53 protein-coding genes (2 of these 53 cut by a window edge) are annotated in these 57671 nt (G+C 59.5%); 31 read left to right on the top strand and 22 right to left on the bottom strand.

Annotated features, from left to right (window positions below):
* From AC6I7J_RS14875 to ppnP, 4 genes are all read left to right on the top strand, one after another.
* Positions 1-1416, top strand: the 3' portion of a protein-coding gene (locus AC6I7J_RS14875) for an OPT/YSL family transporter (RefSeq protein WP_058769365.1). 144 nt of this gene lie to the left of the window's left edge; only the last 1416 of its 1560 coding nucleotides appear in the window; its start codon lies beyond the left edge, outside the window; it ends in the stop codon at positions 1414-1416.
* A gap of 15 nt (positions 1417-1431) precedes the next feature.
* A complete protein-coding gene (locus AC6I7J_RS14870; RefSeq protein WP_021507226.1) occupies positions 1432-2364 on the top strand; it encodes a DUF1177 domain-containing protein in 933 nt (310 codons plus the stop codon).
* Between the two features lie 2 nt (positions 2365-2366).
* On the top strand, positions 2367-3044 hold the full coding sequence (locus AC6I7J_RS14865; RefSeq protein WP_058758052.1) for an AroM family protein: 678 nt from the start codon (positions 2367-2369) through the stop codon (positions 3042-3044).
* Positions 3045-3148: 104 nt separating this feature from the next.
* Positions 3149-3433 carry a pyrimidine/purine nucleoside phosphorylase gene (gene ppnP / locus AC6I7J_RS14860; protein ID WP_010616577.1) on the top strand — a complete coding sequence of 95 codons (285 nt, stop codon included), beginning with the start codon at positions 3149-3151 and terminating at the stop codon, positions 3431-3433.
* A gap of 198 nt (positions 3434-3631) precedes the next feature.
* Here the strand turns inward: ppnP and rdgC are convergent, their stop codons facing one another.
* The gene (gene rdgC / locus AC6I7J_RS14855; RefSeq protein ID WP_021507129.1) at positions 3632-4543 is read right to left on the bottom strand and encodes a recombination-associated protein RdgC; all 912 of its coding nucleotides are present in this window, start codon (positions 4541-4543) and stop codon (positions 3632-3634) included.
* A 147-nt stretch (positions 4544-4690) separates the two neighbouring features.
* Between rdgC and mak the strand changes: the two genes are divergently transcribed.
* Entirely contained in the window at positions 4691-5602 is a 912-nt protein-coding gene (gene mak, locus AC6I7J_RS14850) for a fructokinase (protein WP_021507130.1), read from the top strand.
* A 60-nt stretch (positions 5603-5662) separates the two neighbouring features.
* On the opposite strand, the gene AC6I7J_RS14845 is transcribed toward mak, so the two are convergent.
* From AC6I7J_RS14845 to eat, 3 genes are all read right to left on the bottom strand, one after another.
* The gene (locus AC6I7J_RS14845; protein WP_104092636.1) at positions 5663-6595 is read right to left on the bottom strand and encodes a LysR family transcriptional regulator; all 933 of its coding nucleotides are present in this window, start codon (positions 6593-6595) and stop codon (positions 5663-5665) included.
* A gap of 137 nt (positions 6596-6732) precedes the next feature.
* Positions 6733-7731: an aldo/keto reductase gene (locus AC6I7J_RS14840; RefSeq protein ID WP_260641410.1), complete on the bottom strand. Its 999-nt coding sequence runs from the start codon at positions 7729-7731 to the stop codon at positions 6733-6735.
* Positions 7732-7940: 209 nt separating this feature from the next.
* Positions 7941-9305: an ethanolamine permease gene (gene eat, locus AC6I7J_RS14835; protein WP_058758051.1), complete on the bottom strand. Its 1365-nt coding sequence runs from the start codon at positions 9303-9305 to the stop codon at positions 7941-7943.
* Positions 9306-9572: 267 nt separating this feature from the next.
* Between eat and AC6I7J_RS14830 the strand changes: the two genes are divergently transcribed.
* Positions 9573-10577 (top strand): phosphotransferase enzyme family protein, encoded by a 1005-nt coding sequence (locus AC6I7J_RS14830; RefSeq protein WP_498006050.1) that lies wholly within the window; start codon positions 9573-9575, stop codon positions 10575-10577.
* 229 nt (positions 10578-10806) lie between these two features.
* Positions 10807-11946, top strand: a complete 1140-nt coding sequence (gene qhpR / locus AC6I7J_RS14825; protein WP_021507136.1) for an AraC-like transcriptional regulator QhpR — start codon at positions 10807-10809, stop codon at positions 11944-11946.
* Here qhpR and AC6I7J_RS14820 read toward each other — a convergent pair.
* Positions 11828-12208, bottom strand: a complete 381-nt coding sequence (locus tag AC6I7J_RS14820) for a cell envelope integrity TolA C-terminal domain-containing protein (RefSeq protein ID WP_233210676.1) — start codon at positions 12206-12208, stop codon at positions 11828-11830. The two genes, qhpR and AC6I7J_RS14820, sit on opposite strands and share 119 nt — an antisense overlap.
* Before the next feature lie 200 nt (positions 12209-12408).
* On the opposite strand from AC6I7J_RS14820, the gene AC6I7J_RS14815 reads away from it, so the two are divergent.
* The 3 genes from AC6I7J_RS14815 to AC6I7J_RS14805 are packed head-to-tail and all read left to right on the top strand — an operon-like array spanning position 12409 to position 14107.
* Entirely contained in the window at positions 12409-13086 is a 678-nt protein-coding gene (locus tag AC6I7J_RS14815) for a CsgG/HfaB family protein (protein ID WP_021507138.1), read from the top strand.
* An 11-nt stretch (positions 13087-13097) separates the two neighbouring features.
* Positions 13098-13454: a DUF4810 domain-containing protein gene (locus AC6I7J_RS14810; RefSeq protein WP_021507139.1), complete on the top strand. Its 357-nt coding sequence runs from the start codon at positions 13098-13100 to the stop codon at positions 13452-13454.
* Positions 13451-14107, top strand: coding sequence for a DUF799 domain-containing protein (locus AC6I7J_RS14805; RefSeq protein ID WP_152391305.1), 657 nt, complete (start codon positions 13451-13453; stop codon positions 14105-14107). Before AC6I7J_RS14810 ends, AC6I7J_RS14805 begins: the two co-directional genes overlap by 4 nt.
* A gap of 45 nt (positions 14108-14152) precedes the next feature.
* Here the strand turns inward: AC6I7J_RS14805 and AC6I7J_RS14800 are convergent, their stop codons facing one another.
* The gene (locus tag AC6I7J_RS14800) at positions 14153-17830 is read right to left on the bottom strand and encodes an AAA family ATPase (RefSeq protein WP_498006047.1); all 3678 of its coding nucleotides are present in this window, start codon (positions 17828-17830) and stop codon (positions 14153-14155) included.
* Positions 17827-19044 (bottom strand): exonuclease subunit SbcD, encoded by a 1218-nt coding sequence (gene sbcD, locus AC6I7J_RS14795; RefSeq protein WP_058781204.1) that lies wholly within the window; start codon positions 19042-19044, stop codon positions 17827-17829. Before sbcD ends, AC6I7J_RS14800 begins: the two co-directional genes overlap by 4 nt.
* A 197-nt stretch (positions 19045-19241) precedes the next feature.
* Here sbcD and phoB point away from each other — a divergent pair, with 197 nt between their 5' ends.
* The 6 genes from phoB (at position 19242) to proY (ending at position 26624) form a co-directional block, all read left to right on the top strand.
* Complete coding sequence (phoB, locus tag AC6I7J_RS14790; RefSeq protein ID WP_021507143.1) at positions 19242-19931, top strand: phosphate response regulator transcription factor PhoB; 690 nt, start codon at positions 19242-19244, stop codon at positions 19929-19931.
* 15 nt (positions 19932-19946) lie between these two features.
* Positions 19947-21260 carry a phosphate regulon sensor histidine kinase PhoR gene (phoR, locus tag AC6I7J_RS14785; protein WP_058781205.1) on the top strand — a complete coding sequence of 438 codons (1314 nt, stop codon included), beginning with the start codon at positions 19947-19949 and terminating at the stop codon, positions 21258-21260.
* A gap of 18 nt (positions 21261-21278) precedes the next feature.
* Positions 21279-22205, top strand: coding sequence for a PstS family phosphate ABC transporter substrate-binding protein (locus tag AC6I7J_RS14780; protein WP_058781206.1), 927 nt, complete (start codon positions 21279-21281; stop codon positions 22203-22205).
* 165 nt (positions 22206-22370) lie between these two features.
* Complete coding sequence (locus tag AC6I7J_RS14775; RefSeq protein WP_348878597.1) at positions 22371-23477, top strand: cobalamin-independent methionine synthase II family protein; 1107 nt, start codon at positions 22371-22373, stop codon at positions 23475-23477.
* A 402-nt stretch (positions 23478-23879) separates the two neighbouring features.
* Positions 23880-25199 carry a branched-chain amino acid transporter carrier protein BrnQ gene (gene brnQ, locus AC6I7J_RS14770; protein ID WP_021507147.1) on the top strand — a complete coding sequence of 440 codons (1320 nt, stop codon included), beginning with the start codon at positions 23880-23882 and terminating at the stop codon, positions 25197-25199.
* Between the two features lie 69 nt (positions 25200-25268).
* Positions 25269-26624, top strand: coding sequence for a proline-specific permease ProY (gene proY, locus AC6I7J_RS14765; protein ID WP_058775216.1), 1356 nt, complete (start codon positions 25269-25271; stop codon positions 26622-26624).
* A gap of 42 nt (positions 26625-26666) precedes the next feature.
* Here the strand turns inward: proY and AC6I7J_RS14760 are convergent, their stop codons facing one another.
* From AC6I7J_RS14760 to AC6I7J_RS14745, 4 genes are all read right to left on the bottom strand, one after another.
* The gene (locus tag AC6I7J_RS14760; RefSeq protein ID WP_498006043.1) at positions 26667-28619 is read right to left on the bottom strand and encodes an acyltransferase family protein; all 1953 of its coding nucleotides are present in this window, start codon (positions 28617-28619) and stop codon (positions 26667-26669) included.
* Between the two features lie 276 nt (positions 28620-28895).
* On the bottom strand, positions 28896-30131 hold the full coding sequence (locus AC6I7J_RS14755) for a histidine-type phosphatase (RefSeq protein WP_498006041.1): 1236 nt from the start codon (positions 30129-30131) through the stop codon (positions 28896-28898).
* The gene (locus tag AC6I7J_RS14750) at positions 30128-30937 is read right to left on the bottom strand and encodes an inositol monophosphatase family protein (RefSeq protein ID WP_058757972.1); all 810 of its coding nucleotides are present in this window, start codon (positions 30935-30937) and stop codon (positions 30128-30130) included. Before AC6I7J_RS14750 ends, AC6I7J_RS14755 begins: the two co-directional genes overlap by 4 nt.
* A 162-nt stretch (positions 30938-31099) precedes the next feature.
* Positions 31100-31681 carry an ACP phosphodiesterase gene (locus tag AC6I7J_RS14745; protein WP_021507152.1) on the bottom strand — a complete coding sequence of 194 codons (582 nt, stop codon included), beginning with the start codon at positions 31679-31681 and terminating at the stop codon, positions 31100-31102.
* A gap of 104 nt (positions 31682-31785) precedes the next feature.
* On the opposite strand from AC6I7J_RS14745, the gene queA reads away from it, so the two are divergent.
* The 5 genes from queA to secF are packed head-to-tail and all read left to right on the top strand — an operon-like array spanning position 31786 to position 37230.
* The gene (gene queA / locus AC6I7J_RS14740; RefSeq protein ID WP_058769378.1) at positions 31786-32856 is read left to right on the top strand and encodes a tRNA preQ1(34) S-adenosylmethionine ribosyltransferase-isomerase QueA; all 1071 of its coding nucleotides are present in this window, start codon (positions 31786-31788) and stop codon (positions 32854-32856) included.
* 39 nt (positions 32857-32895) lie between these two features.
* Positions 32896-34020, top strand: coding sequence for a tRNA guanosine(34) transglycosylase Tgt (gene tgt / locus AC6I7J_RS14735; protein ID WP_021507154.1), 1125 nt, complete (start codon positions 32896-32898; stop codon positions 34018-34020).
* Between the two features lie 25 nt (positions 34021-34045).
* A complete protein-coding gene (yajC, locus tag AC6I7J_RS14730) occupies positions 34046-34378 on the top strand; it encodes a preprotein translocase subunit YajC (protein WP_021507155.1) in 333 nt (110 codons plus the stop codon).
* A 25-nt stretch (positions 34379-34403) separates the two neighbouring features.
* A complete protein-coding gene (secD, locus tag AC6I7J_RS14725; RefSeq protein WP_071813591.1) occupies positions 34404-36251 on the top strand; it encodes a protein translocase subunit SecD in 1848 nt (615 codons plus the stop codon).
* A gap of 10 nt (positions 36252-36261) precedes the next feature.
* Positions 36262-37230, top strand: a complete 969-nt coding sequence (gene secF, locus AC6I7J_RS14720; RefSeq protein ID WP_058769379.1) for a protein translocase subunit SecF — start codon at positions 36262-36264, stop codon at positions 37228-37230.
* Positions 37231-37294: 64 nt separating this feature from the next.
* Here secF and AC6I7J_RS14715 read toward each other — a convergent pair whose 3' ends face one another.
* Positions 37295-37867, bottom strand: a complete 573-nt coding sequence (locus AC6I7J_RS14715) for a SadB/YajI family lipoprotein (RefSeq protein WP_498006038.1) — start codon at positions 37865-37867, stop codon at positions 37295-37297.
* Positions 37868-37882: 15 nt separating this feature from the next.
* Entirely contained in the window at positions 37883-38320 is a 438-nt protein-coding gene (gene lysM, locus AC6I7J_RS14710) for a peptidoglycan-binding protein LysM (RefSeq protein ID WP_058769381.1), read from the bottom strand.
* 171 nt (positions 38321-38491) lie between these two features.
* Between lysM and nrdR the strand changes: the two genes are divergently transcribed.
* The 6 genes from nrdR (at position 38492) to pgpA (ending at position 42553) form a co-directional block, all read left to right on the top strand.
* Positions 38492-38941: a transcriptional regulator NrdR gene (gene nrdR, locus AC6I7J_RS14705; protein ID WP_031279647.1), complete on the top strand. Its 450-nt coding sequence runs from the start codon at positions 38492-38494 to the stop codon at positions 38939-38941.
* A gap of 3 nt (positions 38942-38944) precedes the next feature.
* Positions 38945-40048, top strand: coding sequence for a bifunctional diaminohydroxyphosphoribosylaminopyrimidine deaminase/5-amino-6-(5-phosphoribosylamino)uracil reductase RibD (gene ribD / locus AC6I7J_RS14700; protein ID WP_058769382.1), 1104 nt, complete (start codon positions 38945-38947; stop codon positions 40046-40048).
* Positions 40049-40141: 93 nt separating this feature from the next.
* Positions 40142-40612 (top strand): 6,7-dimethyl-8-ribityllumazine synthase, encoded by a 471-nt coding sequence (gene ribH / locus AC6I7J_RS14695; protein ID WP_058769383.1) that lies wholly within the window; start codon positions 40142-40144, stop codon positions 40610-40612.
* A 19-nt stretch (positions 40613-40631) separates the two neighbouring features.
* Positions 40632-41051, top strand: coding sequence for a transcription antitermination factor NusB (nusB, locus tag AC6I7J_RS14690; protein WP_031279648.1), 420 nt, complete (start codon positions 40632-40634; stop codon positions 41049-41051).
* A 46-nt stretch (positions 41052-41097) separates the two neighbouring features.
* Positions 41098-42075 (top strand): thiamine-phosphate kinase, encoded by a 978-nt coding sequence (thiL, locus tag AC6I7J_RS14685; RefSeq protein WP_021507164.1) that lies wholly within the window; start codon positions 41098-41100, stop codon positions 42073-42075.
* Complete coding sequence (gene pgpA, locus AC6I7J_RS14680; protein ID WP_021507165.1) at positions 42062-42553, top strand: phosphatidylglycerophosphatase A; 492 nt, start codon at positions 42062-42064, stop codon at positions 42551-42553. The genes thiL and pgpA overlap by 14 nt, the downstream gene beginning before the upstream one ends.
* Before the next feature lie 126 nt (positions 42554-42679).
* Here pgpA and AC6I7J_RS14675 read toward each other — a convergent pair whose 3' ends face one another.
* The 4 genes from AC6I7J_RS14675 to xseB all read right to left on the bottom strand — a co-directional run bounded on the left by AC6I7J_RS14675 (position 42680) and on the right by xseB (position 46748).
* Positions 42680-43654: an aldo/keto reductase gene (locus AC6I7J_RS14675; protein ID WP_498006036.1), complete on the bottom strand. Its 975-nt coding sequence runs from the start codon at positions 43652-43654 to the stop codon at positions 42680-42682.
* Positions 43655-43721: 67 nt separating this feature from the next.
* Positions 43722-45587, bottom strand: coding sequence for a 1-deoxy-D-xylulose-5-phosphate synthase (gene dxs / locus AC6I7J_RS14670; protein ID WP_498006034.1), 1866 nt, complete (start codon positions 45585-45587; stop codon positions 43722-43724).
* Positions 45588-45606: 19 nt separating this feature from the next.
* The gene (gene ispA, locus AC6I7J_RS14665; RefSeq protein WP_021507168.1) at positions 45607-46506 is read right to left on the bottom strand and encodes a (2E,6E)-farnesyl diphosphate synthase; all 900 of its coding nucleotides are present in this window, start codon (positions 46504-46506) and stop codon (positions 45607-45609) included.
* Positions 46506-46748: an exodeoxyribonuclease VII small subunit gene (xseB, locus tag AC6I7J_RS14660; RefSeq protein WP_498006032.1), complete on the bottom strand. Its 243-nt coding sequence runs from the start codon at positions 46746-46748 to the stop codon at positions 46506-46508. Before xseB ends, ispA begins: the two co-directional genes overlap by 1 nt.
* A 234-nt stretch (positions 46749-46982) precedes the next feature.
* Between xseB and thiI the strand changes: the two genes are divergently transcribed.
* A complete protein-coding gene (gene thiI, locus AC6I7J_RS14655) occupies positions 46983-48431 on the top strand; it encodes a tRNA uracil 4-sulfurtransferase ThiI (RefSeq protein ID WP_021507170.1) in 1449 nt (482 codons plus the stop codon).
* A gap of 140 nt (positions 48432-48571) precedes the next feature.
* Here the strand turns inward: thiI and yajL are convergent, their stop codons facing one another.
* Both yajL and panE read right to left on the bottom strand, forming a co-directional pair.
* Positions 48572-49183, bottom strand: a complete 612-nt coding sequence (gene yajL, locus AC6I7J_RS14650) for a protein deglycase YajL (protein WP_058781215.1) — start codon at positions 49181-49183, stop codon at positions 48572-48574.
* The gene (gene panE, locus AC6I7J_RS14645) at positions 49137-50057 is read right to left on the bottom strand and encodes a 2-dehydropantoate 2-reductase (protein WP_058757963.1); all 921 of its coding nucleotides are present in this window, start codon (positions 50055-50057) and stop codon (positions 49137-49139) included. Before panE ends, yajL begins: the two co-directional genes overlap by 47 nt.
* A 127-nt stretch (positions 50058-50184) precedes the next feature.
* Here panE and AC6I7J_RS14640 point away from each other — a divergent pair, with 127 nt between their 5' ends.
* Positions 50185-50676, top strand: coding sequence for a YajQ family cyclic di-GMP-binding protein (locus AC6I7J_RS14640; protein WP_021507173.1), 492 nt, complete (start codon positions 50185-50187; stop codon positions 50674-50676).
* On the opposite strand, the gene AC6I7J_RS14635 is transcribed toward AC6I7J_RS14640, so the two are convergent.
* Positions 50673-52439, bottom strand: a complete 1767-nt coding sequence (locus AC6I7J_RS14635) for a sigma-54-dependent Fis family transcriptional regulator (RefSeq protein WP_159377437.1) — start codon at positions 52437-52439, stop codon at positions 50673-50675. The genes AC6I7J_RS14640 and AC6I7J_RS14635 overlap by 4 nt on opposite strands.
* Positions 52440-52701: 262 nt before the next feature.
* Between AC6I7J_RS14635 and exaC the strand changes: the two genes are divergently transcribed.
* Both exaC and adhP read left to right on the top strand, forming a co-directional pair.
* Complete coding sequence (gene exaC / locus AC6I7J_RS14630; protein WP_278427376.1) at positions 52702-54222, top strand: acetaldehyde dehydrogenase ExaC; 1521 nt, start codon at positions 52702-52704, stop codon at positions 54220-54222.
* 36 nt (positions 54223-54258) lie between these two features.
* Complete coding sequence (gene adhP, locus AC6I7J_RS14625; RefSeq protein WP_182688979.1) at positions 54259-55293, top strand: alcohol dehydrogenase AdhP; 1035 nt, start codon at positions 54259-54261, stop codon at positions 55291-55293.
* A 56-nt stretch (positions 55294-55349) separates the two neighbouring features.
* Here the strand turns inward: adhP and AC6I7J_RS14620 are convergent, their stop codons facing one another.
* Both AC6I7J_RS14620 and cyoE read right to left on the bottom strand, forming a co-directional pair.
* The gene (locus AC6I7J_RS14620; protein ID WP_031279651.1) at positions 55350-56714 is read right to left on the bottom strand and encodes an MFS transporter; all 1365 of its coding nucleotides are present in this window, start codon (positions 56712-56714) and stop codon (positions 55350-55352) included.
* Positions 56715-56917: 203 nt separating this feature from the next.
* Positions 56918-57671 carry the 3' portion of a heme o synthase gene (gene cyoE, locus AC6I7J_RS14615; RefSeq protein WP_021507178.1) on the bottom strand. 134 nt of this gene lie beyond the right edge of the window, so the window shows 754 of its 888 coding nt (coding positions 135-888); the start codon falls outside the window, past its right edge; its stop codon occupies positions 56918-56920.

Here is a 57671-nt window from a genome sequence, read left to right as displayed (position 1 = left end):
ATGCTGCTGGCGCGCATTCCACTGCAGTGGTTTCGCCGCTACCGTTCGGTTGAAGTGCAAAACCTTGCACAGACCGCCATCTCTTCCGCCACCTTCGGCGCTGCCAACAGCCTGCTGATGCCGATTGCCGTGCCGTGGGCGCTGGGTGAGCCGCAGCTGGTGCTGCCGCTGTTTGTCGGCGTCAGCGCGGCAATGCTGCTGGATGCGTGGCTGCTGTATCGTCTGTTTGATACGCGCGTGTTCCCGGCCAGCAATGCATGGCCACCGGGCGTGGCGGCGGCAGAAGCGATCAAAGCCGGTGATAAGGGCGGTCGCCAGGCGTGGCTGCTGGTGGCTGGAATCGTGGGCGGCGTCGCGGGCTCAATGCTGAAAATCCCGATGTCCGCTTTTGGTACGGCATTCATTGGCAATATCTGGGCGCTGACCATGCTCGGCATCGGCTTCCTGCTGCGTGCCTATGCGCAACCGGTTGCCGGTATCGATATTAACGCGCTGTACATTCCGCACGGCGTCATGGTCGGAGCCGGTCTGGTGGCGCTGATTCAGGTGGTGCAGGTGATTCGCAGCCGCCGTCACGACAACCTCAACGTCAGCCGCAGTGACAACGAAGTCAAACGCGCGCTCGGCCTGGGGACTGTCGGCTATATCGTGATCTCGGCGCTGCTGGCGCTGGGTGGCGGCTTGTGGAGCGAAATGGGCCTGCCGATGCTGCTGCTGTTTATTATCTACGCGGCCTTTGCCGCCTTTGTGCATGAGCTGATTGTCGGCATCGCCGCCATGCACTCGGGCTGGTTCCCGGCCTTCGCGGTAGCGCTGATCACCCTGATCCTCGGCATTCTGCTCGGCTTCCCGCCGCTGGCGCTGTGCCTGCTGTGCGGCTTCACCGCGGCCACCGGTCCGGCCTTTGCTGATATGGGCTATGACCTGAAGGCCGGCTTTATTCTGCGCGGTAACGGGGCCGATGTGCAGCAGGAGCTGTGGGGCCGCCGCATCCAGCTGATCGCCGCGATGATCGCTTTCGTCATCGCAATTCCGGTGGTGTGGTATGCGCATAACCTGTTCTTTGTCGACAACCTGCTGCCGCCGGTGGCGCGCGTTTACGCCAAAACTATTCAGGCCGGCGCGGAGCCGGGCATTGCCGGTAGCCTGCTGATGTGGGCGATTCCGGGGGCGATTATTCAGCTGATCGGCGGGCCTAAGCGCCAGCTCGGCGTGCTGTTAGCCACCGGTCTGTTAATCAACAACGCCGCCGCAGGCTGGGCGGTGCTGGTCGGGATTGCGTTACGTGTCCTGATCCTGCGCGTGTGGGGCGAGCGTGGACGTTCACCGATGGAGGTGATGGCCGCTGGATTCATTGCGGGCGACGCGCTGTACAGCTTCTTCCACTCACTTTTTGCCAGTAGCAGTAAGAAATAATCCAGGGATTTAGCGATGAGTTTACAGCAGACACTACAGGTTTTTGAGTTACTCGACAGCGCCTACGTGGATGGCCAGCAGGTGGTCGATCTGTTCGCCGCCTATCCTGGCGTGCAAGCCAGCTTTAAGCGCGTCAGCGGGCCAAAAGGGCGCACCGATTTTGTGCGCATCGACATTCCGGGCGCCCAGGGCAAAAGCCGGGGCGGCAGCGCGCCGACGCTGGGGATCATTGGCCGTCTCGGCGGCATCGGTGCGCGCCCGACGCGCATCGGCATGGTGTCCGACGCCGACGGTGCGGTTGCTGCGGTGAGCAGCGCGCTGAAGCTGGCACAGATGCAGACCAAAGGCGACGTGCTGGCCGGCGATGTGATCGTAACCACGCATATTTGTCCGGATGCGCCGACCCGGCCGCACGAGCCGGTGGACTTCATGGATTCGCCGTGCGACGACATCACCATGAATGACAACGAAGTGGTTGCGGGCGTCGACGCGATTCTCTCTATCGATACCACTAAAGGAAACCGCATCCTCAACCATAAGGGCTATGCGCTGTCTCCCACGGTGAAAGAGGGCTACATCCTGCGCGTGTCGGAAGATCTGCTGCGCATCATGGAGATGACCAGCGGTCAGCCTGCGGTGACGTTCCCGATCACCACGCAGGACATCACTCCTTACGGCAACGGCGTGTATCACCTCAATAGCATCCTGCAACCGTCCACTGCCACCGATGTGCCAGTGGTGGGCGTCGCGATTTGTGCGCAATCCGTGGTGCCTGGCTGCGGCACCGGCGCCAGCCATGAAGTGGACATCGCGGCGACCGTGCGCTTTGCGGTGGAAGTGGCCAAAGAGTTTGGCCGTGAGACCTGCCAGTTTTATGACCCGCAGGAGTACGCGCTGCTGCTATCTTTGTATGGTAGCCTCAGCCACCTGCGCAGCCGGAAAGCCTGATGATGAAACCGTCGCTTGTAACCTTAACCATTGGCCAGTCACCGCGTAGCGATATTTTGCCGCTGCTGCAGGAGCATTTGCCCGCCGACGCCGTCGCGCATGCCGGTCTGCTGGATGGCCTGACGCTGGCCGAAGTGGAGCAGTTATACGCGCCTGCGCCGGGTGATAAAGTGCTGGTTTCGCGCATGAGCAGCGGCGAACAGGTACGGCTGGCGGCGGCCACCGTCGAACAGGGACTACAGCGTAAAATTACCGCGCTGGAGCAGCAGGGTTACGACACCATTCTGCTGCTGTGTACCGGTGAGTTCGGCACGCTAAAAACCACGTCGGCGCTGCTGCTGGAGCCGGATCGCATCATTCCGCCGCTGGTCAGCGCCATCGTACAGGCGCACAAAATCGGCATCGTGGTGCCGGTTGAGGAGCAGATCGCTGAGCAGGCCAGCAAATGGCGAAACCTGCAAAGCTCGCCCTGTTTTGCCGTCGCCAGCCCGTACCTGGCGCAGCAGAGCGAACTGATGGAAGCCGGACTGACTCTGCAGGAGCAGGGCGCTGATGTGGTGGTGCTCGACTGTATCGGTTATCACCAGAAACACCGCGATTTCCTGCAGAACATGCTGGGCATTCCGGTGCTGCTGTCGAATGTGCTGGTGGCGAAACTGGCGGCTGAACTGATCGTCTGATCGAGGCCGATCACAACTTGCGACGGGCGGCGCTAATTCGCGTGACAGATCAGCGAGTTCCCTTGTAATCTGCCGGTAACCCTAATGTGCTGTGAGGAAGTAACATGCTCAACGTAAGTGAGTATTTCGACGGAAAAGTGAAATCCATTGGTTTCGACAGCGTGACCATTGGCCGGGCCAGCGTTGGCGTGATGGCGGAAGGCGAATACACCTTTGGTACCGGTCAGCCGGAAGAGATGACGGTAGTGAGCGGCGCGCTGAAAGTGCTGCTGCCGGGCGAAGCCGAGTGGAAATGGTACGAAGCCGGATCGGTATTTAACGTGCCGGGCCACAGCGAATTCCACCTGCAGGTGGCGGAGCCAACGTCTTACCTGTGCCGCTATCTTTAAGCGTTAAAGCAGCATCCATTATCAACCGGTAATGCCTGTGCGGCGTTACCGGTTTTTTTTATGCGCCAGCATGAGGTGTGTGGCCTGCGGTCAGCATAAATGCTGACCCTACAGGTATGAATCAGCATATTTGCAGGGGCGCCATTCATGGCGACCGTTAAACACACCCGTACTATCCTTCCAGCCGGCGATGCCCGCTTAACGCTGCGCTTCGCCGCCTAACGCTTCCACCAGATTGCTGATCAATGCCGCCAGCTCGCTGGTCATCAGAATGAAATCGGCATCAAAACGCTGGGCGAAATCATCGCGATCGATATCGTCATTCTGCTCGCGCAGCGTGTCGCTAAACTTCAGACGCTTCACCGACGCATCATCGGCGATCACCAGCTGAATACGCTCCTGCCAGTCGAGCGCCAGTTTGGTGACCACTTTACCGGCTTCGATGTGGGTGGCGATCTCGTCGGAAACCAGATCCTGCTTTTTACAGCGGATCACGCCGCCATCTTCCAGTATCGCCTTCAGCTCAGCCTCGTCCATCAGGGTGAAACCTGCCGGCAATTCACCGGAGCGCACCCATTCGGTCAGCGTCAGCTCGATCGGATTTTCCAGCGTCAGCGGCACCACCGGTAGCGAGCCGAGGCTCTTACGCAGTAACGCCAGCGTATCTTCCGCTTTCTTCGCGCTGGCGCAGTCGACGATGATCAGATTGTTGACGGTGTCGATCCACATAAAGGTCTGACTGAAACGGCTGAAGGCGCGCGGCAGCAGGCTATGCAGCACTTCATCTTTCAGCGAATCCTTTTCGGTCTTTTTCAGCTTGCGGCTCTGTTCCGCTTCCAGCTTCTCAATTTTGGCTTCCAGCGCCTGCTTCACCACCGGCGACGGCAGAATTTTCTGCTCGGTGCGGGCGCAGATCACTATCTGACCGTTAATCACATGCGTCAGCGCTTCGCTGCGGTTGCCCATCGGCGAGACCCAGCCGGTTTTGGCCATGTCCTGGCTGCCGCACGGCGTGAAGGTGAAGGCGTCGAGCTGTTTTTCCAGATCGTCTGCGGACAGCGGGATGTCCCGATTCAGACGATAAACCATCATATTTTTAAACCACAACATCAGGATTCCTTACCGTGGGTGCGATCGGGCGCACAAGTCTAAAACAGTCAGCGCGCATGATAGCGAAACATCGGAGTGGTTTCATTGCCTTTCCCGATTCAGCCTTCTACTGTATCTGTCACCTGAACGAATAATGAGGAATAAATCGTGCGTATCGGTATTGATTTAGGCGGCACCAAAATTGAAGTGATTGCGCTGTCTGACCAGGGCGAGGAGCTGTTTCGCCACCGCGTGAATACCCCGCGTGACGACTACGCGGCCACGGTGCAGGCGATTGTCGATTTAGTCCTGCTGGCGGAAGCGCAGACCGGGCAGCAGGGAACGGTCGGCATCGGCATTCCCGGCACGATTTCTCCTTATACCCAGCGGGTAAAAAATGCTAACTCGACGTGGCTCAACGGACAGCCGCTGGACAAAGATTTGGCGCGTGCGCTGAATCGTGACGTGCGCATCGCCAACGACGCGAATTGCCTGGCGGTTTCCGAAGCGGTTGATGGCGCAGGCGCAGGCCAGCCGCTGGTGTTTGCGGTGATTATTGGCACCGGTTCCGGCGCTGGCGTGGCCATCAACGGAGAATCACGCATTGGCGGTAACGGTAACGCAGGCGAGTGGGGGCATAATCCGCTGCCGTGGATGGACGAAGACGAACTGCGCTATCGCGCGGAAGTGCCGTGCTACTGCGGGCTGCAGGGCTGTATTGAGACGTTTGTCTCCGGCACCGGCTTCGCCATTGATTATCAGCGTCTCAGCGGACAGGCGCTGAAGGGCGCGGAGATCATCCGGCTGATCGAGCAGCAGGATCCGGTAGCCGAGCTGGCGATGAGCCGTTATGAAACGCGGCTGGCCAAATCGCTGGCGCAGGTGGTTAACCTGCTCGATCCGGATGTGATCGTGCTCGGCGGCGGCATGAGCAACAACGATCGGCTGTACCAGACGGTGCCGACGCTGATGAAACAATGGGTGTTCGGCCGCGAGTGCGAAACGCCGGTGCTGAAAGCGGTGCACGGTGACTCCAGCGGCGTACGCGGCGCCGCCTGGCTGTGGCCGGTGAAAGGGTAGCGTAACGACGCTTTATGCGTGCTTAACCCCTCTTCCAGCGGAAGAGGGGGCCGAAGCGGGTCAGTGTTGGCTTAACTGACCGGCGTGACACACGATATCGTGCGCATGCAGCACGGCTGGCCGGTTTTCATTCAGTCGGATGGCGGCATAAATATCGATATGCAGATTTTGCGCTTCATCGTCAGCCAGTGCGCGATAACACAACCCTTCCTGATGAAAGGTACATTTCGACTGCGGCATCAGGGCAAAGCCTTTTCCTCGGGCAATGTGTGTCAGCATAACCAGTGAATCATCGGGCTCTTTAACTCTTTTAAGCGGGGTGTGGAGCTGTGAAAACAAGCGTTCACATTTATCGTAGAATGACGGATTGGCGCTTCTGGCAAACCAGAACAGCGGTAAATCACCGATAGCTTCCAGCGAGACTTTTTCTTTCAGGCTGGCCGGATGTCTGGCCGGCATTGCTACCAGCAAAGGCTCACGACCGATCCACTGGTACTGCACGGTATCTTCGTGGCCGGTTGCCCTTTCGCCCGTCAGTACCAGGTCCAGGCGGTTTTTTGCCAGACACTGCAGCAACTGCGCAGACGTCAGATCGGGCGTTTCCACATCGTCGGCGGCGTCCAGTTTCAGCAGTTGCTGGTGAATGGGCGCAATCAGTGCAAAATTCAGCGTGCGGGTGAGGCCGATACGCAGGCGCTTTTCTGAAGAAAGCGAGCCCGGCTTGAGTTCATTCAGCGCCTGAAGGATCTTCTCCGCTTTGATTACCAGCGCCCGGCCAGCGTCCGTCAGACTGACGTCATGGGTGCTGCGGCTAAACAACGGCTGCTCCAGCACGGCCTCAAGGCGCTTAATCTGTCGGGTTAGCGGAGGCTGAGTCATTCTGAGCCGTTCGGCGGCCCGGCGAAAGTTCAGCTCGTGCGCAACCGCAAGAAAGCATTGAAGCTGTTTCACGCTGGGGAGATGGTTGCTGATCAGGTGCTCTGCCGTCGCCATAGAGTCCATCCGGGTAATCAAAGACGTTATTCTACCCCGCTAAAGATCAGCAGGATATGGGGGTAATCGGTCTGGTCGCGCAGCAGGCTGGCGGCGCGACGTCAGAAAAAATAACCGGGCGTTACCCGGTTATGGCTTCAGGCATTAATGCTTTTCATCCCTTCCTGAGAATAGCGCTCGCCCTTTATCTCAATATGCTGGTGGATAGCGTTCAGTAAGGCGATATCTGCCTGTTCCAGCACGATATCGGCGGCCTGCGCATTTTCCGCCAGATAGCGGGTCTGTTTCGTTCCCGGAATGGGGATCAGCTTGTCGTACTGCGCCAGCAGCCAGGCCAGCGCAATCTGCCCCGGCGTGCAGCTGTACTTTTCAGCAAGCGGGTGCACCGCGTCAAGAAGCTGGGCGTTATGGTCGAGGCTGGATTGACTAAAGCGCGCATTATTTTTGCGGAAATCACCCTCAGCGAAGTCGCTGTTATGACGATACTTTCCGGTCAGAAACCCTCTGCCCAGCGGAGAGTAGGGAACTAAACCTATACCCAGCTCTTTCACCACCGGCAGAATCTCAGCTTCGATATCGCGCGTCCACAGTGAATATTCGGTTTGCAGGGCAGTGAGCGGGTGAATGGCATGGGCCCGGCGCAGGGTTGAAGCAGAAACTTCACACAGGCCAATGTGGTTGATCTTACCCGCTTTAACGAGGCGGCTCAGGCATTCCATGCTCTCTTCAATCGGCGTAACCTGGCTCACGCGGTGAAGATAGAACAGATCGATGCGCTCAACGCCAAGCCTTTTAAGCGACTCATTACAGCAGCGGGTGATGTAGTCGGGTTGGTTGTTAATTGTCCGGGCATAAGCCTGGTCCGCAGGGCGATCGATTCCGCACTTGGTGGCAATGTTAAACTGCTCACGCGTGGTGTTATCCAGACCGGCAAGAAAGTGGCCAATCAGCCGCTCATTATGGCCCCGACCGTACATATCCGCGGTGTCGATAAACGTGATATTCAGGTCGATAAGCGTGTGTAACAGCTGCAGTGAAGCGTGGTCGTCTGTCTGGCCATAAAATTCGCTCAGTCCCATGGCACCATAGCCGATCGAACTGACAGTCAGGGTTTGCGATAAATGTCGGGTGTGCATAGTGGCTCCTTTGGTGGTTTTTTTGATTGTTGCACCCCGATTACGCGTAATGAATTGTCATTTTCGTCATGCAAAAAAGGTATCACAGCAGCATGACCGGAGCGGTGCTGTGGTGGGATGGATTTATCGCGTGGGGCAGAAAGAGACGGGTACACAAAGGGCTCGGTGTACCCGCCTCCGTTGCCTGAAGGACAGGGGCAATGCGTTGCTTACTCGCCGACCAGCATGGAATCCTGAGGTGCGCGCTCGCGCTGGGCTTTGGTGGCGAGGAAGTAAAGGTAGCCGAGCACCATGATCGCCACAAACAATCCGCCGATTACCGGGTTGAACCACAGCATCGCCACCAGACACACCAGCGACAGCACCAGTGCGATGCCCGGTACCAGCGGATAGCCCGGCGCACGGAAGCTGCGCTCCAGATCCGGTGCGCTGCGGCGCAGCTTAAACAGGCTCAGCATACTCATCAGGTACATCACGATCGCGCCGAACACTGCCATGGTGATCATCGCCGCCGTCAGCGTCATGCCCTGCAAATTGATCAGTCCGTCGCTGTAAATGGCGGCGATACCGATGACACCGCCGGCGATGATGGCGCGGTGCGGCGTCTGGAAGCGCGACAGCTTCGCCAGGCTGGGCGGCAGATAGCCCGCGCGCGCCAGGGCAAAGAACTGACGTGAGTAGCCAAGGATGATGCCGTGGAAGCTGGCGACCAGGCCAAACAGGCCGATCCACACCAGCATATGCATCCAGTTAGAGTGCTCCCCGACGATCATCTTCATCGCCTGCGGCAGCGGATCGTTAATGTCCGATAGCTTGCGCCAGTCGCCCGCGCCGCCGGCCAGCAGCATCACGCCAATCGCCAGCACCACCAGGGTAAGAATGCCGCTGATGTAGGCTTTCGGGATGGTGCGCTTCGGATCTTTGGCTTCTTCGGCCGCCATGGCCGCGCCTTCAATGGCGAGGAAAAACCAGATAGCGAACGGGATGGCGGCAAAGATGCCGGACAGCGCTGGCATGCCAAAATGATCGCTGCCAGCCCAGCCGTTGGCGGCGAAGTTAGCGACGCTGAAACCCGGCGATACCACGCCCATGAACACCAGCAGCTCCAGCACTGCCAGCACCGTCACCACCAGTTCGAACATCGCGGCCAGCTTCACGCCGAGAATATTCAGTGCCATAAACAACAGATAAGCCCCGACCGCCGCCGTTTTGGGGTTGAGATCGGGATACTGCACGTTGAGGTAGGCGCCAATCGCCATGGCGATGGCCGGCGGGGCGAACACAAACTCAATCAGCGTCGCCAGACCGGCAATCAGACCACCGGTTTCGCCAAATGCCCGACGGCTGTAAGCGAACGGCCCGCCAGCGTGCGGAATCGCCGTGGTCAGTTCGGTAAAGCTAAAAATAAAGCAGGTATAAAGCGTGGCGATCAGCGCGGTGGTGATCAGGAATCCCAGCGTCCCGGCCACGCCCCAGCCATAGCTCCAGCCGAAATACTCACCGGAAATCACCAGTCCAACCGCAATACCCCATAAATGCAGGGTGCCCAGCGTGGGTTTTAGTTTGCCTGTCATCTTCATCTCCCCGTCATGCTTGTTGTGCGGCGTTGGCACCGCGCTATTGTGGGTTTGCGCTACAGTGAAGGGATAATGCCGCTGCCCGGGACGGGAAAACTTGACGCCGGCGCAGTGAGTTTTGTCCTCTGCGGTCAACTCGCTGCCAGAAAAAGCGCTGGCTGTACGCTGCGGTCAACTTTTGCTGTTCTGCGGTCAGGCAGTCAGGACGACCTCATCCCATGCTGATAACACTGGTTTATAGAGACTGATGCTGGAGAGTGATGAATGAGTGCCAAACAAGCCGAATCCCTGACCGATGCCGAGATCACCCTGCTGGCGCAACGTGCGCTGGCCTGCTATCCCGCCGCGCTGCACGGTGAGCTGCAATTGTTGTGCCGTTCGGAGAACGCCACCTTTTTGCTGCGTGCTGGCGGCAAACGCTACGCGCTGCGCCTGCACCGGCCGGATTACCACAGCAAAGCGGATATTCTCAGTGAACTGATGTGGCTCGATGCGCTGCGCGAGACCGGCATCATGGTGCCGCAGGCCATCCCGGCGTGCGACGGTGAAAGCGTGCTGACGCTGACGCTGGCGGACGGCAGCACGCGTCATGCGGTGCTGTTCCACTGGATTGACGGCGAGATGCCGACCACCGACGTCGATCCCAAAGCCTTTCAGCAGCTCGGTACCATCACCGCGCGCCTGCATCAGCACAGCCGCAGCTGGCAGAAACCCGAAGGTTTTCAGCGCATTATCTGGGATCATCACACCATGGTCAGCGAGCACAGCCACTGGGGGCGCTGGCAGGATGCGCCGCATCTCGATCCGGCCGATCACGGCATTATCGCAGCGGCGGTAGAGCGCGCCGGGCAGGCGCTGGCGGAATTTGGTAAAGAGCGCGATCGCTACGGCCTGATCCACGCCGATCTGCGTCTGACCAATCTGCTGCTGCACAAAGGCGAGACCCGGGTGATCGACTTCGACGACTGCGGCATGGGCTGGTATCTGCACGATCTGGCGGCCGCGATCAGCTTCGTCGAGCACCATCCGCGTGCGGCGGAGTGGGTGGATAACTGGATCCTCGGCTATGAACGCGTGGCGCACATCAGCGATGCTGAGATGGCGCTGGTGCCGACGCTACTGATCCAGCGTCGTATCCAGATGACGGCGTGGATGGGCACGCACGCCGATACCGAGATGGCGCTCAGCCTCGGGCCGCACTGGGCCAGCCATTCGGTGCGGCTGTGCCGTCGCTATCTTGAGAGCAGCCAGCTGCCGATAGGCGCGTGACCTGCACCAGCAGAGGGCAGCGGCGCGCGCTGATGGCGTAATCTGGTGCCTGCGCATCAAGCGCGCCGGCCGTCACAGGCGCGCTGACAGGAACGCAGATCGCCGCCGGGAGCGCGCCAGCGGCGGCCAGGCGGTGCATTGCCTTGCACCGCGCGCCGCCGGGTGACGCTGGTATGAAAATTGCTGGATCCCTTCATTATGTTATCCGCGCGATCCCTGAGAGGTTCCCATGCAATCACTCATCTCTGCTGCTGATGCCTTCAGCGCGTTTGCCACGCCCGCCAGCAACCGTGGCGTTCTGGCCGCGGCGGCGACCGGTCTGAGCGCCTTTATTACGGATAAAGGCGGCGATGTCGATCGCATCTTTGGCATCAGCGGTATCGATTCCGAACTGCTGGCCAGCCCGACACTGAGCCTCGGGCTGGTGAACTATTGCCGCGTGATGGAAGAAGCAGCGCGCCACTCCGGCTTTGATAACTTCGGTTTGCATTACGGCAGGCAGTTCAAACCGCAGTCATTAGGGTTAATTGGCTACATCGGACTGTGCTCGCCGACGCTGGAGCAGGCGCTGCACAATGTGGTGAACGCGTTTCCCTGGCACCAGCACGATACGCTGACGCGGCTGGTGGACAAGGGCGACTGCTGGCGGCTCGATTATCAGGTGCGCCACGGGGCGATCCTGGCACGCCGTCAGGATGCGGAGCTGACGCTCGGCATGTTCCTCAACCTGATTCGCCACGTGGCGGGCAAAAACTGGGCACCGCGCGAGGTGCACTTTGAACATCCGCGTCCGGAGCAGTGGCACGAGCACTGCAAAGTGTTTGATGCGCCGGTCTGGTTCGATCAGCCGTTTAACTCACTGCTGATCGCGAAACGTGACCTGCAGCGCGCCATGCCGGAGCAGGATGCGATGCTGCTGATGGTGATGCAGGATGCCATTCGCCGCCTCAACAGCAGCGCCAGCGTGCAGAGCGTGGTCGAACAGGCGCGTTCGCAGGTCAGCCTGACGCTGATTCAGGGCGAACCGGTACTGGAGGAGATCGCCGGCAAAATGGGGTTGTCGAGCTGGTCGCTGCAGCGACGCCTGCGCGAAGAGGGCATCAGCTTTAGCGCGCTGGTGGATAAGGTGCGCTGCGAAATGGCCACGCACTACCTGCAGCAAAGACAGCTGCCCATCTCGGAGATGGCGCTGCTGCTTGGCTATTCCGAGGTCAGCGCGTTTTCCCGCGCCTTCCGCCGCTGGTTCGGCATCAGCCCGCGCCAGTGGCGCCAGGATGGGCTGGTAAGTCAGGCCGGTGTGGCGCAAAGCCAAACCACGCTGGCTGGTCGCGCTGCGGCGGAGGCGGTAAGCCGCGCGACTGACCAATAAGCTGCCACGCGCGCAAACACAGCGCTTCGTCGCCCTGGGTTTGCGTCACCGCGTAGCGCCCACTGTTCTGCCACTCCAGGCGCACCCAGCACTGCTGTCCGGCATAGCGCGCCGCATCGTGAAACTGCTTATTGAGCTGCTGCTGCAGAGCTTCACTCCAGTGGCAGGCGGCGCTGTCAGCATCGCCCTGCGGCTGGCACTGATTGGCCAGGCTGGGGGCCGGCGCGGACACCTGCTGGCAGGCGCTGAGCCCCACCATCATTACTAACCCACCTGATAGTCTCGCTAATCGATTAATTAAATTCATTAATAAGCCTGCATTTTCGCTAAAGATTCCTGGCGCTGCTGCCGACAGTCTACAGACCGCAGCAGGGAATGCTATGGCATTACTCTGACTGTCGGCATAACCAGAATTTGCCGCCTGGTGGCGGTGTTATCCCTTCCTTTATTCATGGACCAGAAATGCAGAAGAAATATGCCTTTGCGGCACTCTCCTTGTTAAGCGCCGCGCTGCTCAGTGGCTGTGCCACCGAGTCGTCGCGCGCCATCGACGCACCTCAGGTTCGCGCCGCAAGCCAGCCGGCTTATCAGGGCGTGCGCAGCCCAATCGCGGTGGGACAGTTTGATAACCGTTCGTCATACATGAATGGGATTTTCTCCGACGGCGTTGATCGTCTGGGCAACCAATCCAAAACCATTCTGATTACGCATCTGCAGCAGACCAATCGCTTCAACGTGCTGGATCGCAGCAACCTGAAAGAGCTGCAGCAGGAAGCCGACTTCAAACACAGCCAGCAGAACATCAAGGGCGCTAACTACATCATCACCGGTGACATCACCGAGTTCGGGCGCAAAGAAGTGGGCGACCAGCAGCTGTGGGGCATCCTCGGGCGCGGTAAAAGCCAGATCGCTTACGCCAAAGTGAACCTGAATGTGGTGGATGTGACCACTTCAGAAGTGGTGTACAGCGTGCAGGGCGCGGGTGAATACCAGCTGTCAGCGCGTGAGGTGATTGGCTTTGGCGGTACCGCCAGCTATGACTCTACCCTGAACGGCAAAGTGATGGATCTGGCGATCCGTGAAGCGGTCGACCACCTGGTGGATGGCATCAATAACGGCGCATGGCGCCCGGTGAAATAAGGATATTGACGATGAAATTACTGCAACTGAGCGCCGCGCTGATCGCGGCAGGCGTGCTGGCCGGCTGTGCGCCAAAAGGACCGGAGCCGATCTACTACTGGGGTGATTACCAGCAGCAGGTCTACAGCTATTACCAGAAAGACAGCGATCCGCAGAAGCAGATTGATGCGCTGAATCTGGATATCGAAAAGGCCAAAGCAGTGAACAAGCCGGTAGCACCGGGTCTGCACGCCCAGCTGGGCCTGCTGTACGCCAAAAACGGCAATACGGATAAAGCTTTCAGCCAGTTCGCCCTTGAGAAGCAGCTGTTTCCGGAATCGGCCCCGTACATGGACTTTCTGATGAAGAAAAAAGGAGTGAACCAATGAAAAAACTGATTGCCGTGTGCGGCGTATTCGCGGCGCTGCTGCTGACCGGCTGTGCCCAGAATAAGAAACCGTATGACTACAGCGCCTTCCGTGCCAGTAAGCCGGCGTCAATTCTGGTGCTGCCTGCCGATAACCGTGCGCCGGATATCAACGCGTCGCACAGCTTCACCTCGCTGGTGACCCAGCCGCTGGCGGAAGCGGGTTACTACGTGTTCCCGGTGGCGGTGGTGGAAGAGACCTTCCAGCAGAACGGCCTGAGCAACGGGCATGAAATTCAGGCGGTGAGCACGAAGCGCTTGCATGACATCTTCAACGCAGACAGCGCACTGTACATTTCGATTACCGATTACGGCAGCAGCTATCTGGTGGTTGATTCGGTGACCACGGTCTCGGCCACTGCCCGTCTGGTCGATCTGCGCAGCGGTAAAGAGCTGTGGCAGGGTATGGCCACCGCCAATGATTCTGAGAACAGCAACAACAGCAACGGCGGCATCATTGGCATGCTGGTGTCGGCGGCGATCAAACAGATTGCCAGCAACGCGGGCGACAAAGCGCACACCATTGCTGGTGTCACCAGCGCACGTCTGTTAGCGCAGAACGAGCACGGTGGTCTGCTGGCCGGTCCGCGCTACAAAGCGCCGGTTACACGTTAATCTACCTGGCGCGGCGATCAGCTGATCGCCGCGCCACTTCACGCATCACTCGCCCGGCAGCTCCAGTTTACTGTAGCCGAGCCCGTTCATTTTACGCACCCGGATCTGCACCGGGATACGCTCTTTCATCGCTTCCACATGACTGATCACGCCGATGGTTTTCCCGCTGGCGTTAAGCGCATCCAGCGCATCCAGCGCGGTGTCCAGCGTTTCGGCATCCAGCGTGCCGAAGCCTTCGTCGAGAAACAGCGATTCAATGCGCGTTTTATGGCTGACCAAATCGGACAGCGCCAGCGCCAGCGCGAGGCTGACGAGGAAGCTCTCGCCGCCGGACAGCGTACGCGTGTCGCGCGTGGCATCGGCCTGCCAGGTATCCACCACTTCCAGCTCCAGCTCATCGCTGACGCGGCGCTGCAATAAATAGCGGCCGTGCAGGCGATCGAGCTGGCGGTTTGCCAGCCACACCAGATGATCGAGGGTTAAACCCTGAGCAAAGCGGCGGAACTTGTCGCCTTTGGCCGACCCGATCAGATCGTTGAGGCGGCTCAGCTGTGCCAGTTCCGCTTCGTCAGCGGCGATCTGCGCCAGCAGCGTTTGCTGCTGCTGACGCTGTTGGGTATCGCTGTGCAACTGCTGCTGCGCTTCCCCCTGCTGGCGTGCGTTGTCACGCAGCGCTACGCGCAGCTGCTCGAGCCGGGCAGCGATGGAGCCGGCATCGGCATCGCTGAGCGCGGCCGGGCGCTGCTGCAGGTGATCGCTCAGCCGCTGCGCCAGTCTGGCATGCAGCGCGGTGTGCTGCTGATGCTGCTGCTCCAGCGTTTGCAGCCGCTGGCGCAGCGTCTGCACCTCATCTTCCGCCAGCAGCGCGGCGCGCAGGGCGCTTTCGTCAGCGAAATCACTGAGCAGCAATGCCTGCCGGAAGACGCTTTCGGCGTCCGCTGTGCGCTGCGCCAGCGTCTGCTGCTGGCTGACAATCTGTTCATACTGACCTTTCAGGCCGTGCAGCTCGCTTTGCGCCTGCTGCCAGCGCTGCAGCTGTTGCGCCAGCTCCTGGTCATGCTGTTGCAGCGCGGCGTGCTGCTGCTGACGCGCGTCCGCCACGCGCCGGTCGCCAAACAGCTGCTGGCGCTGCTGCTGCTGGGCCTGCTGCTGCTGTTGCAGGTGGTTAAGGGCTTGCTCCAGGCTGGCGACCTGCTGCTGTTCACGCGCCAGAGTTTGCTGCAGGCTGCTGCCTTCCGTTTCGCTTTTCGCCAGCTGCGGCTGTAGCTCAGCAAGTAACCGCTCACTTTCCTGCCACTGCTGCCAGCGCTGCTGCAGCGTTTGCAGCCAGCCGGCGCGCTCGGGCGCTGCAGGCAGGCTAAGCTGATGGGCAGCCAGCTGCTGTTCCAGCTGCTGCAATTGCTGCTGACACGCCTGACGTTCACCACTGATGCGCTGGTCGAGCTCATCGCGCTGCTGTTGGGCGCTGGTGAGCTGCTGCTGCGCCAGCTGTTGCTGCTGCAGATGCTGCTGCCAGCGCTGCTGCTGGTGCAGATGCGCGTCTTTGGCCTGCTGCAACGTGACGGCCGCCTGTTCACGCGCCTGCAACTGCTGCTGCTGGCGGGCTTCGAGCGCGTCCTGCTGCTGCTGCCAGGCGCTGAATTCTGCGTGCTGTTCAGCGCTGAAGGTAAGCGCCAGCTCACCGCACAGCGCCTGCCAGCGCTCGCGGGTGGCGGCGATCTGCTGGTCGAGATCGGCGATTTCCTGTTGCAGCGCCTGCTGTTGCTGCTGCGACAGTTTAAGCTGCTCGCCCCGCGCGGTACCGGCTTCCCTGAGCTGCATCACGCGGCTCTCCAGCGCGGCCAGGCGCTGTTGATTTTCGTCCGGCTGCAACTGCTGGTAGCGGTCGATGGCCGGATGCTGGCAGGAGCCGCACAGCGGGCAGGGCTGTTCCGGCTGCAGCTTCGCCCGTTCATCGGCCAGCTGAATAATGGTGCGCTCCAGTTCACACAGGCGACGCACGTCCAGCAGCGTCTGATGCTCGCGCTTGTACTCCTCGCGCAGCTGCTGCAACGCCAGCGCTTCCTGCTCAGCATGCTGCTGTAACTGCTGCAGCTTAAGCTGGCGCTGCTGGCGCTGCGGCTGGAGCGTTTGCCACTGTGCCGCCAGCAGGCTGAGCTGCTGACGTGCGCCGCGCTGCTGCTGATGCTGCGCCAGCGCCGTCCGCAGCGCCGGGCTGGCGATCTCCGCTTCCAGCGAAGTAAGCACCTGCTCCGCCTGCTGGCGCTGCTGCTGTGCCGCGGCTTCTGCCTGTTGCAGCGGCTGTGCCGCCTGTTCGCGCGCCTGCAGCGCCTGCTGCTGCTGTTCGAGCTGGCTTTGCAGTTGTTGCTGCTGCGCGCTGAGCTGCGTCAGCGTTTGCTCACGCTCTTCGAGCCGGGCGAGTTCGGCCTGCCAGCGCGCCAGTTCGCCGCCCCAGCGGGCGACAGCGGCTTCACTCAGGCGAAACGCCTGCTGCTGCGCCAGCTGCTGTTGTAAGCGTTCACTTGCCTGCTTGTGCTGATCCAGCGCCTGCTGGCTGAGTAACAGCGTTTTTTGCTGTTCGCTCAGCAGCGCCTGCTGCTGCTCAAGCTGCTGTGCACGGCTGGCGATCTGCTGATCGAGCGGGATCACCTGTTCGCTCAGCAGCGTCTCCAGCTGTTGCTGTTCGGCCAGCGCGCGTTCACGTGCCTGCTGTGCGGCCTGATAGTGGCTTTCACCCTGCTGCAGCGCCGCTTGCGCCTGTTGCTGTTGCTGCTGTAACTGCTGCGCCTGCTGGTTCAGTGTCTGCTGATCGCGCTGCAGCTGTTCGCGCTGCTGCAGTTTGTCGCGCAGCTTCTCCGCCGGTTCAGCACGCGCCAGCCGCTGACGATCGCCTTCCGCCTGCTGCCAGGCCGTGGCGGCAGCCTGCAACGCCTGCTGCGCCTGCTGTTGCTCCGCGTTGAGCTGCTGCTGCTGCGTCAGCCACTGCTGCTGCTGCTGGGCCTGCGCCAGCTGCTCGCTCAGATCCTGTTCGGTGCGGGTCAGCTGCTCCAGCTGCTGCGCCAGTTCGGCGCGGCGGGCGTCGTCGAGCAACAGCACCGCACCGGCGCGGGCGCGCAGCGTGTCGAGTGCCGCGCGCGCCGTGCGCCAGCGCTCGTAGATCTGCATCGAGATGTGACCGTAGATTTCGGTGCCGGTCAGCTCCTCCAGCAGCTCGGCGCGCTCGCCGGGTTTGGCATTGAGGAAGGCGGCAAACTGCCCCTGCGACAGCATCATCGAACGGGTGAAGCGGGCAAAATCGAGACCGGACAAGGTTTCGATGGCTTTGAGCTTGTCACCGACTTTATCGGCGACGATCTGGTTGTCCGCCACGCGCGCCAGTTCGACGCGCGGCGCCTGCAGTTTACCTTCCGCCAGGCCGCGCGCGCGGTTCTGGCTCCAGAAGGCGCGCCAGGCTTCACCTTTGATCTCAAACTCCACTTCGGCGAGGCACTCAGCGGTGTCACGCGTCATCAGCTGATTTTCGCTCTGCGACAGGCCACCAAGGCGCGGCGTCTGGTGATAGAGCGCCAGACAGATGGCATCCAGCAGCGTGGTTTTACCCGCGCCGGTGGCGCCGGTGATGGCGAACAGCCCGTTGCTGGCAAACGGCTCGCGGCGGAAATCGATAAACCACTCGCCGCGCAGCGCGTTGAGGTTTTTAAAACGCAGCGTCAGAATTTTCATGCGCCCGGATCCTCCAGCGTTGCCAGCGTGCTGCGAAACAGCTGCGTTAACTGCGCGCGCTGTTCATCCTCCAGCTGTTCCTCCAGCGCCAGCCGGCGGGCAAAGACCTCTTCAACTTTCAGTTCGCTCAGGGTTTCGTTCTCCAGCCGTGCCAGACTGCGCTGACGCTGATCGCGGCTGCGGCGCACCAGCAGCACCTCAACCGGCAGCGCGTCCGTTAGCTGTTCGATGCGGCGCTGCAGATCGCTCAGATACTCCTGAGTGGTGATTTCGATATCCAGCCACACCGGCAGATCGCCTTCATAGGTGTGAAACGCGGTCAGTTGCTGTTCGATCTCCGCCATGGCGCCTTTTAACATCTGCATCGGCTGGAATGACGGAATAACCAGCGGTGTGACGGACTCCAGCCGGGTGCTAAATTCCAGCAGGAATACGCTTTTCTCACGCCCCAGCTCATCAAAACTGAGCGCAATCGGCGAACCGCTGTAGCGGATGTGATCGCTGTCGGCGATGCGCTGCGCACGATGGATGTGGCCCAGCGCAATGTAGTCGGCTGGCGGGAAGGCCTGCGCCGGAAAGGCGTCCAGCGTGCCGATGTAGATATCACGCACCGAATCGCTCTTGCTGACGCCCACGGTAGTGAGATGCCCGGTGGCGATGATCGGCAGCGTACTGCCCATAGCTTCGCGCTGCACCACGGCGGCGGCATAACAGTGCTGATAGTGCTGCTCAATCGCCTGTAGCAGCGACAGCTGCTTATCGCGACCGGACTGACCCGCCTGGCTGCGCAGGATGTCGCGCGGACGCAGATAGGGAATGGCGCACAGCAGCGCGCCCGGCGTGCCGTCACGCTGTTGCAGCGTCAGCACCTGCTGCTCGCCGCCGGGCGTGGCGCTGGTAATGACGCGGGTATTGAGGCAGGCCAGCAGCTCGCGCGATTCATTCAGCGTGGCGACCGAATCATGGTTGCCGGCCAGCACAATCAGCTGGCAGCCGCTGGGCTGCAGCGCCACCACGAAACGGTTAAACAGTTCGCGTGCGTAGCTGGGCGGCGAACCGGTATCAAACAGGTCGCCAGCGACGATCAGCGCATCCACCTGATGCTGCACAATCGCGGCCAGCAGCCAGTCGAGGAATTGCTGGTGCTCGGCGGCGCGGCTTTTGCTGTAAAAGAACTGACCGAGATGCCAGTCAGCGGTGTGAATAATGCGCATGAATGCTCCGTGCCTGCTATCGCAAAGCGGCAGTATAACCGCTTAACAACGCAATGAAAAAAAAGCGAAACCGGTTGTCACAATTGCGCTTTTTATCTGATTATCATGAGGTGGGTTTTTCATAAAAGTGTCACAAAACTGACGCATAATGGCGCCGCAAACCCCCGTGACATGCCGTCACAATCGCAGGAGTAATAATGGCTAAGCGCATTTTGGTTGTGGAAGACGAAGCTCCCATCCGTGAAATGTTATGTTTCGTGCTGGAACAAAACGATTACCAGCCGATTGAGGCTGAGGACTATGACAGCGCGATTGGCAAGCTGATCGAACCCTGGCCCGATCTGATTCTGCTGGACTGGATGTTACCCGGCGGCAGCGGCATTCAGTTCATCAAACATTTAAAGCGTGAAGCCATGACGCGTGATATTCCGGTGATGATGCTGACGGCGCGCGGCGAAGAGGAAGATCGCGTGCGCGGGCTGGAAGTGGGCGCCGATGATTACATCACCAAGCCGTTCTCGCCCAAAGAGCTGATGGCGCGCATTAAAGCCGTGATGCGCCGTATCTCACCGATGGCGGTGGAAGAGGTGATTGAGATGCAGGGGCTGAGCCTCGATCCCTCCTCGCATCGCGTGATGTCCGAAACCACGCCGCTGGAAATGGGGCCGACCGAATACAAACTGCTGCACTTCTTTATGACGCATCCGGAGCGCGTATACAGCCGCGAACAGCTGCTGAATCACGTGTGGGGCACTAACGTGTATGTGGAAGACCGCACCGTGGATGTGCATATCCGTCGTTTACGTAAAGCACTGGAAGTTTCCGGCCACGATCGCATGGTACAAACCGTTCGCGGAACAGGGTATCGTTTCTCTGCCCGCTACTAAACGGAGTCTTTTACCGTGCTGGAACGACTCTCCTGGAAGAGATTACTGACCGAGCTGGCGCTGGTGTGTCTGCCTGCGCTGGTGCTGGGTCTGCTGGTTGGCTATCTGCCGTGGTGGCTGTTACTGGCCGTGTGCGGCGTGCTGTTCTGGCACTTCAAAAATCTGATGCGGCTGTCGCACTGGCTGTGGATTGATCGTTCAATGACGCCGCCCACCGGGCGCGGCAGCTGGGAACCGCTGTTTTACGGCCTGTATCAAATGCAGTTGCGCAATCGCCGCCGCCGGCGCGAGCTGGGCAATCTGATCAAACGCTTTCGCAGCGGGGCCGAATCGCTGCCGGACGCGGTGGTGCTCACCACCGAAGAGGGCACCATTTTCTGGTGTAACGGTCTGGCCCAGCAGCATCTCGGGCTGCGCTGGCCGGAAGATAACGGCCAGAATATCCTCAACCTGCTGCGCTACCCTGAATTCTCCCGCTATATCCGCCAGCGCGACTTCAACAAGCCGCTGACGCTGGTGCTCAATAATCAGCATCACATGGAGTTCCGCGTCATGCCTTACAGCGAAGGGCAGTGGCTGATGGTGGCGCGTGACGTCACCCAGATGCACCAGCTGGAAGGAGCACGGCGTAACTTCTTCGCCAACGTCAGCCATGAACTGCGTACCCCGCTGACGGTGCTGCAGGGCTATCTGGAGATGATGGACGATGCCGGGATGAACGAGCGCACCCGCAGCAAGGCCCTCAGTACCATGCAGGAGCAAACGCGACGCATGGACAGCCTGGTGAAGCAGTTGCTGACGCTGTCACGCATCGAAGCGGCTCCCGCCATTGACCTGAAAGAGACGGTGGATGTGCCGACCATGCTGCTGCTGTTGCAACGCGAGGCAGAAACCCTCAGCCAGGGCCGGCACAGCATCCATTTCCACACTGATCCGCACCTGAAGGTGTTCGGCAATGATGAACAGCTGCGCAGCGCGATTTCCAATCTGGTGTATAACGCGGTGAACCACACGCCGGATGGCACGCGCATCGACATCAGCTGGCTGCGCACCAAACAGGGCGCCGAATTTAAAGTGTGCGACAACGGGCCCGGCATCAGCGAGGAGCATCTGCCGCGCCTGACCGAACGCTTCTACCGCGTGGATAAAGCGCGCTCGCGCGCCACCGGCGGCAGCGGGCTGGGGCTGGCCATTGTTAAGCACGCGCTCGGCCACCACACCTCGCGGCTGGAGATCAGCAGCGTGCCGCATCAGGAAACCTGCTTCCGCTTCGTGCTGCCACCGCGCTTGATTGTGGCGAACGGAATCCGCGAGAATGTGGCGCAGTAAACGCCACCGGACTCTGTGATGAAATCACTGCTGCTCTCTCTTTTATTACTGTGCCCGCTGCTGGCGACGGCTCAGCAAAGCATGCTGACCGGCAACCTGAGCAGCGTGGGCTCGGACACGCTGGGCTATCTGATGACGCTGTGGGGCGAAGATTTCAGCCGTCAGTCGCCGGGCGTCAACGTGCAGGTGCAGGCGGCGGGATCGTCGACGGCGCCGACCGCGCTGGCCGCCGGGGCCGCTCAGCTTGGCGCTATGAGCCGGCCGATGCAGGTGGATGAGCGTCAGCTGTTTATCGCGCGCTATGGCTATGCGCCGCTGGCGGTGCCGGTGGCGATGGATGCGCTGGTGGTGGTGGTTAATCAGGACAATCCGCTGCCGTCCATCAGTCAGCCGCAGCTGGATGCGCTGTTCTCCGTGACGCGGCTATGCGGCGCACAGCAGGTGCCACAGCGCTGGGGCGATGTTGGTCTGCATACGGCGAACTGGGCAACGCGCAGTATTCAGCGCTTTGGCCGTAACTCCGCTTCCGGCACCTGGGGCTTCTTCAAGCAGCAGGCGCTGTGTCGCGGCGATTTCCGCGCTGACGTCGCGGAGTTTCCCGGCTCGGCGGCGGTGGTGCAGGCGGTCGCCAGCACGCCGAACAGCATCGGCTACGCCAGCTTTGGCTTTCACCTGAGCGGCGTGAAAACCCTGCCGATCGTCACCGCCAGCGGCGACAGCGTCATGCCGGATGCCGAATCGATCCGCAGCGGCCGCTATCCGTGGTCGCGCCCGCTGTATATTTACGTTAACAAGGCGCCCGGCAAACCGCTGCCGCCGCTGGTCGCCGCCTTTCTGCAGCAGGTGCTCTCTGCGCAGGGCCAGCGCCGCGTAACGGAGGCTGGCTACCTGCCGCTGTCCGACAGCCAGATCGCGCAGGCGCGCGCGGCGATTGCGCAAAACTAATTCACGCTGACCGGTCATGAATTTTTTTCACGTCCCCTGAATTTTCTTCCATTGCCGCCGGTGGGGCGGCATGTCACTCTTATGGACATATAGCCATCCAGATGGCCAAAAATAACCGTACGCAATTATACCCTGACGCAATTATGTGTCAGTGCAGGAGTGAATATGCAACGCAACACCGCCCCGTTCCGCGCCGATACCGTCGGCAGTTTTCTGCGTCCCACTGCCATTAAGCAGGCACGCGAGCAGTTCGCCAGTGGCACCCTCAGCGCCGACCAGCTGCGTCAGGTAGAAGACGATGCGATTCGCCAGGTGGTGGAGCAGCAGCGCGCCAGCGGTCTGCAGGTGGTGACCGACGGTGAATTCCGCCGCGCCTGGTGGCACTTTGATTTCTTTGGCCATCTGCACGGCGTCGAGCTGTTCGAGGCCGATCAGGGCATTCAGTTCAACGGCGTGCAGACCAAAGCGCACGGCGTGAAGGTCACCGGCAAAGTCGCTTTTAACCCGCAGCATCCGATGCTGGACCATTTCCGCTTCCTGCAAAGCGTGGCTGGCGATGCGGTGGCGAAAATGACCATTCCCAGCCCGAGCGTGCTGCACTTCCGCGGCGGCCGTAAAGTGATTGATGCCACGGTGTATCCGGATCTGGAGCAGTACTTCGCCGATCTGGCACAGACTTACAAGGAGGCGATCAAGGCGTTTTACGACGCTGGCTGCCGCTATCTGCAGCTGGATGACACCGTGTGGGCGTACCTGTGTTCAGGCGATCAGCAGCAGCAAATCCGCGAGCGCGGTGAAGATCCGCAACAGCTGGCGCACATTTATGCGCAGGTGCTGAATCGCGCGCTGGAAGATAAACCGGCGGATCTCACCGTCGGCCTGCACGTGTGTCGTGGTAACTTCCGCTCGACCTGGATCTCGGAAGGCGGCTACGAGCCGGTGGCGGAAATTCTGTTTGGCAGCGTGAACATCGACGCGTTTTTCCTCGAGTACGATAATGAGCGCTCCGGTGGCTTTGAGCCGCTGCGTTTCATCAAACCGGGTCATCAGCAGGTGGTATTAGGGCTGATCACCACCAAAACCGGCGAGCTGGAAGACGCTGCACAGGTGAAGGCGCGCCTGCAGGAAGCGGCGCAGTTTGTCAGCCTCGACCAGATTTGCCTCAGCCCGCAGTGTGGCTTTGCGTCAACGGAAGAGGGCAACAGCCTGACCGAAGCGCAGCAGTGGCAGAAGATTCGTCTGGTTGTCGACATCGCACAACAGGTGTGGTGATGCTGTAAAGTTGTGCAAACAGGCGCGTAAAGCGCGCCTTTTGTGCATCCCTGCGGCGGTTTCTGCAAGGAGATCGCCCGCTTTGCAGAAACTTTAAGCAAATCATCTCAGGTGTTTTCCGACTATTTCCTGCTTATCCACTGCGTTCTGACGCTTTCCTGTTATATCCTTCTGGTTTTCCGATCCTGTATTGCCTTTCTTCGCTATAAACGTTTTAATTTGCGCCGTTGTCGATTCATCCCTCTGTGAACAGAAGAAAAGCAGTTTAAATCACCTGCGCTGTACCGATTCGGCCCGCATAACGCACTGGTCAAGCCAGTTAAGCCATTGTTTTCGCGCATTCAGGGGACAACACAAACCCAACTTCCACCGCAACATCAGCTACAGGCAGTACAGAAGTTTATGACACATCGTTTAACCTCCAGGGATATCCTGGCGCTGGGCTTCATGACCTTTGCCCTGTTCGTTGGCGCAGGAAACATCATTTTCCCGCCTATGGTCGGTATTCAGTCTGGTGAACATGTCTGGATTGCCGCCTTCGGCTTCCTGATCACCGCGGTTGGTTTACCGGTGATGACCGTGATCGCGCTGGCGCGCGTTGGCGGCGGTATTGATGCGCTCAGCTCACCGATTGGTAAAGCGGCCGGTCTGCTGCTCGCCACCGTATGCTATCTCGCCGTCGGCCCGCTGTTTGCCACGCCGCGCACCGCGACCGTTTCATTTGAAGTCGGGATTGCGCCACTGACCGGCGACGGCCCGCTGCCGCTGTTTATCTATAGCCTGGTGTACTTCGCGCTGGTGATCGGCATTTCGCTCTATCCGGGCAAGCTGCTGGACACCGTCGGGCACTTCCTCGCGCCGCTGAAAATTGTCGCGCTGACCATTCTGGGCGTCGCGGCGCTGCTGTGGCCGGCTGGCGGCATTTCGCCGGCCACCGCCGACTACCAGCGTGCGGCCTTCTCCAGCGGTTTCGTGAACGGCTATCTGACCATGGATACGCTCGGCGCGCTGGTGTTCGGTATCGTCATCGTTAATGCGGCGCGTTCGCGTGGCGTGGAAGACAGCAAACTGCTGACGCGCTATACCATGCTGGCTGGCGTGATCGCCGGTGTTGGCCTGACGCTGGTGTACCTCAGCCTGTTCAAGCTGGGCTCCGGCAGCGGCGCGATTGTCGATCAGAACGCCAACGGCGCGGCGATTCTGCATGCTTACGTGCAGCAGACCTTCGGCGGCATGGGCAGCGTCTTCCTCGCCGCACTGATTTTCGTCGCCTGTATGGTTACGGCGGTGGGCCTGACCTGCGCCTGCGCAGAATTCTTTGCGCAATACCTGCCGTTGTCGTATAAAGCGCTGGTGTTTATTCTCGGCCTGTTCGCCATGCTGGTGTCGAACCTCGGTCTCAGCCACCTGATTCAGATTTCGATTCCGGTGCTGACGGCTATCTATCCGCCGTGCATCGTACTGGTGGTGCTGAGCTTTACCCTGAGCTGGTGGAATCGCAGCACGCGCATCATTGCGCCAACCATGCTGATCAGCCTGCTGTTTGGTATCGTCGACGCCATCAAAACCACCAGCTTTAAAGATGCGCTGCCGCTGTTTAGCCAGCATCTGCCGCTGGCCGATCAGGGACTCTCCTGGCTGCCGCCGTCGCTGGCGATGCTGGTGATTGCTGCGGTGGTTGACCGGGTGAAAGGGCGTGAGCAGGTTGCCGTTCACCAGTAAGCGACATCGCTGTTAATTCCGACCACGGGCTTGCCCGTGGTTTTTTCATTTCCACAGGTACTGTTTGTTATGCAAGAAACCAATAAGCTCAAACGCGGACTGAGCACGCGCCACATCCGTTTTATGGCGCTGGGATCGGCGATCGGCACCGGGCTGTTTTACGGCTCGGCAGATGCCATCAAAATGGCAGGCCCCAGCGTACTGCTGGCCTACATCATCGGCGGCGCCGTGGCGTATATCATCATGCGCGCGCTGGGCGAGATGTCGGTTAACAATCCGCAGGCCAGCTCGTTTTCACGCTACGCGCAGGATTACCTCGGACCGCTGGCGGGCTATATCACCGGCTGGACGTACTGCTTTGAAATCCTGATTGTGGCGATCGCCGACGTCACGGCTTTTGGTATCTACATGGGCGTGTGGTTCCCGGAGGTGCCGCACTGGATTTGGGTGCTGTCGGTGGTGCTGATCATTGGCGCCATCAACCTGATGAGCGTTAAGGTGTTTGGCGAAGTGGAGTTCTGGTTCTCCTTCTTCAAAGTTGCCACCATCATCATCATGATCGTGGCCGGTTTCGGCATGATTTTCTGGGGTATCGGCAACGGCGGTCAGCCGACCGGCATCCATAACCTGTGGACCAACGGCGGCTTCTTTGCTCACGGTATCGTCGGCATGCTGCTGTCCCTGCAGATGGTGATGTTCGCCTACGGCGGCATTGAGATCATTGGTATCACCGCCGGCGAAGCTAAAGATCCGGCGAAATCGATCCCGCGTGCCATCAACTCCGTACCGCTGCGCATTCTGGTGTTCTATGTCGGCACGCTGTTTGTGATCATGTCGATTTATCCCTGGAACCAGGTCGGTACCGCAGGCAGCCCGTTCGTACTGACTTTCCAGCACCTCGGCATCGCCGCCGCCGCCTCCATTCTGAACTTTGTGGTGCTGACTGCTTCGCTGTCGGCGATTAACAGCGATGTGTTTGGCGTCGGCCGCATGCTGCACGGTATGGCGCAGCAGGGACATGCGCCGAAGATGTTTATGAAGGTGTCGAATCGCGGCATTCCATGGGTTACGGTGCTGGTGATGATGCTTGCCATGCTGGTGGCGGTGTACCTCAACTATCTGATGCCGGAAAAAGTGTTCCTGGTGATCGCCTCGCTGGCGACGTTTGCCACCGTGTGGGTGTGGATTATGATTCTGCTGTCGCAGATCGCGTTCCGCCACAAAATCGGCAAAGAGCAGGCCGGTAAGCTGCAGTTTGCTCTGCCGGGCGGCAGCGCTACGGCGTGGGTGGGGGTGCTGTTCCTTGCCTTTATCATCGCGCTGATTGGCTACTTCCCGGATACGCGTATCTCGCTATATGTCGGGTTTGCGTGGATTGTTCTGCTGCTGCTGGCCTGGCCGCTGGCGAAGAAACGTAAAGCGTAAGAAGCTTTACCGCGGGCGAAGCGAGACTTCGCCCGCGGTGCATTACCAGTTTTTCCCCAGCGCCATCTCTCCGCCGTACGGATTCAGGTGATTGTTGTCGTACCAGAGCGGCATGCCCTGATGAGTGACCAGACACCCCTGCGCATTACATAACGTCTCCTGTAGTGACAACACGCGTACGCCATACTGCTGATAATCCTTTAACAGATTTGCCACCGATGCGTTTGGCATCTGCATCTGCTGCGTGCGTTCCGCCGCCAGCGCCGCGCCATCCTGCGCGCTGAGCCAGCTATTCAGGCTGCGGCGCAGCGGCATATTGCGGTTATGGCTGTAGCGCAGCGGATCGAGCGTGATGGTCGGCACATCGTCAATCAGAGTGATCTTTTTCCCTGCCGCCAGCAGCTGCGCCACCACGGTATCCAGCCCGCTTTTCAACGCCTGCAGATTGTCCTGCGCCGGATCGCGGAGACTGCGGAATCCGCTGCCCGGCTGCGCACTGAGGCCCGCCGCCCAGAACGCGCTGATCACCACTTCGTCTATTTTATCGCTCAGGATGATCGGCAGAACCCGCTGATTAAAATCGAGGCACTGCTGTGCATGCTGCGGTTTTTGCGGCATCGCGCGCGTGGCGTCAAGCAGGAAAGGGCAGGAGGCTTTGGTCAGCTGAAACAGCGGTTTCTGCTGCCGCCGGGCGTAATCGGCGACGTTGGCCGCCAGCGCGGCGGCATGGCTGTCGCCAATCAGCGCTATCGCCGGTGTGTCACTCTGCGGCTGGCACTGCGCATCGCGGGCGGGCCGCGTGGCGCCGTAATCCAGCAGGCAGGGATCGCGCTGGGCGGCGACTTTCCATTCGTCGCCGAGCATCACCGCTTCATTGACGCGCGATTTCAGGCCACCGCTCTGCCACAGCAGCACCATGGCACCGGCTGCCAGCAGCGACGAGGCGCAATAGCCGGGGATCAGCCAGCGCGTACCGCTGCGCGCCCGACGGAATGGCTGTTCGATGAAGCGCCAGGAGAGCCAGGCGATGACCAGCGCAACGGCACAGATGCTCAGCGCCTGCCAGATGCTGAGCGGCCGATCGCTGCAGATGCGCGCCAGACTGAGCAGCGGCCAGTGCCACAGATACCACGAGTAGGAAATTTTACCGATGAAGCGCATCGGCGCGTTCTCCAGCAGCCGTTGATTGAGCGGGCTGCGTGCACCGATCATCAGACAGGCCGCCAGCACCGGCAGCAGCGCCAGCCAGCCGGGAAAGCGATCGCTATGGCTGAGTAACAGCGTGGCACCAATGATCAGCAGCCAGCCAGCAAGATGACAGAGGCTGGCCAGCCGGCCGGTGACGGGGCGGGGTTGCCACAGCGCCAGCAGCACGCCGGCACCCAGTTCCCAGGCGCGGGTTGGCAGCAGATAAAACGCCTGAGTGCTGGAGAGGGGCGTTAACCACAGGCAGCCGGCCAGCGACAGCAGGCTGAGCAGTAGCACCACGCCGGTCATTGTGCGCCGCAGCCGCACGGCCAGCAGCAGAATAAACGGCAGCACGATATAGAACTGCTCCTCAATGCCCAGCGACCAGGTCATCAGCAGCGGATTGAGATCGGCATCCGCACTGAAATAGTCGCCACTCTTCAGTAACAGCATATTGGGCACCGAGAGAAACACCGCCATGCTGTATTTTGCCAGCTGGCTTAATTCCAGCGGTGATAACAGCAGATAACCGAGCAGCAGCAATACCATCAGCATAAAAAACAGGGCGGGCGAAATACGCCGGATGCGGCGTAAATAAAACTGATAAAACGAGAAGGTGCCGGCGGTAATTTCTTTACTGATAATGCCGCCAATTAAAAAGCCGGAAATAACGAAAAATATATCGACGCCAATAAAGCCGCCCGGCACGGCGCTGACGCCGCAGTGGAACAGCACAACCAATATAATAGCGACAGCGCGCAGACCATCGATATCCGGACGATAGCGCAGCGAGACAGGTACAGACATAACAGGATCCCAGTTATTCAATGTTAATTTGCGATTTTATTACTGCGGGTAAAAATAGCTCGGCGCATCCTGTCGCCGAAAAATGTAAAAAGAGAAAGGTATTACTAAGGGATGATTGACCCGTGCAGCATATCGCAGTTTTTCAGCGCTAACGCTTTTAAGGGAAAAAAAAGAAAAGTCTCAGATAACCGTGCCCACCAGCTTGCAGTTTATTGCTGTAATTTCGCTGCAGGAATAAGCCGGCGTAATCTGTCTGGCTTAACCCGGCGGCTGGCGTCAGGGATAGTTCACGGGGATTACCGCGCGCTGATCAATGGCGGTGCGCCAGTGCTCAAGCGTCGATTGATAAGGACACAGCGTGCCCACTGCCGTCTGGCGACAGTTTTGCTGATGCCACTCCTGGCGCAGCAGCGGGTGCTGCCGATCGATCGGCGTTAGCTGGCGCAGCGCATCCAGACTTTGCGCCTGAAAATAGACGCGCAGCAGCAGCGTCTGCGTCTGGTTATCGCGCCAGCGCTCAAACACCAGGCTGCTGCCGGGCGGAATATTACCGCGCGCGTAGCCGGGCAGTTGCCAGCTGAAGCCGATCAGCGTGCGCAGCATGGCGATATTGGTGTCGTGTGCCACCAGCAGCAGCCAGCGGGTGGAGGGCGTCGCCGCATCGTCCTGCAGGTTGCGCACCACCGCGTCGAGCAGAATCGACGCACGCTTTTGCGCGATATATGGCACATCATTACTCAGATCGTAATTGGCGGTCAGTAACGGCAGCAGGGCGCTGATCTGCTGCGCCCGGGTGATGTTGCCCCACGCCAGCTGGCTGAGCGGCAGATTTTCGCTCCAGCCGAGCCGTAAGGTTTCGGCCATGCTGGCCAGCACGCTGAGACCCTGCACGTAGGTATGGCCGCTTTTACTCTGCTTCAGCTGCCAGGGGCGATCGAAGAACGGGCAATCTGCCGCGCATACCGCCTGCCTGAGCTGCTGCACGGCGGGCTGTAAACGCTGCTGCAGTGCGGCGAGATCGCCGGCGCGCGCCGCGACCGCTGCCCGCTCCGTGGCAGCATCAGTTTGGCCGAACGGCAGTTTTTCGCTCTGAAACAGCGGATCGACCGTCCCCGCGACGTGATGAACTGCCACATCGCAGCCGGGAAAGGCGCCCTGCAGCAGCGCCTGTGCCGTGGCACGGGTGCGCTGCAGCGGACTGGCGCGCACGTAAATTTGCCCGGCATCGGGACAGCCGGCACGCAGCAGGCCGAGCTGGCGATAGTGTTCACCCTGCCAGCGACCTTTATTCACGACCGCTGCATAACCGTGTGCGGTGAGTTCGCCGTCGGCGCTGCGCCAGCGCGACCAGGCGCGCTGGGTGGCGGCTTCTATTTCCGTGCGGTTACCTGCGGTGGGAGGACGCACGCCGTGACGGCTGATCTCTACCACTTTTTCCAGCTGGTAGCGCGGCTGCGCCTGCGCGGTGAGCGCCAGCAAAGCCAGCAGCGCGCTCAGCAGCAGACGTGTCATAGCGTTGGTTGTGCCGGCAGCAGCGCTTTGAGCTGCGGATAGAGCACCGCGTTGGCCAGCAGCACCGGATTACCCTGTTGCAGGCCGTGGTGGCTGAGATAATCGTTGGTGACGCCGCCCGCTTCGCGCATCAGCACAATGCCGGGCAGGCCATCCCACGGATTCATATGCGCTTCGTAATAGCCAATCAGCCGGCCAGCGGCTGCCCAGGCGCTCATCAGCGCACCGGAACCGTTGCGGATAAACATGCCGCCCTGCGCCAGCAGCTGGCTGATAAAGGTGGTCAGCGGTTCAATCGGCTGGCTGTTCGAGCTGCTAAGGCCCAGCAGCCCCTGGTCGAGCCGCTGCGCGCTGTGTGCCTGAATGCGCTTGTCATTTACCCAGGCACCTTTGCCGCGGCAGGCGTGGAAGGTTTCCTGATGATTAGGATCGCTGACTACGCCAATCACCGGCTGATTGTCACAGACAATCGCCAGCGAGACGCACCAGTTGTGCAGGCCGTTAAGAAAGCTGCTGGTGCCGTCAATCGGATCGATGACCCAGATAAAGCGCGCGCCGCTGACATCACCGCCGCTCTCTTCACCCAGCACCGCATCGTCAGGAAAACGCTCATGAATCAGGTGCTTTACCAGCAGCTCAACGTTGCGATCCGCCTCGCTGACCACATCCTGCAAATCCTTCTTGTGCTCCACCACCAGCTGATGGCGCTGCTGATACCACGCCAGCGCGCGGCTGGCGGCGGTTTTCGCCACCTCACAGGCATAGTGATAACGGGCATCTAATTCGGTTAGCGTAGCTGATGACATTTTTCCCTCTTATCATTCACTGGCAATCGACGTGGCAAACCACGCCGGATAAAGCGCCATGGCTGTGTGACTGGCTTAACAAAAGTTAAGCAAGGCTTCATTAAGCCGCAGATGGCTGCGGCTGGCAAGGGGAGGCAATGCGGGGCAGCGGCAAATTGTGCTTCACAGCTGCCGGGCGCGCGCGGCGGCCATCAGGCGTGGATAGAACTGGAAAAACAGCGGTTCGAGCTGGGTGTAGTGGTCGACAAAATCCTGATAGGAGTCGCGCAGCGCCGCCAGCCGTGGCCGGCGATGCGCCATGCCGCTTAGTACGCGCGCCAGCCGCGCCGGGTCAGCATAGTGTTCAAACCAGCGTTCGCGCCACATTACCGCGTTGAGCTCGATAAAATCGGTCGGCGTGCCGGGCAGCTGCGGCACAATATCGCGCTCGGCGGCGGCGCTAAAATCAGACAGCGACTGCGCCGGATGCAGCTGATCCCAGTGGCGCGCCAGGAAGTGGTCCCAGATCACGTCGAGGGTAATTGGCGCGACGCGGCGCGTTTCGGCGCGGAACAGCTGACGCGCGCTGCGCACTTCCGGCAGGTTATCGGTCAGCACATCAATACGCCGGTGCAGGGCAATACCGGCCACCACTGGCTGCGGCCACTGCGCCTCAACGTTGCCGCGCACGAAGTCGGCCAGCAGATTACCCAGCAGTGAGCTGTCGGCCAGGGTTGCAAGGTGAAGGTGAGCAAGAAAGTTCATGGCGCATTATAGGCAGAATCACACCGGCGCAGCCAGTTGTTCAGAATTGCCCACTTTTCCGCTAAACTATGCCGCCTGTTTTTTGAGTCCTGAAGAAGTGATGCATGCGTGTAGCCGATTTTGCCTTTGAATTACCGGAATCTTTGATCGCCCACTATCCGCAGGCGCAGCGCAGCGGTTGCCGCCTGCTGTCGCTGGATGGCCCGAGCGGGGCGCTGAACCATGGCGTGTTTACTGATGTGCTGGATAAGCTCAATCCGGGCGATCTGCTGGTGTTCAATAATACCCGGGTGATTCCGGCGCGCGTCTATGGCCGTAAAGCCAGCGGCGGCAAAATTGAGATGCTGGTTGAGCGCATGCTGGATGACAAACGTGTGCTGGCGCACGTGCGAGCCTCCAAAGCGCCGAAGCCGGGTGCCGAATTACTGCTGGGCGACGACGAAAGCGTCAAAGCTACCATGGTGGCGCGCCACGATGCGCTGTTCGAAATCGAGTTTGCGGACGATCGCGCGGTGCTGGATATCCTGAACAGCGTCGGCCATATGCCGCTGCCGCCGTACATCGATCGTCCGGATGAGGAAGCTGACCGCGAGCTATATCAGACGGTGTACAGCGCGCGCCCCGGCGCGGTGGCAGCGCCGACCGCCGGTCTGCACTTCGATGAGCCGCTGCTGGCGGCGCTGAAGGCGAAAGGCGTGGAGATGGCGTTTGTGACGCTGCACGTCGGCGCTGGCACCTTCCAGCCGGTGCGCGTAGAGAACATCAACGATCACATCATGCACTCTGAATATGCCGAAGTGCCGCAGGACGTGGTGGACGCGGTGCTGGCGTGCAAAGCGCGCGGTAACAAAGTGGTGGCGGTGGGCACCACCTCGGTGCGTTCGCTGGAGAGCGCAGCGCAGGCCTGCCAGGATGGGCTGATCGCGCCGTTTTTCGATGACACGCAGATCTTTATCTATCCGGGCTATCACTATCAGGTGATTGATGCGCTGATCACCAACTTCCACCTGCCGGAATCGACGCTGATTATGCTGGTCTCGGCGTTTGCCGGTTATCAACACACCATGGCGGCTTATCAGAGCGCGGTGGCGGAGCAGTACCGTTTCTTTAGCTACGGGGATGCGATGTACATCACCCGTAATCCACAGGCTCCCGACGAAATCGTTGGTGGCTGAGTAATCAGACTGTTTCTCTGATTATCGAAAGAGGTCAATGTGAAATTTGAATTAGATACCACCGACGGGCGCGCGCGCCGTGGCCGTCTGGTCTTTGATCGCGGCGTCGTGGAAACCCCGGCGTTTATGCCGGTCGGCACCTACGGCACGGTCAAAGGCATGACGCCGGAAGAAGTGAAAGAGACCGGCGCGCAGATCCTGCTGGGTAACACCTTCCACCTGTGGCTGCGTCCGGGGCAGGAGATCATGAAACTGCACGGCGACCTGCACGATTTCATGCACTGGCAGGGACCGATCCTGACCGACTCCGGCGGCTTCCAGGTATTCAGCCTCGGCGATATCCGTAAGATCACCGAAGCCGGCGTGCATTTCCGCAACCCGATCAACGGCGATCCGATTTTCCTCGACCCGGAAAAATCGATGGAGATTCAGTACGATCTCGGCTCCGACATTGTGATGATCTTCGACGAATGTACGCCGTATCCGGCGGACTGGGATTACGCTAAACGCTCGATGGAGATGTCACTGCGCTGGGCGCAGCGCAGCCGCGACCGCTTTGACGCGCTCGGTAACAAAAATGCGCTGTTTGGCATTATTCAGGGCGGGGTTTACGAAGATTTACGTGATGTCTCGGTTAAAGGTCTGGTAGAGATTGGCTTTGATGGGTACGCTGTGGGCGGCCTGGCGGTGGGTGAACCGAAAGAGGACATGCACCGCATCCTGGAACACGTCTGTCCGCAAATTCCGCAAGACAAACCGCGTTATTTGATGGGCGTCGGCAAACCGGAAGATCTGGTGGAAGGCGTTCGCCGCGGTATCGATATGTTTGACTGTGTTATGCCAACGCGTAACGCGCGCAATGGCCATCTGTTCGTCACCGATGGCGTGGTGAAAATCCGCAATGCGAAATACAAAGATGACACCGCGCCGCTGGATGCGGAGTGTGATTGTTACACCTGTCGCAATTACACGCGTGCCTACTTGCATCATCTTGATCGCTGTAACGAAATACTGGGCGCACGTCTGAACACCATCCACAATCTGCGCTATTACCAGCGTCTGATGGCGGGTTTACGCCAGGCCATCGAAGAGGGTAAATTAGAGCACTTTGTTAGCGAGTTCTACCAACGGACGGGCAAAGCGGTTCCACCGTTAAACGTCTGATAATTCTATCAATGAGGGAAATTTAATGAGCTTTTTCATTTCTGACGCCGTGGCCGCAGCTGGCGCTCCGTCTCAGGGAAGTCCGTATTCTCTGGTGATCATGCTGGTGGTTTTTGGTCTGATTTTCTACTTCATGATCCTGCGTCCACAGCAGAAGCGCGCCAAAGATCACAAAAAGCTGATGGATTCCATCTCCAAAGGTGATGAAGTGCTGACCAACGGTGGCCTGGTGGGCCGCGTAACGAAAGTGGCTGAAACCGGCTACATCGCTATCGCCCTGAACGACACCACTGAAGTAGTGATTAAACGTGATTTCGTGGCCGCCGTTCTGCCGAAAGGTACAATGAAGGCGCTGTAATTTATTCTTCCCGAAGGGAACTGCCGTGTTAAACCGTTATCCTTTGTGGAAGTACATCATGCTGGTCGTCGTGATTCTCGTCGGCCTGCTGTATGCGCTTCCTAACCTTTATGGTGAGGATCCGGCCGTTCAGATCACTGGTGCGCGCGGTGGCGCCGCCAGTGAGCAAACGTTGGATCAGATCCAGACCGTATTAAAACAAGACAATATCCAGAGCAAATCCCTCGCGCTGGAAAATGGTGCCATTCTGGCCCGTTTCGCTAACACGGATATTCAGCTGCGCGCGCGTGAAGCCATCACCAATGCGCTGGGCGAAGATTTCGTCGTGGCGCTCAACCTGGCCCCTGCCACACCGCGCTGGCTGACCATGCTGGCCGCTGAACCGATGAAACTCGGCCTCGATCTGCGCGGCGGCGTGCACTTCCTGATGGAAGTCGACATGGATACTGCCCTCGGCAAGCTGCAGGAGCAGAATGCTGATGGCCTGCGCAGCGATCTGCGCGAAAAAAATATCCCTTACACCAACGTTAGCAAAATCGCTAACTACGGCACCGAAATACGCTTCCGCGACGGCGCCAGCCGTGATGCGGCCATCAGCTATCTGACGCCGCGCCATCGCGACCTGGTGATCACCAGCGCTGGCAGCGACACGCTGCGTGCGGTGATGACCGATGCGCGTCTGAGTGAAGCGCGCGAATATGCGGTGCAGCAGAACATTAACATCCTGCGTAACCGTGTGAACCAGCTGGGTGTAGCCGAGCCGCTGGTACAGCGTCAGGGCGCTGACCGCATCGTGGTTGAGCTGCCGGGTATCCAGGATACCGCGCGTGCTAAAGAGATTCTGGGTGCTACCGCAACGCTGGAGTTCCGCCTGGTCAACACCTCGGTGGATCCGAGCGCTGCCGCCAGCGGCCGCGTGCCGGGTGACTCGGAAGTGAAAAAGACGCGTGAAGGTCAGCCGGTGGTGCTGTACAAGCGCGTGATTCTCACCGGTGACCACATCACCGACTCGACGTCCAGCATGGATGAGTACAACCAGCCGCAGGTGAATATCTCGCTTGATGGCGCCGGCGGTAACATCATGTCCAACTTCACCAAGGACAACATCGGCAAGCCGATGGCGACCCTGTTTGTGGAGTACAAGGACAGCGGTAAGAAAGATGCGAACGGTCGTGCGATTCTGGTGAAGCAGGAAGAAGTGATTAACGTGGCGAACATTCAGTCGCGCCTCGGCAACAGCTTCCGAATTACCGGTATCAGCAACCCGAACGAAGCGCGTCAGCTGTCGCTGCTGCTGCGTGCCGGTGCGCTGATTGCGCCAATCCAGATTGTGGAAGAGAGGACCATCGGTCCTACCATGGGCCAGCAGAACATCACGCAGGGTCTCGAAGCCTGTCTGTGGGGTCTGATTGCCTCCATCATCTTTATGGTGGTGTTCTACAAGAAGTTTGGTCTGATTGCGACCAGCGCACTGCTGTGCAACCTGGTGTTGATTGTCGGCATCATGTCACTGTTACCGGGCGCCACGCTCACCATGCCGGGCATTGCCGGTATCGTGCTGACGCTGGCGGTGGCGGTGGATGCTAACGTGTTGATTAACGAACGTATTAAAGAAGAACTGCGTAACGGACGCTCGGTACAGCAGGCGATTCATGAAGGCTATAAAGGCGCCTTCTCCAGTATCGTCGACGCCAACGTCACCACGCTGATTAAAGTTATCATTCTTTATGCGGTCGGTACCGGCTCGATCAAAGGGTTTGCGATTACCACGGCTATCGGTATCGCGACTTCCATGTTCACCGCTATCGTCGGCACCCGTGCCATCGTTAACCTGGTGTACGGCGGCAAACGCATCAATAAGCTGTCTATCTGAGGAGTGCGTTGTGGCACAGGAATATAGTATTGAACAGCTGAACCATGGGCGTAAAGTCGTCGACTTTATGCGCTGGGACACGCTGGCCTTTATCATCTCCGGCCTGCTGATTGTGGCGTCCATCGCCATTATCGGTGTGCGCGGCTTTAACTGGGGGCTCGATTTCACCGGCGGGACGGTGATTGAGATCAACCTCGAGAAGCCGGCGGATCTGGATGCGCTGCGTGACGGGCTGGTGAAGGCAGGCTTTGAGGAGCCGCTGGTACAGAACTTTGGCAGCAGCCGTGATGTGATGGTGCGTATGCCACCGACCACCGGCAATGCAGGTCAGGAGCTGGGCAATAAAGTGGTTGCCTCGATCAACCAGACGACGCAGCAGAACGCGACCGTGAAGCGAATTGAGTTCGTGGGCCCGAGCGTGGGCAGCGATCTGGCGCAGGCCGGGGCGATGGCGCTGCTGTCGGCGCTGATTGCGATTCTGATCTACATCGGCTTTCGCTTTGAGTGGCGTCTGGCGCTGGGCACCGTGCTGGCGCTGGCGCACGACGTGATCATCACCTGCGGCATTCTGTCGCTGTTCCACATTGAGATCGATCTGACGATTGTGGCGTCGCTGATGTCGGTGATTGGTTACTCGCTCAACGATAAGATCGTGGTTTCCGACCGTATTCGTGAGAACTTCCGCAAAATCCGTCGCGGTTCTTCTTACGACATCACTAACGTGTCGCTGACCCAGACGCTGAGCCGTACGTTGATCACCTCGATCACCACGCTGGCGATGATCCTGATCCTGTTCATCTTTGGTGGCGCACTGCTGAAAGGCTTCTCGCTGACCATGCTGATCGGTGTCACCATCGGTACCATTTCGTCGATCTACGTGTCGTCCGCGCTGGCGCTGAAGCTGGGCATGAAGCGTGAACACATGCTGGTGCAGAAAGTGGAGAAAGAGGGCGCCGATCAGCCTTCGATTCTGCCGTAATTGTGCCGGAGAAATGAAACGGGCTGCCTGAGTGCAGCCCGTTTTTTTATGCCTGACGCCAGAGTTACTGGCCTGGAACGACCGTGCTGGCATCCGTCACCGCCTGCACATCATGCACGCGCACGTAGCCGAGCTGACCCGGTGCCAGCCCGCTGAGTCGCAACGGTACGCTGACCGAACTGCGCGGCATCAGACTGGCGGGCACGGTAATGGTCTGGCTCAGGCTGTCGGCGTTCAGCGGCTTGCCGCTGGCGGGATCGATTTCGCCCCATACCACGCGGGCGCTGAGCGCCGGCACCGGCTTATCATCGGTTGCACGGATATTCAGGTTAGCGCGGCTGCCGCTGGCTTCCCCCTCAACGTGCGACAGCGACAGGCGCAGTTTACCCAGCTGCGTCTGCAGCTCTACCGGCGTATTCGCCTGCGGGAGTAACCATGCGCCCTGCGTCGACTGGCTGTTGAGCTGCCCCTGAATCTCCAGCGCGCTGGCCTGACTGGTCAGTTTGCGCATCTGCTGGTTGAGCTGGCTCACTTCCTGATGCAGCGCTTTGACCTGAGGTGAAGCGGGGGTGGAGCTGCAACCACTGAGCACCAGCGCAGCAAGCGCTGCCGACACCCAAATCATCCTGAACGTCATGCAATGTCCTTCCGGTTATTTAGGGATACGTAAAACCTGGCCGGGATAGATCTTATCAGGATGCGTCAGCATTGGCTTGTTCGCTTCAAAGATCTTGTTGTATTCGTTCGGTGTGCCGTACACCTGCTTCGAGATAGCGCTCAGGGTATCGCCTTTTTTCACCGTGTAGAATTCGGCCTGCGCGGCGCTGTCACTGGTGGTGACGTTATCTTCCACTTTGGTGATGCCGGCCACGTTACCCGCCGCCACCAGAATCTTCTCTTTCAACTCCTGCGAGATACCGTCACCGCTGACCTTCACGGTATCGCCCTGGACATCGACTTTCACTTTATCGCTGTCGGGCAGGCCGAGTTGATTAATGTGCTCCTGCAGCTTTTTGCTCTGGTCATCGCCGCCTGACACCGCATCCCACAGTTTTTCACCCGCTTCTTTGACGAAATTGAATAAACCCATACATCCTCCTGTCATTAAGCCGGATTGGCTCTCTAAGCTTAGTAACTTTTCACGGTTTGCTGTAACCGTCAGGCGTCGCTGTGAGCCAGGTGGCGATTCTGCGCCCTGTATTTTGTTGCAACCGGGAACGCGCTACACTATCTGCCCCCAATTCTCGCGACAGGAAACGTCATGCATTGCCCATTCTGCTCCGCTGTGGACACCAAAGTGATTGATTCACGTCTGGTTAGTGAAGGCTCCTCAGTGCGCCGCCGCCGCCAGTGCCTGGTGTGCCATGAGCGTTTTACCACCTTTGAAGTGGCCGAGCTGGTAATGCCGCGCGTGGTGAAAAGCAACGACGTGCGCGAACCCTTTAACGAAGATAAGCTGGCCAGCGGCATGATGAAGGCGCTGGAGAAGCGTCCGGTGAGCGCGGATGCCGTCGACAACGCGGTCAATCACATCAAAACCCAGCTGCGCGCCACCGGCGAACGTGAAATTCCCAGCAAGCTGATTGGTAACCTGGTGATGGAAGAGCTGAAGAAGCTGGATAAAGTCGCTTATATTCGCTTCGCATCGGTGTACCGCAGTTTTGAAGATATTCGTGACTTTGGCGAAGAGATCGCCCGCTTACAGGATTAATCCATGACCGATGCGCACTACATGGCGCGCGCGCTGGAACTGGCGCGGCGCGGACAATACACCACCACCCCGAATCCTAACGTCGGCTGCGTTATCGTGCGCGACGGCGAGATCGTGGGCGAAGGCTGGCATCAGCGCGCCGGTGAACCGCACGCGGAAGTGCACGCGCTGCGCATGGCGGGTGACCACGCACGCGGTGCGACCGCGTATGTCACGCTGGAACCCTGCAGCCATCACGGTCGGACGCCGCCGTGCTGCGATGCGCTGATTGCCGCCGGCGTCAGCCGGGTGGTCGCGGCGATGCAGGATCCTAATCCGCAGGTGGCCGGGCGCGGCTTGTATCGTTTACAGCAGGCGGGCATCGACGTGAGTCACGGCCTGATGATGAACGAAGCGGAAGCGCTCAATCGCGGTTTTCTCAAACGCATGCGTACCGGTTTTCCGTGGATTCAGCTCAAACTGGGCGCCTCGCTGGATGGCCGTACCGCCATGGCCAGCGGCGAAAGCCAGTGGATCACTTCCGCAGCGGCAAGGCGCGATGTGCAACGTTTACGTGCCCGCAGTTCAGCTATCCTTACCACCAGCGCCACCGTGCTGGCGGACAATCCGTCGCTGACGGTGCGCTGGGATGAACTGAGCGAGACCGTGCGCCAGCAGCTGGATGAGAGCCAGCTGCGTCAGCCGGTGCGGGTGGTGATCGACAGCCAGCAGCGCGTGACGCCACAGCACCGTTTGATCGCCCAGCCCGGCGAAACCTGGTTGATGCGCACGGAGGCTGATGCACAAAGCTGGCCGCCGGGCGTGAGTCAGATTGAGGTGCCGCCGCGCGGTGAGCAGCTCGATCTGGTGGCGATGATGATGCTGCTCGGTCAGCGTCAGATCAACAGCGTGTGGGTCGAGGCCGGTGCCGGTCTGGCCGGTGCGCTGCTGCAGGCCGGCCTGGTGGATGAACTGATCGTTTATCTGGCGCCGAAACTGCTGGGTAACGCCGCGCGCGGCCTGTGTGCGCTGCCGGGACTGGAAACGCTGGCCGATGCGCCAGCGCTGAATTTTAGCGACGTGCGTCAGGTTGGCGACGATTTACGGCTGACCCTGACACCACGCTGAGCATGCACGGAAAAGCCTGAGCGCGTTGCCGAAGAGTATGATAGAATCCGCCCCCTTCTGCGGGGCCATAAAACAAACACCCAAAGGATATGTATGAAAGTTATCGAAGCTGCTGTTGCCACGCCTGATGCCAAGATTGCCATCGTAATCGCGCGTTTTAACAATTTCATCAATGACAGCCTGCTGGACGGTGCGGTTGACGCGCTGAAGCGTATTGGCCAGGTCAAAGCGGAAAACATCACCGTGGTCTGGGTACCGGGCGCTTACGAGCTGCCGCTGGCGGCACGCGCCCTGGCGAAAACCGGCAAGCACGACGCGATCGTTGCACTGGGCACGGTGATCCGTGGCGGTACCGCACACTTCGAATACGTGGCGGGTGAAGCCAGCTCCGGCATCGCTCACGTAGCGATGAACAGCGAAATTCCGGTGACCTTCGGCGTCCTGACCACCGAAAACATCGAGCAGGCGATTGAACGCGCCGGCACCAAAGCGGGTAACAAAGGCGCCGAAGCGGCCCTGACCGCACTTGAAATGATTAACGTATTGAAAGCCATCAAAGCCTGATTTTTGTAAGGGGAATTTTGTGAAACCTGCTGCTCGTCGTCGCGCCCGTGAGTGCGCTGTCCAGGCGCTTTACTCCTGGCAGTTGTCTAACAACGACATTGCCGATGTGGAATACCAGTTTCTGGCGGAACAAGACGTCAAAGACGTCGATATTAGCTATTTCCGCGAACTGCTGGCCGGTGTGGCGACCAACAGCGCGTTCCTGGACGGCCTGATGAAGCCTTACCTGTCGCGCCAGCTGGAAGAGCTGGGCCAGGTAGAAAAAGCCATCCTGCGCATTTCGCTCTATGAACTGAGCAAGCGTGACGATGTGCCGTACAAAGTGGCGATCAACGAAGGTATCGAACTGGCTAAAGTGTTTGGTGCTGAAGACAGCCATAAATTTGTTAACGGCGTGCTGGATAAAGCCGCTCCGCAAATTCGACCGAACAAAAAATAAGTGCAAAAGGCCGGCTCACCGGCCTTTTTTCATTGAGACCTGACTTATGTCCTGTGGTGAATTCGAACTGATCGCACGTTATTTTAACCGCGTCACCAGCTCCCGCCGCGATGTGGAGAAGGGAATTGGTGACGACTGCGCGTTACTTAACGTGCCGGAAAAACAGACGCTGGCCATCAGCACCGATACGCTGGTGGCGGGCGTGCATTTCTTACGTGATATCCATCCGGCCGATCTCGGCTACAAAGCGCTGGCGGTTAACCTGAGCGACCTGGCGGCGATGGGCGCCGATCCGGCATGGTTAACGCTGGCGTTAACCCTGCCCGAAGTGGATGAGCCGTGGCTGGCGGCGTTCAGCGACAGCCTGTTTGAGCTGCTGGATTATTACGATATGCAGCTGATCGGCGGCGATACCACGCGCGGGCCGCTCAGCCTGACGCTGGGCATTCATGGCCTGGTGCCGGCCGGCCGTGCGCTGAAGCGCGCCGGGGCCAAACCGGGTGACTGGATTTTTGTCACCGGCACGCTGGGCGACAGCGCTGCTGGTCTGTCGCTGCTGCAGCACCATCATCGCCTCAACGATCCGGCGGTGCATGAAGTGCTGATCAAGCGCCATCTGCGCCCGATGCCGCGCGTGCTGCAGGGCCAGGCGCTGCGCAATCTGGCGACATCAGCCATCGATCTGTCCGATGGCCTGATCTCCGATCTCGGCCACATTCTCACCGCCAGCCGCGTCGGTGCCCGCATCAATCTGGATGCGCTGCCGCTGTCGGCTGCGTTGCGCGATCACTTCGAGCCGGAACAGGTGCTGCGCTGGGCGCTGAGCGGGGGTGAGGATTATGAGCTGTGCTTTACCGTGCCGGAAGTCAATCGTGGTGCGCTGGATGTGGCGCTGGGGCATCTTGGCGTGGCGTATACCTGCATCGGCCAGATCGCGCCGGAAGCAGAAGGGCTGACGCTGCTGGAGAACGGCAAGCCGCGCAGTTTCCATCACAAGGGATTTGATCACTTTGACGCTAAATAAAGATGTGGCCAAAAGCCGTCTGCGCATGGCCAATCCGTGGCACCTGCTGGCGACCGGTTTTGGCAGCGGCCTGAGCCCGATTATGCCCGGCACCGCCGGTTCAATTGCCGCTATTCCCTTCTGGTGGCTGATGACGCTGCTGCCGCTGCAGTTGTATTCGCTGCTGGTGCTGATTGGCATCAGCGTGGGTGTCTACCTGTGTCACCGCACCGCGCGTGATATGGGTGTGCACGACCATGGCAGCATCGTGTGGGATGAGTTCATCGGCATGTGGATTACGCTGATGGCGATACCGGCGATGAGCTGGCAATGGGTGCTGGCCGGCTTTGTGATTTTCCGTATTTTCGACATGTGGAAGCCGTGGCCGATTCGCTGGTTCGACCGTAACGTGCACGGCGGCATGGGCATTATGGTCGATGACATTATCGCCGGGGTCATTTCAGCGGCGATTTTGTATGGGTTGGGACTGGTGCTTTAATGTGCCAGGTGCGCATGAATGCGCACCCTACAGAAAGCGTTGCCATGAATGCGTAGCCCACAGCAGGTCGCCATGCATGCGCTGCCTGTGACATCAGGTCGTCCTGAAGGCGACCTGACTGGACCGTTACTCGAATCCCACCACCGGATGCGGTTGATAGACGCTCTCCAGCTCGGCGATATCGGTTGAACTCAGCTCCACGTCCACGGCTTTCACCAGTTCGGCAAACTGCTGCTCGCGCGAGGCACCAATAATCGGCGCGGTAACCACCGGCTTATGCAGCAGCCACGCCAGCGCCACCTGCGCGCGCGTTACGCCTTTGTCCGCAGCCACCGTTGCCAGCCGTTGCGCAATGGCCGCGTCATTTTCTTCGGTGCCGGTATAGAGTTTTTCCATCACGTTATCCGACACCGAACGCGCAGTGGTTTCTCCCCACGGACGCGTTAGCTTACCGCGCGCCAGCGGGCTCCACGGCAGCACCGCGATGCCTTCGCGCTGGCACAGCGGATGCATCTCTTTCTCTTCTTCGCGCTGAATCAGGTTGTACTGATCCTGCATACTGACAAAACGCGCCCAGCCATGCTGCTGCTGTAACTGCAGCGCCTGCGCAAACTGTGTGGCATGCATCGAAGAAGCCCCGATGTAACGCGCTTTGCCTGACCGCACTACCTGATCGAGCGCTTCCAGCGTCTCTTCAATCGGCGTGGCGTAATCCCAGCGATGAATCTGCAGCAGATCGACATACTCCATGCCAAGCCGCGTCAGGCTGTCATCAATCGACTGCAGAATATTGGTGCGCGACAGCCCCTGCGACAGGTTGCTCAGCGGAAAGTAGACTTTGGTCGCCACCACCACCCGATCGCGCTGCGCGTAATCTTTGAGCGCGCGGCCGAGGATCTCCTCACTGCTGCCGTCGGAGTAGCTGTTAGCGGTGTCGAAGAAGTTAATGCCCGCGTCCAGCGCCTGCTTAATCAGCGGTCGGCTGCTCTCTTCCGGCAGCGTCCAGGCGTGGTTACCGCGCAGCGGATCGCCATAGGTCATACAGCCTAAACAGAGACGTGAAACCTGCAGATCGGTCTGGCCTAAACAAACGGTTTTCATGAAGGGCTCCTGCTCTTATGCGTGGGGTTTTACCCTCAAGCATAGCAGCAGGAGCGGGGAAGGGCGGTTACTGCGCCAGCCAGGCGGCGATTTGCTGCTGGATGCCTGCGGCGTCCAGCTGATAATCCTGACGCACTTCTTCCTGCGTCCCCTGCGGAATGAACTCATCCGGCAGGCCGAGGTTAAGCACCGGCACGCGCAGGCGTTTCGCCATCACGTATTCATTGACGCCGCTGCCGGCACCGCCTTTGATCGCGCCTTCTTCCAGCGTAACCAGTGCGTCGTGGCTGGCCGCCAGCTCGCTAATCAGGGCTTCATCCAGCGGCTTAACAAAGCGCATGTCGACCAGCGTGGCGTTGAGCGCGTCGGCGGCGGCCTGCGCTTCCGGCAGCAGAGTACCAAAGTTGAGGATGGCCAGCTGCTCGCCGCGACGCCGGATGACCCCTTTGCCAAGCGGCAGGCTGGCCAGCGGTTCCAGCGTGGCGCCGGTGCCGGTGCCGCGCGGATAGCGCACCGCGCTCGGGCCATCCTGATAGTGGTAGCCAGTGTAAAGCATCTGCCGGCACTCGTTTTCATCGCTTGGCGTCATGATCACCATACCCGGCACGCAGCGCAGATAGGCGATATCAAACGCCCCCTGGTGCGTCTGGCCGTCGGCACCCACGATACCGCCGCGATCGATAGCAAACAGTACCGGCAATTGCTGAATTGCCACGTCGTGAATCACCTGGTCGTAGGCGCGCTGCAGGAAGGTGGAGTAAATCGCCACCACCGGCTTATAACCGCCGATGGCCATGCCTGCGGCAAACGTCACCGCATGCTGCTCGGCGATCGCCACGTCAAAATACTGCTGCGGATAATCACGCGAGTAGCTCACCATGCCGGAGCCTTCGCGCATGGCCGGCGTCACCGCCATCAGCCGCGCATCGTCGGCGGCCATCTCGCTCAGCCAGTTACCAAAGATTTTCGAGTAGCTCGGCAGGCCCGGCGCGCTTTTCGGCAGCGAGCCGCTGGCCGGATCGAATTTCGGCACCGCGTGCCAGGTTATCGGATCCTCTTCCGCCGGCGCGTAGCCCTTGCCCTTTTTGGTCATGATGTGCAGGAACTGCGGCCCTTTCAGATCGCGCATATTCTTCAGCGTGCTAACCAGCGTCAGCACATCGTGACCGTCGACCGGACCGATATAGTTAAAGCCCAGCTCCTCAAACAGCGTGCCCGGCACCACCATGCCTTTCAGGTGCTCTTCGGTGCGCTTCACCAGCTCTTTGATCGGCGGCAGGCCGCCCAGCACGCGCTTGCCGCCTTCGCGCAGGCGTGAATAAGTTTTCCCCGAGAGAATCTGCGCCAGGCGATTGTTCAGCGCGCCCACGTTCTCAGAGATCGACATCTCATTGTCGTTGAGGATCACCAGCATGTCCGGCTTGATATCACCGGCGTGGTTCATGGCTTCAAACGCCATGCCCGCGGTAATCGCGCCGTCGCCAATAATACAGGCGGTGCGGCGACCTTTGCCTTCGCGTTCGGCGGCCACGGCCATGCCGAGACCGGCGCTGATGGACGTCGACGAGTGGCCCACGCTCAGCACGTCATATTCGCTTTCGCCGCGCCACGGGAACGGGTGCAGGCCATTTTTCTGGCGGATAGTGCCGATACGGTCGCGGCGGCCGGTCAGAATCTTGTGCGGATAGGCCTGATGGCCGACGTCCCACACCAGATGATCAAACGGGGTGTTGTACACATAATGCAACGCGACGGTCAGCTCGACGACGCCCAGACCCGAAGCAAAGTGGCCGGACGAGCGGCTCACGCTGTCCAGCAGATACTGACGCAGCTCGTCGCACAGGTCCGGAAGTTTTTCTTTAGACAGTAAACGTAATTCCTGAACCGTGCCTGCTAACGCCAGTGTCGGGTATTTTGCAATATCAAAACTCATCAGAGACTCATTATATAAGTTATTTATCGCGTTCAATTATAAAGCTGGCCAGCGCCTGCAGAGCGGACGTGTCATACGACTGTGCCGCCAGCACCTCCAGCGCGCCCAGTGCTTCGCGATAGAGATCCTGCGCTTTGGCCCGCGCGTTATCCAGTCCCAGCAGCGCCGGGTAAGTGCTTTTCCCCAGCGCCTGATCGGCTCCCTGGGTTTTGCCCAGAACGGCGGTATCGCCGACCACATCGAGGATGTCATCCTGCACCTGAAACGCCAGTCCGATGGCGTTGGCGTAGATATCCAGCTGCGGCAGCGCATCGCGGCCCGCTGCACCCGCAGTGAGGGCGCCGAGACGCACGGCGGCGCGGATCAGCGCGCCGGTTTTGTGGCGATGGATCTGCTCCAGCTGGTTCAGGTCCACGGATTGGCCTTCGGCGGCTAAATCCAGCGCCTGGCCACCGCACATCCCGGCCACGCCGCTGGCCTGCGCCAGTTCGGAAATCATGGCAATGCGATCCTGCGGGCTTACGCCGGGCATCGGCTGGTCCGCAAGAATGGTAAACGCCAGGGTTTGCAGGGCATCGCCGGCCAGAATCGCCGTGTCTTCACCATATTTGATATGGCAGGTTGGCTGCCCGCGACGTAACGCATCGTCGTCCATCGCCGGCAGGTCATCATGAATCAATGAGTAAGCGTGAATGCACTCCACCGCTGCGGCGGGGGCATCCAGGCTGGCCGCCTCGGCGCGCAGCATCTCGCCAGTGGCATACACCAGAAACGGGCGCAGGCGCTTACCGCCTAATAGTGCCCCATATTGCATGGCGTTCACCAGAGGAGAACTCTGAAAAGGAAGTGGATCTATTAAGCGCGTCAACGCCTGGTTCACGCGCTCATGGTAGGCGCGCTGCAGTTGCACGAAATCCATTACTCATTTTCCGGCGTGAAAGGGGCGAGCGGGGCGTCTTTGTCGTCGCTCAGCAGAATCTGCACGCGCTGTTCCGCCGCCTGCAGGGTTTGCTGGCCGCTGCGTGCCAGCTGTACGCCGCGCTCGAATTCATTCAGCGCCTCTTCCAGCGGCAGTTCGCCACTTTCCAGACGGCTGACAATCTGTTGCAGCTGCTGCAGTGCGTTTTCAAAACTCACGGGCGCTTCGGCTTTTTTCGGCATAATCAGTGTCGACTCACAGGTTGGGACATTATGTTGCAATCGGTCATGGTAGCCGACGGGCATTGATTAGCAAAATAATCAATGCGGCGAAGGTTGCTTACAGCAGTCACCCGACAAAGGTGATATACTTGCGCGCCTCGGATGCGGTGGCTGATGCCAACCCGCAATTATATGATTTTACCAGCTAAGTGTTGATGATTTTAGCACTTATTTGCCCAACGAAGCTGTGTCGCCATGAAGTTTATCATCAAGCTCTTCCCTGAAATCACCATCAAAAGTCAGTCGGTGCGCCTGCGCTTTATCAAAATTCTGACCGGTAATATCCGTAATACCCTGCGCACCCTCGACGAAGAGATCGCCGTGGTGCGCCACTGGGATCACATCGAAGTGCGCGCGAAGAAGGAAGCGCTGCGTGCCACCGTCACGGAAGAGCTGACGCGCATTCCCGGTATCCACCATGTGCTGGCGGTCGAAGACCGCGCCTATACCGACATGCACGATATCTTCGAGCAGACGCTGGCGCTCAACCGCGAGCGGCTGGAAGGCAAGAGCTTCTGCGTGCGCGTGAAGCGTCGCGGCAAGCACAGCTTTAGCTCGCAGGATGTGGAGCGCTACGTCGGCGGCGGTCTCAATCAGCACATTGAAAGCGCGCGCGTGCAGCTGAATCACCCGGATGTGACGGTGAATCTGGAGATTGAAGACGATCGTCTGCTGCTGATTACCGGCCGCTATGAAGGCCTGGGCGGCTTCCCGATCGGCACCCAGGAAGATGTGCTGTCGCTGATTTCCGGCGGCTTTGACTCCGGCGTCTCCAGCTATATGCTGATGCGCCGCGGCTGTCGCGTGCACTACTGCTTCTTTAACCTTGGTGGCGCGGCGCATGAAATCGGCGTGCGTCAGGTGGCGCACTATCTGTGGCAGCGTTTTGGCCGTTCACATCGCGTGCGTTTTGTCGCCATCAATTTTGAGCCGGTGGTGGGCGAGATTCTGGAAAAAGTTGATGACGGCCAGATGGGCGTGGTGCTGAAGCGCATGATGGTGCGTGCGGCGTCGATGGTGGCTGAGCGTTACGGCGTGCAGGCGCTGGTGACCGGTGAGGCGCTGGGCCAGGTCTCCAGCCAGACGCTGACTAACCTGCGTTTGATTGATAACGCGTCCGACACGCTGATTCTGCGCCCGCTGATCTCGCACGATAAAGAGCACATCATCAATATTGCGCGTCAGATCGGCACCGAAGACTTTGCCCGCACCATGCCGGAGTACTGCGGCGTGATTTCGAAAAGCCCCACGGTGAAGGCGGTGAAGGCGAAGATCGAAGCCGAAGAGCAGAACTTCGATTTCGACATTCTGCAGCGCGTGGTGCAGGAAGCCAGCAACGTCGATATCCGTGAAATCGCGGAGCAGACGGAAGAAGAAGTGGTGGAAGTGGAAACCGTGGCGTCATTCAGCGGCAACGATGTGGTGCTGGATATCCGTTCAATTGATGAGCAGGACGACAAGCCGCTGGCGCTGACCGGCGTGGAAGTGAAATCGCTGCCGTTCTATAAGCTGAGCACCCAGTTCGGCGATCTCGATCAGAGCAGAACCTGGTTGCTGTACTGCGATCGCGGCGTGATGAGCCGGTTGCAGGCGTTGTATCTGCATGAGCAGGGCTTTAAGAACGTGAAGGTGTACCGTCCGTAACCGCGGGGGTGTTAAGCCTGGCGCGCCTGATTTCGGGTGCATGGGCAAAACCCGGTGCGCAGGAATGCGCACCCTGTAATCACCGCGACGAATAAAACTGTGCACTGATCCCGTGGGGTCGCCATTGATGGCGACCTTTTTTACGCGCGCTCTTCAAATTCCTGATAATTATAAATCCCTGCCGCCAGCACCAGCTGTGATGCGACTTCACGCGCTTGCTCTTTATCCACCAGCAGATCAATCAGCTTCAGGGCAAAATCGATCGCCGTGCCCGGCCCCTGGCTGGTCAGCAGATTAACGCGCGGATCCCACACCACGCGGCGCTCCATCCATTTCTCTTCCGGAATGGTGTGCTTCAGGCCGGGAAAACCGGTCATGTTGCCCACCGGAAACAGGTCATGCGGCACCAGTACCGTGCCCGGCGCGGCACAGATCGCCGCGACAATTTTTCCTGACAGATGACACTGGCGTACCGTCTCCACCAGCAGCGGGCTGTCGCGGAAGGTTTCAGCGCCTTTGAGGCCGCCCGGCAGGACGATGGCGGCAAAATCGTTATCCGCCACTTCCACCAGCGGTGCGTCAGCCAGCAGGCGTACGCCGCGGGAGCAGACAATCTCGCGCGTGCCGTCGCTCTCCACGCTGGCGGTGGTCACCTTCAGGCCGGCGCGGACCAGCAGGTCAATGGTGGTGACCGCTTCGGTCTCTTCACTGCCATGGGCCAGGCAAACCAGCACTGATGCGTTCGCGCTCATATTGGGACTCCTTGCGTTTAATCAGGTCGTACAGGCGGGTGTTTTCCGGCAGTGCAATCCCCTGCGCACGGGCGCGACGCAGCAGGTAGCCGGTAATGTAATCAATTTCAGTCTGACGCTGCGCACGCACATCCTGCAGCATTGAGGAGACGTTGGCGGCGGTGCTGTCGATGACGTCGTAAATAATGTCGCGCAGGTTATCCAGCGCGATGTGCTGGCCCTCGCGCTCCATCACCCAGGCCAGCTCCTCGCACAGCCGGTTAATCTGCTCCGGCCAGGCGCGCAGCGCGCCGTTCTGGCAGTCGTGCTCAACCGTCAGCGTGTTGATCACGCAATTAACTGCCAGCTTGCGCCAGCTGGCGGACGCGATGTTATCGTGCCACGCTACGTCCGGCAGTGCCTGATGCAGAATATCGGCGATATCGCTCAGCGCCGCGCTTTCGCGGCTGGCAGGCCCAATGTGGGTGATGCCCTGCGCGACATGTTTAATCACCGTGCCGTCGCGCATCGCCGCGTGCGTGGTGATGCCGCGCAGCAGCGGCTGCTGCACTTCTTTGAGCTCTTCGATCGTACCCATGCCGTTGTGCAGCAGCAGGATCGGCGCGTGGCGCGGCAGCACGCTTTGCAGGTTTTTCACCGCAGGTGAAACCTGTGGCGCTTTCAGTGTCACCAGTAGCAGCTGGCTTTCGGCCAGAAACAGCGGATCGTTAGCGATGAAGGTGTGATTGCTGACGTGGCCCTGCGGATCGACCACGTTGACCGAACAGTACGGCTGCGGTACGCGCAGCCAGCCCTGAACGTCATGTCCCTGGCGTGCAAGGGCCGCGAGCCAGATTTGCCCCAGGGCGCCGCAACCCAACACGGTAATTTTCATTATGCCTCCCGCTGGCGGGTGGGTGAATGGGTGTCACACCCTTAATTATAGCTTTCCGCGTCGCGTGTTTTATTAGCGCGACAAGACGCGTATTATGCATGTCACTTTAGTATCAGGAGAAGAAAAGATGCCATCTTTCGATATCGTTTCCGAAGTCGAACTGCCGGAAGTGCGTAATGCGGTGGAGAATGCCAACCGTGAGATCTCAACCCGTTTCGATTTTCGCAACGTGAGCGCCAGCTTTGAGCTCAACGAAAAGAATGAGACCATCAAAGTCACCAGCGAATCGGATTTTCAGGTGAAGCAGCTGGTGGATATTCTGCGTGAAAAGTTGCTGAAGCGCGGCATTGAAGGCGCGGCGATTGAAGTACCGGAAGAGATTGTGCACAGCGGTAAAAGCTGGAGCGTTGAAGCGAAGCTGAAAAAAGGCATCGAAAGCGATGTCGCGAAGAAAATCGTTAAGCTGATCAAAGACAGCAAACTGAAAGTGCAGACGCAGATTCAGGGTGAAGAGCTGCGCGTCACCGGTAAATCCCGCGACGATCTGCAGGGTGCGATGGCGCTGGTGCGCGGTGGCAACCTGGGTCAGCCGTTCCAGTTCAAAAACTTCCGCGATTAATCCCCTCTGTCGCGCGCCGCACGACGATACAGCGTGCTGCGCGCGACCCCCAGCGCCTGCGCCGCTTTACTGATATTGCCGTCATAGCGCTGCAGCGTTTCACTGATCAGCTGTTCATCGTGGCGTTCGCGCAGCGGCGGTGCCGGCGGGCGGCGATACTCTGCCGGCAAGTGACTTTCCGTCAGCGTTTCGCCCTCATCGGCGAGCGCCAGCAGCACGCGCAGCAGACTGCGTAGCTGGCGCACATTGCCTGGCCATGGCTGCTGCGCCAGCGCCGTCAGCAGCGCCGGAGACAGCTGTACGCCACGCTGCGCGGCTCCCAGTTCCTGCCATAAATCGCGGATAAACCCGGCGACGTTCGGCCAGGCGCGCAGTGGCGGAAGGGTCAGCGCAAACTCCTGCAGACGATAGAGCAAATCCTCACGAAATTCGCCTGCGGCCACGCGCTGGGCCAGATCGCGATGCGTGGCGCAAATTACGGCAAAATTCACCGGCCAGCTGCGACTGGAGCCGAGTGGCGCCACCTCTTTTTCCTGCAGCACGCGCAGCAAACGGGTCTGCAGCGTCAGCGGCATGTCACCGATTTCATCCAGAAACAGCACGCCGCCATCCGCTTCGCGAATTTTGCCGATGTAGCCATTTTTACTGGCGCCGGTAAATGCGCCGGGCTGGTAGCCAAACAGTTCAGATTCAATCAGCGCTTCGGGGATGGCGGCACAGTTGATGGCGACAAACTTGCCCGTGCGCCAGCGGCTTTGCTGGTGCAGCGCGCGGCTGACATACTCCTTGCCGCTGCCGGTTTCACCATAAATGCACAGCGAAACGCCGGCATCCAGCAAGCGCAGCATTTTTGCGCCGTCAGCTCCCAGCACGCGCGGCAGATCATGCGTGCGACTGTCCGGCACGCTGACGTGGCTGCGCTGCGGCGCGCGCAGGCGGAACCAGTAGCGCTGCGTGCCAATGTCGACCGCGGCGGGAACGCTGTTGGCCTGCTGCTGCAGTTGCGGAAACAGCTGCTGAAACGTCAGGCTGGCAAAGCGATCGGCGCTGAGAGCCAGTTCGCGCATCGCCAGCCGGTTAGCTGCGGTCAGCACATTGTCAGAAAACACCAGCAGCAGTTCATCACTGGTGTCGATGCCCTGCGGCTGCGGATGCAGACTAAGCAGCCACTGCTGCGGATGCAGGCTCTGCTTCACCCACAGGTACTCGATCTGCTTTGCCGCTGCTTTCACCCGGTTCAGGGTATGCGGATGCGGAAAGTGTGCCGGACCCGAGATATCCAGCACGCCGGCTATCTGGCCGTTGGGCATCTGCAACGGCATTGCGGCGCAGTACAGACCCTGGTTGCGCGTCAGGAAATGCTGCTGGCCATCAATTTCACAGCCGTCATCAATCGCCAGCGCGGTGCCAATTGCATTGGTGCCGCGTCCGCATTCACTCCACAAATTACCGGGTGCCAGGGCAAAGCGCTGGGCTTTCTCCAGCGCCTGCATATCGCCAAAGGTGTTCAGCACCAGCCCGCTGGCATCGGACAGGATCACCACCGACTGCGTCTCCGCCATCTGCTGCGCCAGCTGGCGGATGACCGGCTGCGCAAACTGCTGCAGCCCGGCGTTGCTGGCCAGCACATCGGCCAGCTCGCCCTGACGCACGCGCGGGAAATCGTCGGCGCTGCGCTCTAATCCATACAGCTGGCTGCGGAACCAGGAGTCGCTTAACAGCGGGTTAGCGTGCACGGCAGACGCGGCTGAATTTCCCTGCATGAGTGACCTCAGAACGGCGTGTAAGTGTTGCAACATTGTAGCGTTAGGGTTTCTGCACTGTTGCGATACGCAACACAGATACCGCGTTTGTCCTGGAGGACTGACAGGTTTGCTGGCGGGGCATGATTTTATTTAATTGATAAATAATGCATTTATTGCTTTTGCGCCTGATGAGAAAAAACTGGCACGCGTGCTGCAATCACCAACACAGGCAGTTGCGCTGCCTGTTCAGACCCTCTGACCTGATAATAAGGAGTTTGCGATGCGTTATGCACATCCCGGCACGCCCGGCGCGCTGGTCTCTTTCCAGGCGACCTACGGCAACTATATCGCCGGCAACTTCACCGAGCCGCTGAGCGGCCAGTACTTTATGAACACCTCGCCGGTAGACGGCAGCGATATCGCTCAGTTCCCGCGCTCCGACGCGCGCGACATTGATCTGGCGCTGGATGCGGCGCATCAGGCCGCCGATGAGTGGGGCAAAACCAGCGTACAGCAGCGCGCCAACCTGCTGCTGCAGGTGGCCGATCGCATGGAAGCCAGTCTTGAGAAGCTGGCGGTAGCGGAGAGCTGGGATAACGGTAAACCGATTCGCGAGACGCTCAACGCCGATCTGCCGCTGGCGGTCGACCATTTTCGCTACTTTGCCGGCTGCCTGCGCGCGCAGGAGGGCAGCACCGCCGAGATCGACGAAACCACGGTGGCCTATCACTTCCACGAGCCGCTCGGCGTGGTCGGACAGATCATCCCGTGGAATTTCCCGCTGCTCATGGCGGCGTGGAAGCTGGCACCGGCGCTGGCCGCCGGTAACTGCGTGGTGCTGAAACCGGCTGAGCAGACGCCGCTTGGTATTACGCTGCTGATGGAGCTGATTGGCGATCTGTTCCCACCGGGCGTGCTGAATGTGGTGCAGGGCTTTGGCCGCGAAGCCGGCGAAGCGCTGGCCACCAGCAAGCGCATCGCTAAAATTGCCTTTACCGGATCCACGCCGGTCGGGCGGCATATCATGGCCTGTGCGGCGGAGAACATCATTCCCTGCACCGTCGAGCTGGGCGGCAAATCACCCAACATCTACTTCGCGGATGTGATGTCGGGCGAAGAGGCGTTCATCGAGAAAGCGGTCGAGGGGCTGGTGCTGGGCTTCTTTAATCAGGGCGAAGTCTGTACCTGTCCATCGCGTGCGTTAATTCATGAATCGATCTACCAGCCCTTTATGGAGCGGGTGCTGGCCAAGGTTGCCACCATTCGCCGTGGCGATCCGCTCGATACCGACACCATGATCGGGGCTCAGGCTTCCCGCCAGCAATTCGACAAAATCCTGTCCTATATCAACATCGCCCGTGAAGAAGGCGGTCAGATTCTGACAGGGGGCGAGCGTGCGCATATCGCCGCGGAGCTGGATAACGGATTCTACATCCAGCCCACCCTGATCAAGGGCAGCAACCAGATGCGCTGTTTCCAGGAGGAGATTTTTGGGCCAGTGATTGGCGTCACCACATTCCACGATGAGGCAGAGGCGCTCGCGATCGCCAATGAAACCCAGTTTGGTCTGGGCGCGGGCGTGTGGACGCGCGATACCAATCTGGCGTATCGCATGGGCCGCGGCATTAAAGCCGGTCGCGTCTGGACCAACTGCTATCACATCTATCCCGCCCATGCGGCATTCGGTGGCTACAAGCAGTCGGGCGTCGGGCGTGAAACCCACAAAATGGCGCTCAGCGCCTATCAGCAAACCAAAAATCTGCTGGTCAGCTATGGCACAGCGCCACTGGGGCTGTTCTGAGTCTGCATCCGTTCAAATGGAGAGTGAAAGATGAATATGCAAATCAAAACCACCATGAAAGCCGCGATTGTGAAGGCGTTTGGTGAACCGCTGGTGATTGAGCAGGTGCCGGTGCCGTCCGTTGGGCCAGGACAGATTCTGGTGAAAATCGCCGCCACCGGCGTGTGCCACACCGACCTGCACGCTGCCGAAGGCGACTGGCCGATCAAGCCCAATCCGCCGTTTATTCCCGGCCATGAAGGCGTCGGGCAGGTGGTAGCCGTCGGCGAGGGCGTCAAACATCTCAAACTGGGCGATCGCGTCGGGGTACCGTGGCTCTACTCGGCGTGTGGCCACTGCGAGCACTGCCTCGACAGCTGGGAAACGCTGTGTCTGTCGCAGCAGAATGCCGGCTATTCGGTCAACGGCAGCTTTGCCGAGTACTGCCTGGCGGATGCCAACTACGTCGGCATCATTCCGGATAACGTTGAGTTTAATGAAGTGGCACCGATTCTGTGTGCCGGCGTGACGGTCTACAAAGGCCTGAAGATGACGGATACCAAACCGGGTGACTGGGTGGTGGTTTCCGGCATCGGCGGCCTGGGACACATGGCTATTCAGTATGCGGTGGCGATGGGGCTTAACGTGGCGGCGGTCGACATCGACGATGATAAGCTGGCGTTTGCCAAACGGCTCGGTGCCAGCGTGGTTGCCAATGCGAAGCAGGTCGATCCGGCGAAGGTGTTTCAGGAGAGCTTTGGTGGTGCGCACGGCGTGCTGGTGACGGCGGTCTCGCCAAAAGCGTTTGAACAGGCGATTGGCACGCTGCGTCGCGGCGGCACCATGGTGCTTAACGGCCTGCCGCCGGGGAAATTCGATCTCTCGATCTTCGACATGGTGCTGGATGGCATTACGGTGCGCGGCTCAATTGTCGGCACGCGTAAAGATCTGCAGGAGGCGCTGGATTTTGCCGGTCGCCATAAGGTGAAAGCGAATGTCGCGGTTGAGCCGCTGACTAACATCAACGATATCTTTGCGCGCATGCACGCCGGCAAAATTGAAGGGCGTATTGTGGTGGATATGTCGCTGTAACGTCGCTGAGCGGACCGCGTGGCGCCAGAGCATCGCGGTCCGCTGTGGCTAAATCATTAACTGCTGGCGAGCAGCGCCTCCAGCTCCACGCGGCTCGTCACTTTGCTGTCAATTTTAATGTAGGCACTTTTCTCTTCCGGCACGATAAACACTGACGCCACGCCGGGCTGCGCGCGCAGCCGCTTCTCCAGATTCGGTACTGCCAGCACCGCATCACTCAGCACCAGGCGCAGGCTGCTGACGTACGGCGGCTCCTGCATCGACATGGCGACAAACAGCCACGCCGCAGCCACTATCGCGCCGACCAGAAACACCGTTTGCGCATCGAAGTGGCCGAAAATCCAGCCGCCCAGGCTGCCGCCAATCGCGACGCCAATAAACTGGCTGGTGGAATAAATGCCCATGGCCGTGCCTTTGTAGCCCGCCGGCGACTCTTTGCTGATCAGCGACGGCAGAATCGCTTCCATCAGGTTAAAGGCGAGGAAAAACAGCTGCACGCCAATCACCAGCGTCCAGAAGTGGCCTGCGGCGCCCCACAGCACAATTTCCGCGATGATGATCAGCGCCACGCAGCCGACAAACACCCGCTTCATGCGGCGCTTTACCTCGGCATAGATAATAAACGGCACCACGGCGACAAACGCCACCAGCATGGTCACCAGATAGACTTTCCAGTGTTCAGCCGCCGGGAAGCCCGCCTGTTCAAACTGGCCCGGCAGCGCGACGAAGCTCGACATCAGTAAAATGTGCAGACAGAGAATGCCGATATTCAGCTTCAGCAATTTGGGATTGGCCAGCACTGCGCGAATGCTGCCTTTGACCATGCCGGATTCGCGGTTCAGCACGTGGCCCGGCGCATTGGGCACTACCAGCAGGGTGATCACGATACCCAGGCTGGCGAGCAGGGCAATCATCCAGAACAGCGCGTGCAGACCCAGCGCGTGCGTGACAATCGGGCCGACCACCATGGCAATCGCAAAGGTAACGCCGAAGCTGATGCCGATAAACGCCATCGCTTTGGTGCGGTTCTGTTCCCGGGTCAGGTCTGACAGCAGCGCCATCACCGCCGCGGCAATGGCACCGGAGCCCTGCAGTGCGCGACCAAGGATAATGCCCCAGATGGAGGTGCTGGTGGCGGCAATAAGGCTACCAAGCACAAACAGCAGCAGGCCACCGACAATCAGCGGCTTGCGGCCAATACGGTCGGACAGCAGACCAAAGGGGATCTGAAACACGGCCTGCGCCAGACCATAAATACCAATTGCCAGACCGATTAACGTTTCGCTGGCGCCCTGTAAAGCCATACCGTAAGTGGTCAGTACCGGCAGGACCATAAACATTCCCAGCATGCGCAGGGAAAAAACTGTGCCTAAACCCCATGTTGCCCGAAGCTCAACTGGTGTCATTCTATTATCGTTCATTCCAACCTCTGTAAGTTTATGCCCCTGGGACTTGAGGTTGCAGCGGCACAGGTTGCGCGCCCTTATCTGCGACCCGGCTCACCGGGGCATGCAGCGCTTATTTTAGAAAGCAGGGCAGGGCGGGTAAAACAATTGTTTTTAAGCAGTGGTAACAAAAAGAAAGGGCGCGAAATTCGCGCCCTTGTCCGGAGTAACGGTCTGACTTACCAGACGTAAGTCAGCAGGTCCTTAGAGGCCGGGGCCATAAAGTCCACCGACATCATCACGCTCAGCGCAGTGATGGCGACAATGGAGAACACGAACAGTTTACGCGCCCAAACCTTATCGTTTGAGGTTTTGTAACCTGACAGTGCCATACCCAGCCACCACACGCTGACGGCGGCAGCCACCACCAGGTATTTGTAGCCAGCATAACCGCCCAGCGACAGCATCAGCGTGGCAATCATGAACGCCAGGATGTACAGCGTAATATGATTTTTCGCCACGGAGATGCCTTTCACCACCGGCAGAACCGGAATATTGGCGGCCTGATAATCTTTGAAGCGGAAGATGGCAATCGCGTAGGAGTGCGGCATCTGCCACAGGCTAAAGATAGCCAGTAAGATTAACGCGCCGGCATCAAACTGGTTGGTCACCGCGCAATAGCCAATCACTGGCGGCGCAGCGCCAGAGAGGCTGCCAATCAGCGTGCCATAGACCGAATGACGCTTCATGTAGAGGCTGTAAATGCCGACATAGACGACGAAGCCCATCACCGCCAGCCACATGGCCAGCGGGTTAGCGCCAAAATACAGCAACGCAAAGCCAGCAATACCCAATGCGGTTGCATAAACCAGGCTTACTTTCGCCGAGATCAGGCCTTTGACCAGAACACGGTTCCGCGTTCTCTCCATTTTGATGTCGATGTCGCGGTCAATCACATTGTTGAATACACAACCGGATGCGACCACCAGCGAA

The organism is Type-C symbiont of Plautia stali, assembly GCF_059730935.1.
The sequence above is the reverse complement of the archived record's forward strand: the minus strand, read 5'-3'. Positions and strand labels throughout refer to the sequence as shown.

Coding starts and splice junctions, on each gene's coding strand:
- AC6I7J_RS14870 (WP_021507226.1), top strand. CDS start 1,432: ATGAGTTTACAGCAGACACTACAGGTTTTTGAGTTACTCGACAGCGCC.
- AC6I7J_RS14865 (WP_058758052.1), top strand. CDS start 2,367: ATGAAACCGTCGCTTGTAACCTTAACCATTGGCCAGTCACCGCGTAGC.
- ppnP (WP_010616577.1), top strand. CDS start 3,149: ATGCTCAACGTAAGTGAGTATTTCGACGGAAAAGTGAAATCCATTGGT.
- rdgC (WP_021507129.1), bottom strand. CDS start 4,543: ATGTTGTGGTTTAAAAATATGATGGTTTATCGTCTGAATCGGGACATC.
- AC6I7J_RS14845 (WP_104092636.1), bottom strand. CDS start 6,595: ATGGCGACGGCAGAGCACCTGATCAGCAACCATCTCCCCAGCGTGAAA.
- AC6I7J_RS14840 (WP_260641410.1), bottom strand. CDS start 7,731: ATGCACACCCGACATTTATCGCAAACCCTGACTGTCAGTTCGATCGGC.
- eat (WP_058758051.1), bottom strand. CDS start 9,305: ATGACAGGCAAACTAAAACCCACGCTGGGCACCCTGCATTTATGGGGT.
- AC6I7J_RS14830 (WP_498006050.1), top strand. CDS start 9,573: ATGAGTGCCAAACAAGCCGAATCCCTGACCGATGCCGAGATCACCCTG.
- qhpR (WP_021507136.1), top strand. CDS start 10,807: ATGCAATCACTCATCTCTGCTGCTGATGCCTTCAGCGCGTTTGCCACG.
- AC6I7J_RS14820 (WP_233210676.1), bottom strand. CDS start 12,208: ATGATGGTGGGGCTCAGCGCCTGCCAGCAGGTGTCCGCGCCGGCCCCC.
- AC6I7J_RS14815 (WP_021507138.1), top strand. CDS start 12,409: ATGCAGAAGAAATATGCCTTTGCGGCACTCTCCTTGTTAAGCGCCGCG.
- AC6I7J_RS14810 (WP_021507139.1), top strand. CDS start 13,098: ATGAAATTACTGCAACTGAGCGCCGCGCTGATCGCGGCAGGCGTGCTG.
- AC6I7J_RS14805 (WP_152391305.1), top strand. CDS start 13,451: ATGAAAAAACTGATTGCCGTGTGCGGCGTATTCGCGGCGCTGCTGCTG.
- AC6I7J_RS14800 (WP_498006047.1), bottom strand. CDS start 17,830: ATGAAAATTCTGACGCTGCGTTTTAAAAACCTCAACGCGCTGCGCGGC.
- sbcD (WP_058781204.1), bottom strand. CDS start 19,044: ATGCGCATTATTCACACCGCTGACTGGCATCTCGGTCAGTTCTTTTAC.
- phoB (WP_021507143.1), top strand. CDS start 19,242: ATGGCTAAGCGCATTTTGGTTGTGGAAGACGAAGCTCCCATCCGTGAA.
- AC6I7J_RS14780 (WP_058781206.1), top strand. CDS start 21,279: ATGAAATCACTGCTGCTCTCTCTTTTATTACTGTGCCCGCTGCTGGCG.
- AC6I7J_RS14775 (WP_348878597.1), top strand. CDS start 22,371: ATGCAACGCAACACCGCCCCGTTCCGCGCCGATACCGTCGGCAGTTTT.
- brnQ (WP_021507147.1), top strand. CDS start 23,880: ATGACACATCGTTTAACCTCCAGGGATATCCTGGCGCTGGGCTTCATG.
- proY (WP_058775216.1), top strand. CDS start 25,269: ATGCAAGAAACCAATAAGCTCAAACGCGGACTGAGCACGCGCCACATC.
- AC6I7J_RS14760 (WP_498006043.1), bottom strand. CDS start 28,619: ATGTCTGTACCTGTCTCGCTGCGCTATCGTCCGGATATCGATGGTCTG.
- AC6I7J_RS14755 (WP_498006041.1), bottom strand. CDS start 30,131: ATGACACGTCTGCTGCTGAGCGCGCTGCTGGCTTTGCTGGCGCTCACC.
- AC6I7J_RS14750 (WP_058757972.1), bottom strand. CDS start 30,937: ATGTCATCAGCTACGCTAACCGAATTAGATGCCCGTTATCACTATGCC.
- AC6I7J_RS14745 (WP_021507152.1), bottom strand. CDS start 31,681: ATGAACTTTCTTGCTCACCTTCACCTTGCAACCCTGGCCGACAGCTCA.
- queA (WP_058769378.1), top strand. CDS start 31,786: ATGCGTGTAGCCGATTTTGCCTTTGAATTACCGGAATCTTTGATCGCC.
- yajC (WP_021507155.1), top strand. CDS start 34,046: ATGAGCTTTTTCATTTCTGACGCCGTGGCCGCAGCTGGCGCTCCGTCT.
- AC6I7J_RS14715 (WP_498006038.1), bottom strand. CDS start 37,867: ATGACGTTCAGGATGATTTGGGTGTCGGCAGCGCTTGCTGCGCTGGTG.
- lysM (WP_058769381.1), bottom strand. CDS start 38,320: ATGGGTTTATTCAATTTCGTCAAAGAAGCGGGTGAAAAACTGTGGGAT.
- nrdR (WP_031279647.1), top strand. CDS start 38,492: ATGCATTGCCCATTCTGCTCCGCTGTGGACACCAAAGTGATTGATTCA.
- ribD (WP_058769382.1), top strand. CDS start 38,945: ATGACCGATGCGCACTACATGGCGCGCGCGCTGGAACTGGCGCGGCGC.
- ribH (WP_058769383.1), top strand. CDS start 40,142: ATGAAAGTTATCGAAGCTGCTGTTGCCACGCCTGATGCCAAGATTGCC.
- thiL (WP_021507164.1), top strand. CDS start 41,098: ATGTCCTGTGGTGAATTCGAACTGATCGCACGTTATTTTAACCGCGTC.
- AC6I7J_RS14675 (WP_498006036.1), bottom strand. CDS start 43,654: ATGAAAACCGTTTGTTTAGGCCAGACCGATCTGCAGGTTTCACGTCTC.
- dxs (WP_498006034.1), bottom strand. CDS start 45,587: ATGAGTTTTGATATTGCAAAATACCCGACACTGGCGTTAGCAGGCACG.
- ispA (WP_021507168.1), bottom strand. CDS start 46,506: ATGGATTTCGTGCAACTGCAGCGCGCCTACCATGAGCGCGTGAACCAG.
- xseB (WP_498006032.1), bottom strand. CDS start 46,748: ATGCCGAAAAAAGCCGAAGCGCCCGTGAGTTTTGAAAACGCACTGCAG.
- thiI (WP_021507170.1), top strand. CDS start 46,983: ATGAAGTTTATCATCAAGCTCTTCCCTGAAATCACCATCAAAAGTCAG.
- yajL (WP_058781215.1), bottom strand. CDS start 49,183: ATGAGCGCGAACGCATCAGTGCTGGTTTGCCTGGCCCATGGCAGTGAA.
- panE (WP_058757963.1), bottom strand. CDS start 50,057: ATGAAAATTACCGTGTTGGGTTGCGGCGCCCTGGGGCAAATCTGGCTC.
- AC6I7J_RS14640 (WP_021507173.1), top strand. CDS start 50,185: ATGCCATCTTTCGATATCGTTTCCGAAGTCGAACTGCCGGAAGTGCGT.
- AC6I7J_RS14635 (WP_159377437.1), bottom strand. CDS start 52,439: ATGCAGGGAAATTCAGCCGCGTCTGCCGTGCACGCTAACCCGCTGTTA.
- exaC (WP_278427376.1), top strand. CDS start 52,702: ATGCGTTATGCACATCCCGGCACGCCCGGCGCGCTGGTCTCTTTCCAG.
- adhP (WP_182688979.1), top strand. CDS start 54,259: ATGCAAATCAAAACCACCATGAAAGCCGCGATTGTGAAGGCGTTTGGT.
- AC6I7J_RS14620 (WP_031279651.1), bottom strand. CDS start 56,714: ATGAACGATAATAGAATGACACCAGTTGAGCTTCGGGCAACATGGGGT.